Here is a 57,671-nt window from a genome sequence, read left to right on the forward strand (position 1 = left end):
CCACAGGTAGGACTCGAACCTACGACCGATCGGTTAACAGCCGATAGCTCTACCACTGAGCTACTGTGGAACAATATAACATTTACTAGCGACATTAAAAATTTAACATGTTTCTGGCCTAAAGTCAATATATTATTTTAAAACAGCGTATAAAAAATAGGCAATCATCAACAGTTGAATAAATCCTTTCGAGATAGCGCCACTAAAAAAGCCAATAACCGAACCTACTCCAATTTTTACTGCGTTGCTAATTGTGGTCCGATGAACAATCAGTTCTCCTACAATCGCTCCGATAAACGGCCCTAAAATAATTCCAAATCCCGGAATAACAAACGGACCCACAAGCAATCCAACTGTACTTCCCCAAACGCCTGCTTTAGTGCCTCCGAATTTTTTCACACCAATAATATTAGCGATATAGTCTGCTAAAAAAAGTGCGACAACTAACAATCCTTGTATCACCCAAAATAACCAGCTATAGGAGCTAAAATCATAAAATAAACCGTATATGACAAATCCTAGCGCTACAAATAGCACGCTTGGGATGATGGGATAAACCAACCCAACAAACGATACAACAAAGCTAATGATAACTAATGCCCAACATAAAATAGCCATGCCCGCACCTATCCTTTTTATTATTACTATTTATCATACAATAACCACTCTTATAAAGAAAGGCCTTGCATGAGCAAGGCCTTTCTTTATTTTACCTTTGAATATGTCTTTAGATAGCGATCTCCGAGTACCGCTTCCGCAATATTAACAGCATGATCTCCAATTCGTTCTAAATTGCTAATGATATCGACAAAAACAATAGCAGCAGAACCTGTACATACATTTTCATTTAGACGTAAAATGTGCTTCTTACGAAGCAGACGCTCCATTGCATCAATCTGCTCTTCTTTTTGAATGACCTGGACTGCTTTTTCTCTATCTACTTTTTCTAAAGCAAAAACAGCTTCTTTAACTGTTACAATAGTCAATTCGAACATATCAGCTAAGTCGGTATTAGCTTCTTTTGTCATTTTCACCTTATTTGTAATTTGATAATCAACAAGTTCAATGATATTTTCAAAATGATCGCCAATACGCTCAATATCTCGCGCAGTATCTAGAAGCACAGAATGCTCTTCGCTTTCAGCTTCTGACATGGAAGAGCGGGATAACAACACTAAATAATTCGTGATTTTTTTATCTAAATTGTTAATGGCATTTTCAATTTGCATAGTAGCATCAGAATGTTTAGGATGGCGCGTCTTCAAATAACTATTGGCTTCTTCTAACCCAATCGTCGCGAATTCTCCCATACGAATAAGCTCTGCTTTTGCCTGCCCAAGAGCAATTGAAGAAGACTGTTCAATAAAAATAGGATCAAGATGTTTAGGTTTAAAGTCTATAACAGCATCTTCACCAGGAATCAGCTTTGTAACAATTAACGCAAGCAGACCGATAAGAGGGAACTGAATAATTGTATTGGTTGTGTTAAAGAGACCATGAGCAAATGCAATCGTCATTTCTGGGTTTAAGCCCATCGTCTCTCTCAAGTACTCCACAAGACGAGTAAATAACGGCAAGATAATTAAAAAGATAGTTGTACCAATTAAGTTGAACATTACGTGCGTTAAAGCAGCCCTTCTTGCTGCCACACTTGCCCCGATTGAAGCTAAAATAGCGGTAATAGTCGTACCAATGTTGTCTCCAAACAATACAGGCAGCGCGGCATGTATATCAATAGCGCCCTGTCCAAAAAGTTCTTGTAGAATTCCGATAGTAGCGCTAGAGCTTTGCACAATCACCGTAAATAAAGTGCCAATTACAACTCCTAAAATCGGATTATCACTCATGCTTACAGTTAAATCATGAAACTGTTGAAGTGAGCGAAGCGGCTTCATCCCGCTTCCCATAAGCTCTAGACCAAAGAATAACATTCCAAACCCAAAAGCGATTTGACCAAAATTTTGAACAGGTTTACTTTTAAAGAAAAAGAGTAAAATCGCTCCCACTGCGAGAATAGGAAGAGCGTAGCTCGAAATGTCAATTCCGATTATAAAAGCTGTAACTGTCGTACCGATATTTGCGCCCATAATAACCCCTATAGCTTGGCGCAAAGTCATAAAACCGGCACTTACTAAGCCTACCGTAATAACAGTGGTTCCTGAGCTGCTCTGAATAAGAACGGTAACCAGAATACCTGCTAGAACTCCCATAAACGGATTAGTTGTGAATCTGTCTAAAATATCGCGCAATCTATCTCCTGCTGATTTTTGCAACCCATCTCCCATGAACTTAATCCCGAATAAAAAGATTCCGAGTCCACCGATAAATTCAAAAATCATTTTTTGAACATCTAGTTCCAAACACCTCAACTCCTTGATTTTTTTCTAACGACATAGAGAAGTCCTCACTATTATTAACGAATCTTAAAAGCACTGTAAACGTTTTTACGCTAATGTTTACAATAACTTAACAGTATATTTACATTGTAATTGGAAACGATTTCTAGAATCTATTGTAAACCTTGAATTTCCGCTATAGAATAAATTATAGTTAGAATTTTTTAATAAAAGGAGGGTTTACAATAATCATGTTAAAAAAGATGGGATGGAGTCTTACTTCCTTTCAAAAAATGAGGTCTCTTCGCTTTGAGCATACAAACAAAACCATTGGCTTCATATTGTTTTTAACACTTATTTCTTTGCTGCCTACATTTTTCTTTATGACGTTGACAATTGTAAACGGCTATCACATTGCTACAACAGAGCTTCCGAAATCGGTTTCTTCTTTTTCTATTTCAAATTCACAGCTTACGTCAAGCCAACCTTTCACAAAAAAAGTAAACGGTACCGCTTTTATTTTAGACCCCTCACAGTCTATTGAACGGTTTCATTCCCCTGCTCATGCAATTGGTTTTTTAAAGGATGGAATTTACATCACGACTAATTCACAAACACAAACGTATTCATATGAGTTGCTAAACTGGCATCATAAAGATAAAAATGAACTGTTAAACTTGCTGCACGAACAAAAATTTTCTTTATACATACTTGTCCCTATCGCTATGCTTTTACTGTACGTATTAACATCTGGACTAAACTTCCTTTCTATTACCTGCCTTGCTTATCTTGGAAAACTGATTGGACTCATCACTAAGAAGCAGCTTCCTTTCAAACAGCTATGGGCACTGAGCGCTTATAGTACGGTAGCCTTCACGCTGCTTTATACGCTTTTTGAAGCTTTTTCTTTGTCTCTAGCAACACATAGCTCTCTTTACTGGATAGGAACGTTCTTCATTTACTTATTGCTCGTCACAAGGGTTCCTATGAGAAAAAAGGTAAAACCTAATAAAGCGATTGAAACATAACGAAATGAATCCAATCAACGGCTAGAAGCACCTACATACATAAAATCTATGTTTACCCTGCCAATGAAAAGCTCCGAACAAATTTAATTCTTGATCAAGAATCAAATTTGTTCGGAGCTTCTTCAACTAACATACTTTTGTCCCAGCCTCTTTATTTCTGTACAACTTTTCTTCTCCCCATTGCAGAAGAAAAAATTTTCAACTGATACAAAACCCACAAACCTCCTGCTGCGAGCAAACTAAAGCTATAAATAAACATCAGCCTTTCAGTATGCATCCACACTTCAAAAACAACGGGTCCCAACGCTACTCCTAAAAATCTCACCGTTCCATAAATGGATACAATAAATCCTCTTTCTTCGTCTGAAGCCGCTGAAGTAATCATCATATTAATACAAGGAAGAACAAATCCTAAGCCGCCAAAGGCGACTGTCAAACAAAACATCAGCACAGGAAGCGTATAAATCACCGTTAATACTCCAAACATTACGAATAAAAGAATCATTCCTACTATCATCAATTTTTTCATGAGCACTACATCTGTTTTGATTCGCTGACCGGTCCAATAAGAAACGAGCGTCATCGCGCCAAGAGGAAATAAAAAAGCGGTTCCTTTGAAAAAACCGTCTATATGATACGTTTCCTCTATTAAAAAAGATAAGTAATATAAAATGCCAAATAATAAAAACAACCCCAGTCCCCCGACAAAGAATAAAGGAAAAAGCGATTTTCTTTTATCATAGACGATCCCAATGGCTCTCTTTAAATACTCTCCAACAGATACTGAATCTGAACCTGTTTTCGCTTCTCTCACATACATGGCTATACCTACTAAAGCAGCACCTGCAGCTAAAGGATACACAAAAAATGCGGCATACCATACAACGAGTGCCGCCGTTGCTCCAATTATAGGTGCAACCACTTTTCCAGCTCCATTATATACTTCTAAAATCCCAAGGACTTTTGCTCTTTTTTCCCCTGTAAATACATCTCCAGTTAATGCCATTGCCAACGTTGTAGTACCAGCAGCGCCAATCCCTTGAATCACTCTTCCAGCCATCAACACAGCAAAGCTTCCAGAAGAGACCAAAGCGCTACTAGCAGCGACAAGGCTACCGATTATCATCACGATGAGGGAATACATAATTAATTTTTTACGTCCATATCGATCTGATAGAATTCCTACCGCAGGAATACACAATGCAGCCGGAATCGAAAATACACTCAGTATCAAACTGGTTTGGACTCCACTTAAGTGAAGTGACTTTTGAATGCTTGGCAGCAGAGGAATGAGCATGGAATTTCCCAGCACCATGATTAAAGGCAATAAGCCTAATGAAACAATCATTAATTTTTCTTTCAATTTTCGTTCTCCAATCATATTTAAGTAAGACAAGCATAGGCTTTACACATAAGCAAAAGAATGAAGGAGGAGCATAATGAAAAAGCTATGTGCATTAGCCGCTTTCGCTTTTATCGGATATATTTGTCACTACGACATTAAATACGGGACCATTCCTACTGCGACTGAAGCAGTTCAAGTCAGCAAAGCGCAGCCTGCAGAAACAAAAGCCGCCAGCTCTTCTTCCACCTATACAAAAATAAAAATTAAGCCAGGCGATACAGTTTTGTCCGTCATTGAAGAGCTTACAAAAAAATCGATACCGGTTTCTATGAACCAAATGATTAAAGACTTTAAGAAGTTAAATAACGGTACAGCGCCTGAAGATATTCAAATTGGAAAAACGTATAAGTTCCCTATTTACAAGTAATGACAGCATTCTTCTTGTCAAGATGGGATAGTCATTGTTAAAATAGCTAAGGTAGTACTTTCTACTAGTTATTTTGTTCATAAAGAGTTATTCTATTAATGAATTCAAATTCTTGATTTCATTTTGAAGGAGAGATTATCACGTGAGTGAAATTATACATCGTACAAAAACACGCCCCGTTAAAGTTGGAGATTTAACAATTGGGGGCAGTAACGAATTAGTTATTCAAAGTATGACAACCACTAAAACACATGATGTTGAAGCAACGGTTGCAGAAATTAAACGTTTAGAAGAAGCAGGATGCCAAGTTGTTCGTGTTGCTTGTCCAGATGAGCGCGCAGCAGATGCAATCCCTGAAATTAAAAAACGCATTAACATTCCATTAGTTGTAGATATTCATTTTGACTATCGCTTAGCGTTAAAAGCAATTGAAGGCGGAGCGGATAAAATCCGTATCAACCCAGGTAATATTGGACGCCGTGAAAAAGTGGAAGCTGTTGTAAATGCTGCAAAAGCTAAAAATATTCCAATTCGTATTGGAGTTAACGCCGGTTCACTGGAAAAACGTATTTTAGATAAATACGGCTATCCGACAGCAGATGGCATGGTAGAAAGTGCACTTCATCACATTAAAATTTTAGAAGACCTTGATTTCCATGACATCATCGTTTCAATGAAAGCATCCGATGTTAACTTGGCAATTGAAGCATATGAAAAAGCTGCTCAAGCTTTTGACTACCCTCTTCACTTAGGAATTACAGAATCGGGTACATTATTTGCGGGAACTGTAAAAAGTGCAGCAGGTCTTGGCGCTATTTTGTCTAAAGGAATCGGAAATACATTACGTATTTCTTTAAGTGCGGATCCTGTAGAAGAAGTAAAAGTTGCACGCGAGTTGCTAAAATCATTCGGTTTAGCTTCCAATGCTGCAACGCTTATTTCTTGCCCAACTTGCGGACGTATTGAAATTGATTTAATTAGCATTGCTAATGAAGTTGAAGAGTATATTTCAACTGTAAAAGCACCGATTAAAGTAGCGGTACTTGGCTGCGCTGTAAACGGTCCTGGCGAAGCTCGTGAAGCTGATATCGGGATTGCAGGAGCACGCGGTGAAGGTCTTCTATTCCGCAAAGGTGAAATCGTACGCAAAGTTCCGGAAGAAACAATGGTTGAGGAACTAAAAAAAGAAATTGATAAAATTGCTGCTGAATATCACGCAAAGCAAGAAGCTGAAAAAGCTGCAGCTAAATCATAACCAAAAAAAGCGAGGCGCATATGCGCCTCGCTTTTTTTATGAAAAGAACGGTAATATAAACGTACCGACAATAATCGATACAACTCCGATCCCTATTGCCCATGCTCCTAGCGTAAGTGCTCCTTTTCTGCGTGCGATAAACCCTAGAATAATCCCAGCGGCACCAAGAATAATTGGTAAAAAGAATAGTGAAAGAATCGAAAGCACGAGTGCGAAACGACCGTATCCCGTTCCTTCTCCTCGTCCAGCGACTTCATGATTGCGATTGCGGTCAATATCTATAACTTCACGCTCTGCATGTGGCTCTCCTACTCGGTAAGGAACGCCCACTTCAGCTGCAGTTTCTTCCATGAAATCAGCTTCATATACATCTTTTCTACGCCTTTGTTCTTCATTCTCCATGCTTAATCCCTCGCTTTCGTAAATAAGGAGCATTTATAGTATCTGAATGCGAGAAAAAATTATAAGTGTTAATCTTATACAGCTGCTCATTTTCTTGCAAAAATAGATACCTGCACGATTCCCACACCGTATAATCATCCTTATCTTTTTTCTTAAGGAGTATAAAAAGTATTACTGTTTCTCTTTAGGCTTTATGTTACACTAGACAAGAATAATCAAGCACCTAAGTAGAATAAACGTATTAAAGGAGTGCACGTAGTTGACAAAAAAGTTTGGAATTGACATTGATGGAACTGTTACCTCTCCTGAAACTTTTGTTCCTCATTTAAATAAAGCCTTTAACTTAAATTTAACACTTGAAGATATTACAGAATATGATTTCAGCCCTTTTGTAAATGTATCACCTGCAGAACTCGGGAAATGGTTTAAAGCAAATGAACGCTCTATTTACGAAACCTCTCCACTTGCAGACGATGCAAAAGCGGTTTTGCAAAAGTGGCATCAAAAGCACGAATTATTCTTTATTAGTGCAAGGCACGATCAGCTATTGGACGTCACGGAAGAATGGTTTCAAAAAAATGAGCTATCGTTTCATCACATTGAGTTAGTCGGCTCTCATTTTAAAGTTGAGACAGCAAAACGATACGATGTTGATATCTTTTTTGAAGACAAACATGATAATGCTTGTGAAATCAGTGAAGAATGCAATATTCCCGTTATCTTATTTGATACTCCTTATAATCGCTTACCTGTTCCAAAAGGAGTGGTTCGCGTATATAACTGGCTAGAAGCAGATCAGTGGGTAGCCGACTGGTTAAAAGAACAGCAAAAATAAAAAAGAGAGGTGCATAGCACCCTCTCTTTTTTATTGATTACATTCTATACATTGACCGTAAATTTCGAATTTATGGCCTGTAATATTATACCCTCGCAAATCCTCGTCTACATACTCCATCGGACAAGCTTCAATTTCTTTTGTTTTTCCACAATCTAAACAAATGAAGTGGTGATGATGATGAGCAGTTGCACATTTAAATCGAAAGTGCTTTTCGCTCGAAAGCTCCGTCATTTCAAGTACGCCTAACTCTACAAATAATGATAAATTACGGTAGATTGTATCAAAACTTAGACCAGGATAATCAGGCTTCATATATTCTAATACATCTTTTGCCGTTAAGTACTTATTTGATTTTGAAAACAAGGCAAGCATTTCTTCACGTTTTCCTGTATGTTTATATCCTTGATCTTTTAATAAATGAATGGCTTCAGTTAAATTCATTTTTGTTTCCCCTTCCGTCCTTTATTAATCATAATAGATATGATTAAAATAACAACAGCAATGACAACAATTGTACCGCCTGGTGCTAAATCCAAGTAGTACGCTGAAAATAATCCGCCTAAAACAGATATTTCACCAAAAATCACCGAAAGCAGAATCGTTTGTTTAAAGCCTCTAGCTAAGCGAATGCTTGCTGCTACAGGAAGAGTCATAAGCGATGACACCAATAGAATACCGACGATACGCATCGATACAGCAATGACAAGAGCAACCATCACGATAAATAAAAAGTGCATCCACTTCGATTTAATTCCAGAAGCAGAAGCATGCTCCTCGTCAAAAGATAAAATAAATAATTCTTTATATAAGAAAAAGACAATAGCTATTACAAATACGGCTATGACAACAACTGTCCAAAGATCCGAACGACTAACTGCACTCACGCTTCCAAACAAATAATTCATTAAATCATTATTAAAACCGTCTGCCAGCGAGATACAAATTGCACTAATACCAATTCCGCCCGATAAAATAATCGGAATGGCCAGCTCTTGATAGTGCTTGTAGACCCCTCGAAGCTTCTCGATAAAAAGAGCCCCTGTAACGGAAGACACCATTCCTAAATAGACGGGGTTCACTCCTTGCATAAACCCTATTTTCTGACTAAGAAGCAAGCTCGCAGAAATTCCGGCTAGCGTCACGTGACTTAACGCGTCTGCAATTAAAGAAAGACGTCTTACTACGATGAACGTGCCCAATAAAGGAGCTAAGACGCCAATAATCATACCTGTTAAAAATGCATTTCGCAAAAACTCAAATTGAAATAAACTGCTTATCATACGTGCTGCCCTCCATGATGATGATCATGGGTTAACACATGAACATTATGACCATAAAACATAGATACGTCATGTTCACAAAGCTGTTCGAATTCTTTGGCATTCCCATGAAAGTGTAAAAATTTATTTAAACAAGCAACGTGGGTTACTTTTTCCGAGACAGTTCCAATATCGTGAGTAACAAGCACAAGCGTAATTCCTTTTTCTTTATTTAACTTTTCAAGAAGCTCATAAAAAGTGTATACATTTTGTGCATCCACTCCGACCGTAGGCTCATCTAAAATTAACAGCTCGGGCTCACTTACAAGCGCGCGTGCAATAAAAATTCGCTGCTGCTGACCACCGGATAGCTCTCCTATGTTTCGATTTAAAAATTCGCTCATCCCCACTGCTTCTACCGCTTCTTTTACCTTTTGTTTATGAGAAGCATTCATAAAGCGAAACAAACCTAGTTTTGAAGTAAGGCCCGTGGAAACCACTTCAAAAACGGTAGCAGGAAAGCCGCTGTTGAAACTATTCGCTTTTTGCGATACATATCCAATTTTACTTCGTTCTTTAAACCTTCTCTGATCTTTTCCAAATAAACGAATTGAACCTTGAGATGGTTTTTGCAAACCAAGCAAACATTTGATTAGCGTTGATTTCCCAGAACCATTTGGACCAACGAGCCCCAAAAAAGCTCCTTTTGGAATTGAAAAACTTATATCTTCTAATACATTCACTCCATCATATTGAAATGATAAATGATCAATTTCAATGATATCAGGTGTATTCATATGCGCCTCACCATTCTTTTTTTATATTTCTCCATACAAAAGAGGGCACGGTTTCTATCGTATACTCCGTTACCCATTTACTTTCTCAGAATCATTACGATTTAGTCATTAATGTAGTATACAGGATTGTCTTTTATTTGTAAACTAAGCCGTTTCACTCTTTCGCTTTCTTACCCCCGTAGGTTCATCCGACTCAAAATGTTGTTTTATTACACAATATAGTCACATCTTTCTTTTTTATTCATAAACTGTATATGACGAGGAGGTAATCATATGAAAATTGTACAGCAGATTGTCAATAAGAAAGTAAACAATATTACCCCGAAAGAGCTTTTAAAGTATAGCAAACAATACAACATCCCCATTACAGATCAGCAGGCACACACCCTTGTATCTGTCATTAGACAGCAGCCCGTAAATATTTATAACCTTGAAGAGCGCCGAAATTTAATCAAACAAATTGCTCAAGTAACAGATCGTGAAACTGCCAGACGCGTGAACGAATTATTTCAGCAGTTAATGTAAAAGAAGAGGTCATGTCTGTAGACATGACCTCTTTCAATCACATATGAAATTACATAAGCTTTTGTTTTAATTCTGAATCAAAGCTTTGTGCACGAATCATATCAATTTCCAATTGATATGGCGCTTTTTTATTTTTCTTATCTTCTCCTACATAAGGAGTTTCTAGAATTTTAGGAACTTCTTTAAACGCTGGGTGATGAACAATATAATTCAGTGCACCAAATCCGATTTCACCAAACCCAATGTTTTCATGACGGTCTTTTCGAGCACCGCATACATTTTTACTATCATTGATGTGAAGCACTTTAATTCGCTGTATTCCTACGGTTTTGTCAAATTCATTTAATACACCGTCAAAGTCTTGAACGATATCGTAACCAGCATCATGTACGTGACATGTGTCAAAACAAACAGAGAGCTTTTCATTGTGCGTCACACCATCAATAATTTGGGCGATTTCTTCAAAGCTTCTTCCACACTCTGTTCCTTTTCCAGCCATTGTCTCAAGCGCAATTTGAACTTCTTGATCAGCTGTCAACACTTCGTTTAGACCGTTGATAATTTGCTGAATACCAGCATCTGCTCCGGCCCCCACATGAGCCCCTGGATGAAGAACAATTTGCTTTGCGCCAAGAGCATGGGTGCGCTGAATTTCAGACGTTAAGAAATCTACTCCAAGCTCAAATGTTTCGGGCTTTGTTGTATTCCCTAAATTAATGATATAAGGAGCATGTACAACAATATCTTTCATTCCATGCTCTTTCATATGCAAAAGACCAGCTTCAATATTAAGCTCTTCAATCTTTTTGCGACGAGTATTTTGTGGAGCGCCTGTATAGATCATAAACGTATTTGCTCCATAAGAAGCTGCCTCTTCACTTGCTCCTAAAAGCATCTTTTTGCCGCTCATCGATACGTGAGAACCAATTTTCAACATTCTTTTTTACACCTCTAACCTATTGCGATTAACGATTGTTGCGTCTTTCACTACGCTTTTTCTTTTGCACGTACTTTGTAATTTCACGAGCACGTTTTTTCTTATAGCCAGGCTTTACTTTCTTAGGCTTTTGAATAAAGCGATGTGCCTCTTCTCCCACTTCATCCGCTTTCTTCACACGCTTTTTACGGCGGTTACGGTCATCAATAGAAACCCATTCTTGCTTTTGAAGATCTTTGTTTACAAACTCGATTCCCATTTTCTCTAGCTTATTTACTGCATCTTCATCTTCCACATCGAAGATTGTAGCAGCAATTCCAGAATGACCAGCACGAGCTGTACGGCCTACGCGGTGAATGTAGAAATCTAGATCTGAAGGAAGCTCAAAGTTAATAACGTGTGAAATCCCTTCAATATCAATACCGCGAGCTGCTAAATCTGTCGCTACTACGTATTGAAATTCTAAATTATTAATTTGCTTCATCATTTTCTTACGGTCACGAGGAGATAAGTCTCCGTGAATTCTTCCTACTTTTAAGCCTTTAGACAGTAGGTCATCTGCTACTTCGTCCGCCATTTTCTTTGTATTTGTAAAGACGATAGCTAAATAAGGATTATACGAAATAAGCATATCGTGCAGCAGCTTAAACTTGTTACGATGACGTAGTGGAACTAATACATGCTCTAATTTAGCCGCTGCTGCTTGCTTCGGCGAAACATGCGTAAATTTTGGATTTTCCATGTATTTTTTTAAGAATGGCTTTAATTTTTCAGGAATCGTTGCTGAAAAAACAAGCATCTGTAATTTTTCAGGCATGTTGCTTGCCAAACGGTCCACATCTTCTAAAAATCCCATATCAAGCATTAAATCAGCTTCGTCTACTACTAACGCCTTAGTTGTATACACAACTAACGCTTTTTCATTTACTAAATCAAACAAACGAGCCGGTGTTCCTACAACCACTTGAGGCTGTTTCTTTAATTTGTCGATTGTACGCTGCTTATCTGTACCGCCGATAAAACATTTTGCTGAAATTTCTTCTCCTTCAGCACTGTGTTTTGTTAGCTTTAAGACTTCTTGATAAATTTGAGAAGCAAGCTCACGAGTTGGAGCGGTAATTACAACTTGTACTTCTTCTTTTTTAGGATCTACCTTTTCAAGTAAAGGCAACAAATAAGCGTGTGTTTTGCCCGTCCCTGTTTGTGACTGACCAATTACACTTTCCCCTTTTAAAACGGAAGGAATTAAGCGCTCTTGAATCTCTGTAGGCTGATAAAAACCTAATTGTTTAATTGCTTCTATTAAAAATGGTTGAAACTCAAAACGTTCAAAGTTTGTTTTTTCCATAATAGTCTCCTTTTTTACATTCACGTTCATCTTTTAAGGCACAATATATGATTATAATCGATTTTTCCTTCTGTGACTACTTCTCATTCATATTACTAAAACTTATTACCTGTTTCAAAAACATTTTATCGCGAGTTGCATACGATAGTAAAAGAAAATCTACTTTACTAAAGGAGGTGCGTCCTTTGCTACAGCGAAGACCACCATTTCCACCCGGTATGCAAAGAAGAATGATGCCAGGAATGCCACCGCAAAACGGTTTTGGGCAACAACCTGGTAACTTTGGCCAATTTAATCCATTACAGCAGTTTCGTAACTTTGCCCAGCAAACAAATGCTCAACAATCATTTTACCCGAATCAGCAAGGCCTGAACCGTGGAGGAGGTAACTTCTTAACTCGCCTATTCCGAAGAGGCGGGAATAGAAACATCCCCTTTCAACAAGCAGCAGCTGCTGCTCCTCGAGGTTCTTTGTTTTCAGGCCTTTCAGGAGCCCAAGGTGCTGCAGGAGCGACCAACTCTTCTTCCCTGCTTGGAGGTTTGCAAGGTTTAACGAACCCTGCTAACTTAAGCTCCATGATGGGAAATGTTCAGCGAGTATTAAAAGCTGCGGAAACGATGGGACCTATGATTCAACAATACGGACCTCTTGTCAAAAATGCTCCTTCTCTATGGAAAATCTATCAAGCCCTGCGCTCAAGTGACGATACAGATGAAGTACTCGAAGCAGAAGGAACAGAGGTTGCTGAAACTGATGAAAGCAAAGACAGTAAGGTTTTGTCAACAGGCGCAGAAAGCACGGATTCATCTGATGATGAGCTGGATTTCTTCGAAGAAGAAATTGAACTTTCCTCTAGAGATCGAGTGTCTAAACCAAAACTTTATATTTGATAAATCTGCTAGTTCCGTAAGTAAAGACAGTAAGTAAAAAAAGAATATCTTTGTATTCTTCCTTCCTCTTTTATATAATAGAAGCGAGTTGAATTGCTCGTCAGGATTATGATGAGGAGGAAATTGAAATGAAAGTTATTAAAATCGCACCGCGCGGCTATTGTTATGGTGTAGTAGACGCAATGGTCATTGCACGAAACGCCGCTTTAGATAAATCATTGCCTCGACCAATCTATATCTTAGGAATGATTGTTCATAATAAACACGTTACAGATGCGTTTGAAGAGGACGGCATTATCACACTGGACGGTGCTAATCGCCTAGAAATCTTAGACCAAATAAATGAAGGAACCGTTATTTTTACGGCGCACGGAGTATCTCCAGAAGTAAAAGAACGAGCAAAAGAAAAAGGTTTAACAACAATCGATGCTACATGTCCGGATGTTACAAAAACCCACGACCTTATTCGCCAAAAAGAAAAAGAAGGTTATGACGTTATTTATATCGGAAAAAGAAATCATCCTGAGCCAGAAGGTGCACTTGGCATCGCACCAGATATCGTTCATTTAATTGAAAAAGCAGAAGACGTAGCCCATTTAAATATTCAACGTGAAAAAGTCATTGTAACCAATCAGACAACAATGAGTCAGTGGGACGTTGCAGATGTCATGGAAAAAGTAAAAGAAAAATATCCGCACGCTGAAGTTCACAAGGAAATTTGTTTAGCTACACAAGTTCGCCAAGAAGCTGTAGCTGAGCAAGCAGGTGAAGCAGATGTTACAATCGTAGTAGGAGATCCTAAAAGTAACAATTCAAACCGTCTAGCTCAAGTATCAATGGAGATTGCCGGCACTGAGGCATATCGCATCGGTGACATCTCAGAGCTTCAGATCGAATGGTTGATGAACGCGAAAACCGTAGCTGTTACGGCAGGCGCATCTACCCCTACTCCAATCACAAAAGAGGTCATCAATTTTCTAGATCAGTTCGATCCGGAAGATGAAACAACATGGACACGTGAAAAAAGTGTGCCTCTTTCAAAAATTTTACCAAAAGTTCGAACAAAAAAATCGTCTTAATAGACGCAAAAGAAGGTGTTGACATTCGTCAACACCTTCTTTGTTACATAAACGTAAATGGGTTTGTGTCTACTTTTGAATCAAATACTTCACACTCAAAGTTTTTCGCTTCAAAAAGACTGTTTAATACGCGTGTTACACCTTTTCTCATGACTTTTTCAACATGATGACCAGGATCTACAACGTTTAATCCCATTGCCATTGCATCATGCGCAACGTGGAAATACAAATCACCTGTTACATAGGCATCTGCTCCGCTAAATTTTGCGTTTGTAATATATTTGTTTCCGTCTCCGCCAAGAACAGCTACTTTTTTCACAGTAGCATCCATAGACCCTACTACTCTGACACCATCTACATCCAATGCTTGTTTAACGTGATCGGCAAACTGTTTTAACGTCATCTCTTCTTTTAACTTACCAATTCGTCCAAGTCCAAGCGTTTCGCCCGTTTGTTCCACTGGATAAATGTCATAGGCTACTTCTTCGTAAGGATGAGCACTGAGCATGGCACGAATAATTTTATTTTGTTGACCCGCTTCAAAAATAGTTTCAACTTTTGTTTCATTGACACGTTCTAGCTCTCCTTTTGAGCCAATGTATGGATTGGCTTCTGAAGAAGGTTTAAATGTGCCTTCGCCTTCTGTTGAAAACGTACAGTCGCTGTAAAGGCCAACATGTCCAGCTCCCGCATCACAAATAGCTGTGCGCACTGCTTCAGCGTCATTTGAAGGAACAAATACAGCTAGCTTTTTCAATTGAATCGACGTTGTCGGAACCAGCACTTTTGTCTCTTGTAGCCCCAACGCTTCGGCTAACAAGTCATTTACTCCGCCTTTAGCTATATCTAAGTTTGTATGAGCAGCATATACGGCAATATCATGCTTAATGCATTTCTCCAAAATACGTCCTTCAGGACGATCTGTAACCACTTGTTTTAGAGGTCTAAAAATAGGAGGATGATGAGCAATAATTAAATCCACTTGTTTTTCAATTGCTTCGTCTACGACCGTTTCAAGAACATCTAACGTTACCATTACTTTTTTTACAGGCTTGTTTAACGTTCCAATCTGTAAACCAATTTTATCTCCTTCAACCGCTAAATGCTTGGGAGAAAATGATTCAAATGCCTCAATTACTTGAAATCCGTTAGGGATTTTACTCATTTTAACGCCTCCTCAATTAATGAGATGTCTTGGGTAAGTTTTTGAAGTTTTGCTTTGCTTTCCTCTGACTGAGCCTGTTCCATTTGACTGACAATTTGTTTAAGATGATTTAGTTCATGCGTCCACTTTGTCATAAAAGCAGAAGAGCGCTTTTCTTTTAAAATAGGGCCCATTAACACACCGGCTTCCACTTCCCCGTTATACGGAGCTAAAGGGTTTCCAGGTTCAGCGACGATGACTTCATACATACGACCGTCTTCTTCGATGATTTTTTCATCAATGATTTCCCAGTTGTGTTGAATCAGCCAGCTGCGAATATGATGTGAACCAATATTTGGCTGAAGCACAAGTCTTTTTACTCCTTCTAATTTTGCCTTTCCTTCTTCTAAAATCATCGTAATAAGCGTTCCGCCCATTCCGCAGATTGTAATACAGTCTACTTCATTCGGCGATATTACTTCTAGGCCGTTTCCTTTTCGAACATCAATAACATCCGTTAAGCTTGTTTTTTTCACCTGCTGAATAGCCGATTGCAGGGGACCTTCTGTAATTTCACCTGCTACAGCGCCGCTAATATATCCATTTAAATAAGCAAAACATGGCAAATACGCATGATCTGAGCCAATGTCTGCTATCTTTGCTCCCAAAGGAATCGACTTTACTACTTCTTCAAGTCTTGCTGATAAGTTTAATTCATTCATTTTGTCACCTATTCTCTATGTGATTACTGTTCATTATTTTAACATAGATAGCTGCATGATTCCTATTTCTCTTCATGTTTTCCTTCTAGCTGAATGCGTATAAAAACATCATAAAAAAAAAGCCTGCTTTATAAATGAGCGGCTTTCCAGAAAATCATGTTTCTGAACTCTATTTAATTTCGGATACCCATTTAGCCATTTCCTTCGCTTTTTCCGGAGGAACCAGCCCCGGCGGCATGTTTCCTTTACCGTTTACAACAATATCTGCAATTTCGTCTTGAGAAACTTTTTTCCCAATTCCTTTTAACGAAGGACCTACTCCACCTTGATACTGATCGCCGTGACAACCAATACAAGTTTTTTGATAAATTTCTTCTGGTTTAGCTGAAGCCTGCTGTTCCGCGCCACCGCCTTCTTTTTCAGCCGCGATTTCTTTTGCATTGTTCAATCCGTTGAACGAAAGCGTTAACATTAAAGCAATCCCGATTACCGCAATTAATAAAAATGGTATTAGCGGATTTCGCTTCACTCACTATACCCCCTTTATGTATTCCCATCCCTAGAAATAACAAAATAGTATAAGCACTTTTATTTTACTTGAAAATGCTCATAAGTGAAAGGGTTTTATTTACATAATTAACTAATTTCTTATTGCTTATCTTAACAGCCAATTTGCCTTGCAATAACAGAGCGCTGAATTTCCGAAGTTCCTTCTCCAATTTCTAAAAGCTTGGCATCCCGTAAATACCGCTCCACGTGATACTCTTTCATGTAGCCGTATCCTCCATGAATCTGCACAGCTTGACTGGCTACTTCCATACAAATTTCAGAAGCATACAGTTTACACATAGCTGCTTCTTTCGTAAATGGCTTTCCTTGGTCTTTTAACCACGCTGCTTTATACACCATATTTCTTGCTAACTCAATTTTCATGGCCATATCAGCTAATTTAAACTGAATCGCTTGAAACGATGAAATAGCTTTCCCAAACTGCTTTCTTTCCTGCGCATATGACAGTGCTTTTTCATAAGCCGCTTGAGCGATTCCAACGGCCATTGCCCCAATTCCAATTCTTCCCCCGTCAAGCGTCATTAGAAATTGTTTGAATCCTTCTCCTCTTACACCGAGTAAATTCTCTTCAGGCACTTCAACATCCTCTAAAACGAGTTCAGTTGTATTTGAAGCATGTAGACCCATTTTCTCGTAATTGTCTATTACAGTAAAACCTCGAGCTTCTGTAGGCACGATAATAGCTGAAATTTCTTTTTTACCTTCTGTACGGTTTGTAACAGCTGTTAAAGCTAAAAACTTTGCATAGCTGGCATTCGTAATATAGCATTTACTTCCATTAATCCTAAATGTTCCATCCTTCAACACTGCTTCGGTCTCCGTTCCCCCCGCGTCACTTCCTGCGTTCGGTTCGGTTAAACCAAACGCTCCAAAAGATTCCCCGGAGCATAAAGCAGGTAGGTACTGTTCTTTTTGCTCCTTTGTTCCGAATAAATAAATAGGTGCCCCCCCGAGCGAAACATGAGCTGAGTATGTAATTCCTGTAGAGCCACAAGCTTTACTTAACTCCTCTACGACAATAGCAAAACTAACCGTATCTGCGCCTCCGCCACCATACTCTTCAGGAAAAGGAAGGCCCATTACACCAAGCTCACTTAACTTTTTAAAAACATCAAGCGGAAATTGCTTACTTCGATCGCGCTCTAGTGCATTTGGTGCTACTTCAGCTTCTGAAAATTCTCTCAGCGTCCGTTGAATCATCTTTTGTTCATTGGTTAATTCATAATTCATTTTTATTCCCCCTAAAAATGTATACGCTTACATTATCTAATTATAATTCATTTTTGTAAATTTTCTCAACTTTTAAAACGTTTTAATTTTTTCATGTTATAATAGAGGAGTATTCATCAAGGCAAGAATAAAATGAGAGCGATTCCATTTTTTTCGGATGTTTAAATGAAATTTGAACATCTTACGCTTCTATAACAAAAGAATATAAAGGAGCATTTGCAAAACGAAGGACAATTCAGTAAAATATATGAAAGAAGAAAAGTTGGTAAAAAAATCAATATACTTCTTTAAAATGCGTTTTCATGAAATTTATTCCATAAAAAAACAGACAGCCTCTTTCCGCAGGGAAAGAAGCTATCTCATAAGCACTATTTACGCTTTTATCTATTCTAAGAAATCTTTTAAACGTTTGCTTCGACTAGGGTGACGAAGCTTGCGAAGCGCTTTAGCTTCAATTTGACGAATACGCTCACGCGTTACGCCAAATACTTTTCCTACTTCTTCAAGCGTACGCGTACGCCCATCGTCCAGACCAAAGCGGAGTCTAAGAACATTTTCTTCGCGATCTGTTAACGTATCAAGGACGTCTTCTAACTGCTCTTTTAATAATTCATATGCAGCATGTTCAGAAGGTGATGTTGCATCCTGGTCTTCAATGAAGTCACCTAAATGAGAATCATCTTCCTCACCAATTGGCGTTTCAAGAGAAACCGGCTCTTGGGCAATTTTTAAGATTTCACGAACTTTTTCTGGTGTTAAGTCCATATCTTCTGCAATTTCTTCAGGAGATGGTTCGCGACCTAAATCTTGTAGAAGCTGACGTTGAACACGAATTAGTTTGTTAATCGTTTCAACCATATGAACAGGGATACGAATCGTTCTTGCTTGGTCAGCAATCGCACGAGTAATAGCTTGACGAATCCACCATGTCGCATACGTACTGAATTTATAACCTTTGCGATAATCAAATTTTTCTACCGCTTTAATAAGACCCATGTTTCCTTCTTGAATTAAATCAAGAAACAGCATACCGCGTCCAACATAGCGTTTAGCGATACTTACCACAAGACGTAAGTTTGCTTCAGCAAGACGACGTTTCGCTTCTTCATCGCCTTCTTCAATACGTTTTGCTAAATTGATTTCTTCCTCTGCCGACAATAAGTCAACGCGTCCGATTTCTTTTAAGTACATACGAACTGGATCATTAATTTTCACACCAGGAGGTACACTTAAATCATTTAAATCAAACTCTTCTTCTTTTGACAGTTCTTGAATATCGGGATCGGCATCGTCATCATTTGCTTCAGATTCACTCATTACTTCAACACCTTGTTCTCCAAGGTATTCATAATATTCATCCATTTGATCGGATTCAATTTCGAAGTTCGCCATACGCTCTGCAATTTCTTCGTATGTTAGCACACCACGTTTTTTTCCGATTTCGGTCAATTGATCTTTTACTTGTTCAATTGTTAAATCTGAATCAAGTTGTTTTGATTGAGCTGATTTTTCAGCCATCAGATCCCCTCCTTCCAAAATTTTAAGGAAAACCTTCTAAAAGTGGGACTAATACGCAACATCGTTTATTTTAACGTTTTTTTCAACTGTAAAATTTCCATTGCTATTGTCGCAGCTTTTAAATAATCTTTTTGACGCTCTGCTTCTTGCTTTTCTGCTTCTTTTTTTTCTATCGCTACCCTTTGTGGATAAATCAATATCGTTTGGATATAATCATTCAAAGCTTGCTCCGACAATTCATCATTGATTGACATCATCGCCAATTCTGAAGCTAGACTAGACAACGAAGATTCGGGCAACCGCTCAATAAATCCGCTCGGATTAGGCTCGTGTCCTTCCTCGTAATAGGCATACAAATATAGAACAAGCGCACGATGTTCTTCGACATTGAACTGACCTTGAAGTCGGTCTTGAATTCTAAATGCTACATCCTTATCTTTCAACATATGAGCGATCAAAAAACGTTCTGCATTTTGATAAGCCGGTAATAAGCTTCTCTTTACGACTGGTTGTCTATTTATATTATTTCGATTTGGAGAATCATTATCCTTTTTCTTTTTTTCCGTTCGATACACTTGATACTGCTGTTCTTTAAGCGCATCTAATGAAATGGAAAACTCTTGTGCCAATTGGCGTAAATAATGATCTCGCTCTACAGCTTTTGTAAGGAGGCTTATTTCTTTCAAAACGTCTTCAATGTATTGCATACGTTCAGATTCATTTTGTAGATTTCGCTTTCGGCGGAGATACCTCATTTGAAATGCCATAAAGGTCAAGCTGCTATTAATAACATCATTTTGAAACTTCTCTGCCCCGTATTCTTTAATATAATCATCCGGGTCATAACCATCCGGCATCACAGCAATCTTAACGGTACAACCCACATTTGTTAAGATAGCAGTTGCTTTGTGCGCTGCTTCAATTCCAGCAGAATCTGCATCATAGCAAATGATAACGGACTCTACATTTCGGCGAATAATTTTGGCTTGTTCTTCTGTTAAGGCAGTTCCCATTGTTGCAATTGCGTTTGGGCACCCCGCTTTAACAGCTGAAATAACATCTGCAAATCCTTCAAATAAAATAACCTGCTGATTTTTGCGTATATGTTTTTTAGCGCGGTGAAAGTTGTAGAGTGTGCGACTTTTGTTAAAAATAGAAGTTTCGGGACTGTTTAAATATTTAGGCTGCCCTTTTATCTCTTTTAGCAGGCGCCCTGAAAATGCAATTGTTTTGCCTTGCAAGTCAGCAATAGGAAACATAATTCGATCGCGAAAACGATCAAAGTACGTTTCATCTTGGTTGCGTTTAATGATTAAACCTGCATGTTCCATCTCTTGCGGATTAAACCCACGTTTTGTTAAGAACTTACTTACAAATTCCCACGAATCTAAAGCAAAACCTATCTCAAATTCATCGATAATTTCTCGTGAAAACCCTCGATTTATTAAATAATCATAAGCATCTTGGCCTTCTTTTGTATTTACCAATAAATGATGGTAAAATTTCTTTAAAAGCTCGTGTGCTTCAATCATTTTATTGCTAGGCTTTTGATTATCTTCTTCATGAGGATGTATCTCATGTTCAAAAGGAATGTCTCCTTTTTCAGCAAGCTGCTGAGCTGCTTCCGTGAAGGACAGTCCTTCTAATTCCATTATGAATGAAAATGAATTCCCTCCTGCACCGCATCCAAAGCAATGATAAATTTGTTTATCAGGCGATACTGAAAAAGATGGTGTGCTTTCCCCATGAAACGGACAGAGTCCAAAATAATTGCGCCCTTGTTTTTTTAGTTGTACATAATCGCTTATGACGTCGACAATATCTACTGAATGCCGAATACGGTCGATTACTTCATCAGGAATTCGATTTGCCATAGTAACAGCTCCGTATTTCATATAATATTCTTCACTAAGTGCTAAATTCCTGCAAGTTTCGACAACATTTTTTCAAAAGCTTGAATGAAATGCTGGCGATCTTCTTCACTAAATGCCTTTGGGCCTTTAGTATGACGCCCTGACCGTCGCTCTTTTGCAGAAACATAGCGAAAGAAAAGCACCGTATTCATTTCGTCGTCATTATAGTACTTTCCACGAGGAGACAGTGCGTAAACCCCTCGACTTACTAACATGCTTGCTAAGCCAGTATCTTGAGTTACGACAATATCCTGCTTGGCTGCGTGATTTAAAATATATAAATCTGCGGCTTCCTTTTCTGCATCTACATAGACCCATTTTCCTGGTGTAGGATTTGTTTGCATGTGAGCATAGGAAGCAACAAACACAAGCTCGATGTCATATGTATGTGTAAGTTCAACGATTTCTGCTTTAACAGGGCATGCATCAGCATCGACAAAAACTTTACTTTTTCTTTTGCTATAACTCTGTATTCTACATCCCTCCAGAGATTCCTTCTAACAATTTGTTATTTCCTGTAGATGGCATTTGTCGAATACTTTTTTGGATTTTGACTTGACTTTTATATAAATAGTTTATTCGTTCTTAACAAAGTCTAAACCTAAAACTATTCTTTTTTATCACAATTTTTTATTATAATATAAACAACCTATATTTTCTATACCAAAGTCACTTGTTTTTAAAAGTTCTGTCATATTCATCTTTGGTATATTTTCTTAGGCTTACAGCATACAAACATAAGAAAGCAATCTCCTTTCTGTCACGCACAGAGGAGATTCATCGTTTATTTCTTTTTGATGGTATTGAGAATGATACCAGCTGTTTCTTCTACGGCTCTGTTGGATACATCAACCACTTCACAGCCAATCTTATCTACAATTCCTTGGAAGAATTCAAGTTCTTCTTTAATACGGCCAATATTAGCATAAATTGCTTTATCGTTTAGCCCAAGAGACTTTAAACGCTCTTTACGAATATCGTTTAATTTTTCAGGACTGATAGTAAGCCCTATACACTTCTCAGGTGATACGTGAAACAGCTCTTCTGGTGGATCTACCTCAGGTACAATCGGAACGTTGGCTACTTTCAAACGCTTGTGTGCTAAAAACTGAGAAAGAGGTGTTTTAGATGTTCTTGATACACCGATTAATACGATATCCGCTCTAAGAATGCCTCTTGGATCACGCCCATCATCATATTTCACTGCAAATTCAATCGCTTCTACTTTCTTAAAATAATCTTCGTCTAACTTTCTAGCCATTCCAGGCTCATAGCGAGGAGAAAGTTGATAAGAAGATTGAATTTTATCAATTAAAGGTCCAATAATATCAAATACCTCTACCCCGTTTTTGGACGCTTCTTGAATTAAAAATTCTCTCATTTCGGGCTTTACTAGCGTAAAGCCAATAATAGCGTTGTTCAACTTCGCTACTGAAACCACTTCTGAAAGTGTTGCAATGTCCTCTACGTAAGGTACTCTTTTAATTACAAAGTCCGTCATATTGAACTGACTTGATGCAGCCTTTACAACTAGTTCAGCTGTCTCACCTACAGAATCCGAAATGACATAAAGACATGGGTTGTTCATATTTTGTGCATCCCCTTTTTAATCCTTTTTCACTTATAATACTTCATCATTTGCTAGTGCTACTAGTAATTTTGTAATATTTGTTTTGGTAATGCGTCCCACCACTTCAAAATTGCCGTCTCCCTCTTTAATAACGGGCATAGCATCAATCTGTTTTTCAATTAAGATCTTAGCAATATCAATTAACAAATCTTCGCGATAACAATATGTAATGTTGGGCATTCTTGTCATGATAATATGAACAGGAATAGATGTGAGCTCTTGCTTTCCGATACTCGCGCGCAATAAATCTTTACGCGACAGTACTCCCACTAGCTGTGATTTCTCATCCACTACAAAAAGGGTCCCCACGTCTTCTAGAAACATTGTACAAATAGCATCATATACCGACACATTTTCGTTCACGACTACAGGGATAGACTGATATTCTTGCACCTGTATTTTTTTTATTTTATCTGTAAGAAGCTGTGCTCCTGTTTTACCTGTGTAAAAGTAACCTACGCGCGGTCGCGCTTCTAGATAACCAGCCATTGTTAAAATAGCCAAGTCCGGTCTTAGCGTGGCCCGCGTAAGGCTAAGCTGATCTGCAATATGCTCGCCTGTAATAGGGCCTTCGTCTTTGACAATTTGTAAAATTTGTTCTTGTCGTTTGTTCAGTTCGATTGTACTCACCACCTAATCATTAAATGTGACATACTATTTATAAAACATTATATACTTTTTAAGCAAAAGTAAAAGCTATAACTTATTAATTTTAGCATTTTATCTTTTTAGAATGCCGTTTATTTTACCATGGCTTCTCAAAAAAAGCAGACATTACGCTTACAATAAGCGAAACTATCCCTTCGCTCCACAGTAAAAAGGGTGTCCTCTACACACTACGAGGCACCCTAGCGACAGCAATTCCTTGCATATCACTGATTATCTTTTCTATTTCTTATCAGAGAGCGATTGTTTTAAAGACTCCATCTGATTCAAAAACCGCTTTGTTTTTAAAAACAATCCTGAATATTCTTCATAATATTGATCAATTACAAACTTTAATTGTTTTTTTGTTTCGGGTTTAACAGAAATAGAACCTAACCGCTTTAAATCAATGTAATAAAATAGCCTTAATAGTTTAACCGTCATCGGACTAATTTTCAAATGATAAGGATCTTTTTCTAAGCATCGATGACAAATAAACCCGCCTTCTCGAATGGAAAAATGAAATGTTCCTTCACCTTGATGGCAGACTGCACATTCATTTAATGTAGGATGAAGACCTAGAACGTTTAACATTTTCATTTCATAAATAAATGTTAAGATCTCTGCATCATACTCTTCGTTCATATAATGAATGGTTTGGTGCAGCAGTTCAAATAGAAATGGATTTGGTTTATTGTTCTCAGTAGCTTTATCTGTTAATTCAAGAATATAAGAAGCATACGCTGTTGTGAAGATATCTTCGCGTATGCTTCTCATAGATGAGATAACTTCTCCTTGATGGAGAGTACCCATTCCTGAACCTGCTTGTATAAAAAAGTATCCATACGTAAATAATTGTGTGACGGAAGCTAAGCGACTACTGGGCTTTTTTGCCCCTCTTGCCATAAGACCCACTTTTCCGAGTTCACGTGAATAAATGGTGACAATTTTATTTGATTCACCGTAATCATTCGTTCGAATGACAATTCCTTCGCACTTTTTAAACAATCATCATCACCGCCATCTTACAGAAGGCTAAGACAAGGGAGAATTGAGACTTTCGCTGTTGTCCTCATATGTTTCGGGTCTTTCTTTCACTTCATTTTCAAGTTCCTTAAAAATGAGATAAGTATCAATGCTACCTGTTTGTGAAAAAATGTTCCAAGTAAAATTCAACATAGAACTCCCACCTTTCTAACCATAAAGATCAGATACATATTTCAATTCCTTATGTTTAGAATAGCCTTCCGACGTAAAATCATGTAACACAATTTTTTACAAATTACCTTCTTTTATGAAGGGGTATAAATCGACGCCAACAAGAACTCAAATGATTAATATTCGTCTTCTCTAAATCCAAAGTCACGGAGATGCGATGCTCGGTTTCGCCAATCTTTTTGCACTTTTACCCATAGTTCTAAAAATACTTTTGAACCTAAAAGAGCTTCAATGTCTGCTCTTGCTTTTCTTCCTACCTCTTTTAACATCTTTCCTTGCTTTCCAATTACGATGCCTTTTTGTGAATCTCTTTCGACGATAATTGTAGCGCCGACGTAAACAGCGCCATTATCTCGTCTTTGCATAGAATCCATCACAACGGCAATAGAATGAGGTATTTCTTCCCTCGTTGCATGCAGTACTTTTTCACGAATTAATTCCGTAATAATAAAGCGCTCTGGGTGATCTGTTACCTGATCTGCCGGGTAATACTGCGGACCTTCCGGCAATCGCTGCTTGATTTGATCAAGCAAGCGCTCCACGTTATTTCCTTGTAAAGCTGAAATTGGCACAATTTCAGCGAAAGGATATAAGTCTTTATAATTCGTGATAATTGAAAACAATTCGTCTGGATGAATTTCATCAATTTTATTAATCACAAGGAAAACAGGCGTTTTTGTATCTTTTAAACGCTCGATAATAAATTCATCGCCTCGACCTAAACCCTCTGTTGCGTTAATCATAAATAAAATTAAATCTACTTCTTTAAGCGTATTTTGCGCTACCTTCATCATAAAGTCGCCTAATTTATGCTTTGGTTTGTGAATTCCTGGTGTATCAATAAACACAATTTGCGCCTGATCTTCCGTGTACACACCCTGAATTTTATTTCTAGTTGTTTGCGGTTTGTCACTCATAATCGCAATCTTTTGACCGATTACTCGGTTCAAAAAAGTTGATTTCCCTACGTTTGGTCTTCCAATAATTGAAACAAAACCTGACTTAAATTCATTATTACTCATGTAAATCCTCCGATGAAAATGCTCCTGGAAGTAATTCTTCCACAGTTAGTTCTTGTATGTTATTTTTTAAATTGGTTAATATAACTTTCATTTCTTTTGGACAAAGCTCAGAGATTACTTGTCTGCATGCTCCACACGGAGAAACAGGACGATCAGTATCAGCTACTACAGCAAGTGCTGCATACTCTTTATCTCCTTCTGAATAGGCTTTAAATAAAGCCGTACGCTCAGCACAATTGCACATGCTATAAGCCGCATTTTCAATATTGCAGCCGCGATAAACCTTTCCATCTTTCGTCAATAAAGCTGCACCAACTTTAAATTTTGAATACGGTACATAAGCCATTTCACGAGCTTTTTTCGCCTCATCAATCAGTCCGGTCTTATCCATTTATCCGCTCTCCTTTTGCGCTTCTACATGTCTTTTAACTTGTCCTTTTTTATTATACCACGGGGGTGTAAAGAACCAAAAAGAATCCTTTTTAAAACAAATACTTTAAGAAAATAATTCCTCCTATAAGGACAGCAAAACACGCATAGACCAACACCGCTGCTGCGGCTGCATCTTTTGCGTGTTTTGCTAGTATGTGATATTCAGGAGAAACTAAATCGACAACTTTTTCCACCGCTGTATTCATTAACTCTAAGCTGAACATGCCTGCAATGAGAAGCAGCACAACCGTCCATTCACCAGCTGTAATTGACAGCACGGCTCCTAAGAGAAGGACGATGAAAGAAGCTGCTACGTGAATTTGCATATTTCTCTGTGTTTTACAAACATAGAGAAACCCCTCTATTGCATAACCAAAGCTACTGACAACTTTAGCTATCCCTTTTTTATCGCGAGAGTCCATATTGTTCTAAAATATCTTTTTGACGTGTAAACATCTCTTTTTCATCTTCTGATGTTTCATGGTCATACCCAAGCAAGTGCAAGAAACCGTGAACCGTCAAGAATCCTAGCTCCCTCATAAACGAGTGATTGTATTCTTCTGCTTGCTCATGAGCTTTTGGAATCGAAATGACAATGTCCCCTAGGACCCTTGGCATCTCATCTCCGATAATTTGCATTTCATCTTCGCCCATTTCTTCTAGCGCAAACGATATTACATCCGTTGGCTGATTTTTATGGCGGTATTGATGATTGATTTCTTGAATTCGGTCATTATCCACAAATGTAACGGATACTTCTGCATCCTCTTGCAGATTTTCATATATAGCAGCAGCTTCAAGCAGCTGCTCAAGCTCTTTTTGCTGTTCTTCACTCACTTCGTTTGTTTCATCAATAAAATCAATAACTAAACTCATACCTTCACCTTCTCTTTTTTTATCTCTGGATATTCGATTCGGGAATGAAAAATCCCATTTAAAGTTTCACATAGTGCTTGGCGAATTAACTCTAGCTCTTTGAGCGTTACGTTACACTCGCTAAGCTGCTCATCCTGCAAGCGGTCTTTAATAATATTTCGCACCAAGTTCTCAATTTTTTCCGGAGTCGGATTGGACATTGACCTTACGGCTGCTTCTACACTATCAGCTATGCAAATAACCGCTGCTTCTTTCGACTGAGGCTTTGGTCCAGGATAGCGATATTCTTTTTCATCAATTTTTTCTTCTGTTTGTTCAAGTGCCTTATGATAGAAAAACTTAAGCAGGGTCGTTCCGTGATGCTGCTCTGCAATATCTACAATCTCTTTTGGAAACTTGTGATTTCGCAAAATGGTCGCTCCATCTGTAGCATGTGCGATTATAATATTTTTACTAGTCTTCGGACTTAGTTTATCATGCGGATTGGTAATATTCATTTGATTTTCAATAAAATACTGCGGTCGCTTCGTTTTACCAATATCGTGGTAATAAGCCCCCACTCTCGCTAATAAACCGTTAGCTCCTATCGTTTCGCACGCCGCTTCAGATAAGTTTGCCACCATTACACTGTGATGATACGTTCCCGGTGTTTCGGTTAAGATTTTACGTAATAGCGGATGATTAGGACTCGATAATTCAATCAGCTTCATCGTAGATAAAATGCCAAATCCACTTTCAAAAAACGGAAGCAAACCTATAGTTAAAACGGAAGCAATAACACCAGATGCAATTGACATCATACTGTAATAGCCAAGCTCTACAGTGCCAATTTGGCCATTTTTAATAAAAATAATAGCAAAGCTGATAATTACGTTTACCATAGCCACAAATAGACCTGCCTGCAAAATCCGTGAACGCCTGTGCTGCCTGCTTAAAAATAAAATAGCAGCAATATTGCTAATTAAAAAGTAGATCCCGATGTTCATATTAAACGAGGTTGTCAATTCACCATTAAAAATAATGCTTCCACAAATAGCAAATACAATGCTTGATAAAATAGCAATGCGTTCATCCATTAAAATTCGAATCAGCAAACCTCCCACTGCAACAGGAGCTAAGAAACCTATTTCCGATAAATCAATTTGCTGAAACACGCTTAAGATTTTCATGAGGCCAATCGTAATGGTTGCTACCAATACATACAACAACAAGGGCTGATATGTCTTGGTGTGAAATTCACGCAAATAGTAAATGAGGCCCGCTATCATCATCACAATCAGCAAAGCTAATCCCGCAAAAGGCTGAATAGATCCTTTATTATTCAACAATCCCGCGAGCTGGAGCTGACGATATATATCAGGATTAATAAGCTGATTTTCTTCTACAATAATCTGACCTTGTTTAATTCGAACAGGCTCCACTTTTTCCACAGCTGCTTGACGGTTTTCAGCTGTTTTTTGGGGATCATAAATCACATTTGGAATGATAGCGAATTTAGCAATTGCATTCATTGAATCCTTTAGGGAGTTGCTGACATTGGTGTAAACAAGCTGACCTTCTACCTGGTCTTTTTTCTCTTCTACATCGCTAATCTTCACTTGATCTTTCATCACATGATGAACGGCTGTAACTACAGCGTCTTTCGCAATCGATAAATCACTGTTAGAAGACTGAAGCAGCTGCTTGATGGTATCCTTTGGCAAGTTTTTTTGAATGTCTTCAGGAAGCTTGTCCTCTAACATTTTTTGTTTGGTTTTTAATACGGCATCGATACTGTCATCTTCATGATCTTCTTTTTCATATTCTGTATTAACTTCCATCATCGCATCAAAAATAGATGCAACAAGATCGACTTGGTTCTGTGCGTATTCTGTTTTTTGTGTATACACATCTTCAACGGCTTGTTCTGCCTCTGCCCGTTTTTTCTCTGTGCTCTCTTTATCTTCAATGGTAACGGGTGAGTAAATGGTTTGCGGGGAAATAGACAATAGTCTGAGATCTAATTCCTGCGGCTTTACATTGCTATACATAGACGCAAACATCATTATACCTAACAAGGCATATAACCCAATTTGAATTAACCGTAATCGCTCGATCTGTGCCATTGTTTGCTTGATTATCCGAAACGTTGACACAAACGTACCCCCTTTACAAAAAATAGACCCTATTAAGAAAGGGTCTTTTGGTCAGCTTGTTCGTACGCTTGAATGATGCGTCCCACAAGTGGATGGCGCACAACATCTGACTGTTCTAGATGAACAAACGAAATACCTTTAACATTGGTCAGGATTTTCGAGACAGCCGCTAGACCAGACTGAGCTCCTTTTGGTAAATCAATTTGTGAAATATCTCCTGTAATCACCATTTTAGACCCAAATCCTAGTCGTGTTAAAAACATCTTCATTTGCGCCATCGTGGTGTTTTGTGCTTCGTCTAAGATAACAAACGCATCATCTAGTGTACGACCTCGCATGTAAGCAAGGGGTGCTATTTCAATAACTCCGCGTTCGATTAGGCGTTGCGTATGTTCTGTTCCTAATACATCATGTAATGCATCGTACAGAGGCCGCAAGTACGGATCCACTTTTTCTTTCAAATCTCCTGGCAAGAAGCCAAGACTTTCACCTGCTTCAACAGCAGGACGTGTTAAAATAATACGCTGTACGTGACCATTTTTAAGAGCATTAACGGCCATGACAACGGCTAAATACGTTTTACCGGTACCAGCAGGCCCAATTCCAAATACCAAATCATTTTTCTTAATAGCAGAAATGTAGTGACTTTGTCCTAATGTCTTAACACGAATAGTCTTACCTTTTACGTTTTTACCAATCTCTTCTTCATATACATCTTCAAAAAACTCGAGAGAATTTTTCTTAGCTAATTGAATCGCATACACAACATCTCGTTCAGATATGGAAATATTTTTGCGGATAATGTTCAGTAACTTTTTAAGCATTTCTTCCACTAGCTGAACATTTTCTGTACTTCCGGAGACTACAACAGTCTCACCTCTTGAAATGATCGAGACCTGCATTTCTTCTTCAATTCGCTTTAAATTCGCATCTTGTACGCCAAATAATGAAATGGCTTCGTTTGAATCATCAAGTTGTACGTTAATTGTTACTAGCTGTTCTGACATTCATCAATCTCCTTGAATAATTGGTTGAGTGTTCGCAATATTTTCTATAACTTGGTAATGTATTGATAATCTAACTTTACCATTGTCCTGTTCTTGGTGCAAAACTTTTTCACCTTTTATTTTAGCATCCTCACCTAAAGTTGATAGTAATTTTTTTCGACCGATTTCCAAAGCTTTTTCCACCGCCTCTTGTTTAGAATAGACGCGCTGCGAATTCTGTTCTTCTCGTACAGCAACTTTCTCATACGACAGAGGTAATTTCCATTTAAAAAAATAGAGTGGATGCTCCACTTTTTCTGTCACCTTTGAGCCGTATTTCTCTTTGTTAAAAGCCCAAAGAGGCATTTTAAAAGCTTGAAAATCTAAATAGTGCTTCGTATATCCATTACCCGTTAATACTTGAAAATCAGTTTTTAGAGGCACTTCCACCTCAGACTTATACCATGTTTCACCGTAGACTTTTCCTTTAGCAGCTACTACTTTTTTATTTTTTTCGTTTCCAATAATACCGGAAACTAAGACCTCGCCTTCGTTGACAAAATCATTAACCTTGACTAAAGGTTGTCCTTTTTCGACAAACAAATTCGTAATAATAGCTTTCTTTTTAGCAATTAAATGTTGGTAAGGTGTTTTTTGCTGAGGCTTGGGCTCATTTTTTTCAACCACTTGGAAGTGATAAGAAGTGCCGCGCACTTCTACTCCCACCCAGGTAATATTGTTCATATTATCCGTTAAATAGCGCTGAATTTTTTCAGGACTCTCTAACAGAAATTGAAACTCTCCTCTTTTTACACCTATTTTGGCCAGCTGCTTCGTCATTTGATGTTCTGTTTGTGGTTCTGCACCGCTAATTTCCACTTTCCACACCATGTTGGAAAGCAAACCAAGAATAATAAAAAAAGAAAGAAAACCTAAAGCAAATCCACTATTTTTAATCACTCGTTTTGTTAAAAAAGGAAAACCTCGGCCTCTTATAAAATAAATTTTACAGTCTGCGTTGCGAATTAGTATACGAATTTTCTTTACATCTTTCAATAATATCGTTGCTGTCGCTAGCTGACCGTCAACTTTATGGACATTCGAAATCATAATCTGTTGTCTCACACAATTATTTAAAAAACGTTCAATTCCTTTTCCAACAATTCGAATACGTACGGTACCAATAACAAAGTTTGTCCATCCATTCTTCATTTTTTTCCTCCTTGTGTTATTGTTCTAAATAAAGAACTTGATTGATTTTACCTTCTAAAACCAGTTCTTCTGGCAGTATTACTTTAATGACCAGTCCTTCACCTCGAATTAACATTTGTCCCTGTTTTAGTAACACGCGTATTTCAGTATCAGAAAAGGCTAATAAACCTTTATGATTTTCAATATAAATGTGTATTTGTCCAACTAACGTAATACGGGGAAGATCCATTAATACATCAGCGGGTAGTTCCATTGTTTTTGTCATCCATCTTTTCATTTGGTGTCTCCACTTTTTGCTCATAAAAAGAACCCCCTTTCATCTCATGTTTATGAGAAAGGGGGTTAATGTATCACATCTATTTATCGTTTATATTTACGTTGTTTCGATTTTGGCGGCCCTAGAATTTCGGACCATATCACTCCTTGAACAGCTTCTTTACGAGAAATGGGCTTAAAAACGTTTTTCTCATCAGTTATTTTTGGTTTTTCAACTGCGATTTTCTTTTGAATAGAAGGTTCATGATACGAACGGTTTTTTAGCTCTTCCAGTTTTTCTTGCAAAGGATTTGTTTCCGCTGAAGGAACAGTTTCTGGCTCCATACGAGCTGTTTTTGGCTCTTCTTTGACAGGGCGATATCTAGGTCTTTCCCGCCTTGAAGGATTGTTTACAGGAGGCATAGGAGCTCTTTTAGAACGCTGCTGTTCTTCCTCTTTTGACTGAGCCATAAAACGCTGCACAACGTTAAAAATAATCCCTCCAATGATGACAAAAATGAAAGCATTATTAATAATTAGTTTAATAAGCGTTTCAACGATATTCATTAGGAGAAAACCTCCTTGTTAAACTGATTCATTATTTCTCATCGTCTTCTTTAGACATTTTTCCAATTGAATCACGCATATCCGTATCAGCAGTCAAGTTTTGAATATTCATATAATCCATGACGCCAATATTGCCAGAGCGCAGTGCTTCTGCCATCGCTAATGGTACTTCTGCTTCTGCTTCTACTACTTTTGCACGCATTTCTTCTACTTTTGCACGCATTTCTTGTTCTTGAGCAACGGCCATAGCACGACGTTCTTCGGCTTTTGCTTGGGCAATATTTTTATCTGCTTCTGCTTGGTCTGTTTGAAGAACTGCCCCAATATTTTTACCAATGTCGATATCAGCAATATCAATGGATAAGATTTCAAACGCTGTTCCGGAATCCAACCCTTTTCCTAAAACCGTTTGAGAGATCATATCAGGGTTTTCCAATACTTTTTTGTGATCTTTTTGTGAACCGATTGTAGAAACAATCCCCTCGCCAACACGGGCAATAATCGTTTCTTCTCCAGCTCCCCCTACTAGTCGATCAATGTTTGCACGAACGGTAATTCGGGCTTTTGCTTTGACTTCGATTCCATCCATAGCCACCCCTGCAATAAAAGGTGTTTCAATAACTTTTGGATTAACGCTCATTTGTACAGCTTCTAGCACATCACGGCCCGCTAAGTCGATAGCTGCTCCGCGCTCAAATGTTAACTCAATATTTGCTCGGTGCGCTGCAATCAACGCATTTACCACGCGGTCCACGTTACCGCCTGCTAAATAGTGGCTTTCTAATTGATTAATGGTAATACCTAAACCGGCTTTACTTGCTTTAATTAACGGGTTTACAACGCGAGATGGTATCACTCGACGAAGTCTCATTCCGACCAGTGTGAAAATACTAATACGAACGCCTGCTGCTAATGCTGAGATCCATAACATAATCGGTACAAAAGTGAAAAAAACAGCTAAAGCAATAATTGCTAGGCCAATAACTACAAAAAACAATACGCTACCTGCTTCCATTAATTAAGGTCCTCCTTTTTCAAAGGCTCTGTGAGCTTCCGCACCACAACCCTTGATCCCTCTACTTTTATAATATTTACTAACACATCTTTGTCTAAATATCCGCCTTCAGTGACTACATCCACATACTCTTCATCGATGAGCACGGTGCCTGAAGGACGCAGCGGTGTTGTTGTTTTACCTTGTTTTCCTATTAATTCATACCGATTTTGATTCGATACATAACCAGATTCGGTATTAAGTGAATCATTAAGCACCATTTTTTTGAAAGGTGTAAGCTTTCTTTTAAAAAATTTCATCATCACAAACGCACCTCCCAGTGCCACCACTATTGCAATTACAAGAGAAATTCCCATTTCGACATTATTATCTGTTGACATAAAAAAACTTAAAATGATAGCTCCAAGCCCTAGCAGCCCTAAAACGCCGCCTGGCACTACAATCTCTAATAGAAGCAGTATAATTCCTGCTATAAATAAAACGAGGGCTTCCATTCCTGCTAATCCTGCTACCATATGACCATAGAAAAATAAAAGAAGTGAAGCTACTCCAATCGAGCCCGCAATACCAAATGAAGGCGTAAACAATTCAATTACAATTCCTAAAGCACCAATAGATAATAAAATGGGAACAACAAGCGGATGGGTAAGAAAACGAGCAATTTGTTCACTTACACTCATTTTTGCATACGTCAGTTTAGCATCTTCATAGCCAAGCACGCTCAGGAGATTATCTAAATTTTTTACAGTTCCTTCTGAATAACCAACTTGCTCGGCTTGCTTCGGAGTTAGCGTCAACAATTCGTTTCCTTTTAAGTTGAGCTCAGGTATGACCATCTTTGTGTTTGCCATCGCTTCTGCATATTTAGGGTTTCGGTTATTTTGTTCTGCTGCGCTCTTCATAGCCGATAACCAGTAGGACTGAGCTTTTTTTCCTGCTGCATTTCCCTGTTGGTCAATCACAGCTGCCGATCCCATTGTAGAACCGGGTGTCATATAAATTTGATCGGCGTTAAGTGCAATATACGCTCCGGCCGATAATGCTTTTTTGTCGACAAAAGCAGCGGTAGGAATAGGTGTTGAGGTTAAGCTTTTAGCTATTTCAGAAGCTGCATCTACAGCTCCTCCAGGAGTATCTATGTCCAATATAATCAAATCTGCACCGTCATTTTCCGCATCTTCAATGGATCTGTTTAAAAAAGAAAGCAGTCCATTTTCTACCGTTTTATTGACAGGAATAACGTGTACATGCTTCACGTCAGCGGTGCTAATAGTGGGGAATAACCCAGTGGCTAAAATAAGAAAGCACACGAAAGAAAATAAGGTTTTCACCGAATACACTTCCCTCCTTCCATAGATAGTATGAGTATGTATCTGTATATACGAATAACTTTAACAATAGTTTCAAATTTTTTAAAATTTATCTATTTTATTCTTTGCACTAGAGAAACAAAACATGCGTTCGTATATTATCTATATAAAAAACACCTTACACAAGGTAAGGTGTTTTTTATGATAAGTGTTGAAGGACAAGCTTATTAACAAGAGAGCCATCCGCTTTGCCTTTTACTTTCGGCATAAGCGCTCCCATAACTTTCCCCATATCAGCTTTAGAGGAAGACTGCGTTTCTTCAATCGTCGTTTTAATAATTTCAGATAACTCTTCTTCAGTTAGCTGTTTAGGAGCGTAAACTTCTAAAACCGCTAATTCAGAATGAATTTTATCAACAAGATCTTGACGACCTGCTTTCTCAAATTCATGGAGGGAGTCTTTACGTTGTTTGAATTCGCGAGAAATAACCGTCAACTCGTCTGCTTCAGTTAGGTCAGTGCCTAACTTAATGGCTTCGTTTTGAAGAGATGCTTTGACCATACGAATGACCCCAAGCTTCTCTTTCTCTTTGTTTTTCATCGCTTGTTTCATATCACTATTTAAACGCTCGAGAAGACTCATAAATCCACCCTCTTATTAGAACTTGCGTTTTCTAGCAGCTTCAGATTTCTTCTTACGCTTTACGCTAGGCTTTTCATAGAATTCGCGCTTTCTTGCTTCTTGTAACGTACCAGTTTTTGAAACTGAACGTTTGAAGCGACGAAGAGCATCTTCAAGCGATTCGTTTTTACGAACAACTGTTCTTGACATTCTAATTCCCTCCCTCCGAACAAAACCACTAACATCATAATGAAATGACATGTTAGACATGTCTTTTGCAATTATAATATAATGATTCCTTAAGGTCAACCGCTTTACATAAAGTAATGCAGTTATTCCCCCTTTATTTTATGAACTTTCTTGATAAAACATTACTCGCTCAGCTGTTTTATACGTATGAAAAAAGCTGCGCAAACACGCAGCTTTCCAATAAGTGTTATGAGCTCATTTTCACCTGATCTTGAAGATGAACCTCATCTAGCACGCGAACAAACTCACCTTCATTATAAGGATATCCAGCTTTTGAAATTTTCACTTTTACAAGCTTTCCAACCATTTCTTCTGAAGCTTTAAACACTACCTTTAAGTAGTTATCAGTATATCCTACATATAAACCACTTTCAGGATCTTCTTTATATTTTTCTTCCGGAATTACTTCCAGTACTTCTCCTTCAAACGTTGAAGCATATTTTTTTGCCAATTGGTTTGAAAGTTCGATTAAACGGTGCACACGTTGATTTTTTACTTCTTCATCAATCTGGTCGGTCATACGAGCTGCTGGCGTACCTGTACGTTTAGAATACGGGAATACGTGAAGCTCTGAAAAACCGTGCTCTTTAATAAAGTTATACGTCTCCATAAACTCTTCTTCTGTCTCACCTGGGAACCCGACAATCACATCTGATGTAATCGCTAATCCAGGAAGAGCTTCTTTCAGACGGTTTAAGCGCTCGCCAAAGAACTCCATTGTATACTTACGACGCATGCGCTTCAATACCGTATTTGAACCTGATTGAAGAGGGATATGCAAATGACGTACAACCATTTCTGACTGATCTAGTACCTCTATCACTTCGTCCGTAATTTGACTAGCTTCAATTGACGAAATACGAATGCGTTTTAATCCTTTTACTTGAGACTCTAAATCACGAAGAAGCTGGGCAAGATTGTAATCTTTCATGTCTTCTCCGTATCCGCCAGTGTGAATACCTGTTAACACGATTTCTTTATAGCCTGCATCCACTAGCTGCTGTGCTTGTGCTACTACTTCTTTAGGATCACGAGATCGCATTAAACCGCGTGCCCATGGAATAATACAGAATGTACAGAAGTTGTTACAGCCTTCTTGAATTTTTAACGAAGCACGCGTACGGTCTGTAAATGCCGGTACATCTAGCTCTTCATATACGCGTGTTTTCATAATGTTTCCTACACCGTTAATCGGCTGACGCTCTTTTTTAAATTGTTCAATATAATCAAGCATCTTAACACGATCTTGTGTACCTACTACGATATCAACACCAGGAATGGCCATAATTTCAGCTGGCGAAGTTTGAGCATAACATCCAGTTACACAAATAACCGCATCTGGATTTTTTCGCACAGCTCTGCGAATAACTTGACGGCTCTTTTTATCTCCTGTATTTGTTACCGTACATGTATTAATTACATATACATCGGCAGTTTGTTCATATTCAACACGCTCATAGCCTTGGCCTTTGAACAATTGCCAAATTGCTTCTGTTTCATAGTGATTTACTTTACACCCTAGCGTGTGAAAAGCAACTGTTGACATAATCGTCACCTCATTAACTCAGTTTGATAAGATATAGCAGACAGCGCATATAAAGGAGCTGTTTCTGCTCGTAAAATCCGCGGACCAAATCCGCTTATTGTAAATTCATTTTCTTCTAATACTTCTACTTCCTGCTCGGTCAAACCACCCTCGGGGCCTACAACCACAAGCACGGAATTTCCGGGTTTTAAGGCTGAAAGAACAGCATGCAGATGAGATGTTTCTCCTTGCTTTGCTCTTTCTTCATAGGCTACAACTTTATGAGTATAGTCACCGCTAATTTCTACTAGTTTCTTAAAAGAAATTGGGGCTTCTACTGCTGGTACAATCGTACGATGAGATTGTTCTGCAGCCTCTTTAGCAATCTTATTCCAGCGATCTACTTTTTTTTGGCTCTTTTTATCATCCCATTTAACAACTGAACGAGCCGCAATAAAAGGGATAAACCTATACGCCCCAAGTTCTGTCCCTTTTTGGATAATAAGCTCGAGCTTATCCCCTTTAGGCAGACCGTTCACAATTGTAACATGGACTGGAAGCTCTTTTTCTTCGCTTATCCATTCTATAATAGATGCTTTCACTTCGTTAGCGGAAATATTTTCAATTTCACACAAAGCAGCTTGCCCCTGTTCATTACAGGCAATAAACTGTGATCCTTCATTCATTCTCATGACGCGTGAGATATGATGGGCATCATCTTGTGTCACTGTGACATTTTGCTCTTGAAATTGATCATTTGACAGAAAATAACGTTGCATCTTGACACCTTCTCACTTGTTAAGCTTGTTTTTGCGCAATAATTGCTACCCAGTCTTCCATAAGCGTTACTTCTTGAATAACAAAGCCCGCTTCCGTTAACGCTTTTTTGACATCTTCTTTTTTCGCACTAATAATACCTGATGTAATGAACATGCCTCCTGGCTTTAATACCTTTGCAGCATCGTCTACAAAACGAACGATTACCTCAGCTAGAATATTCGCCACAACAATGTCAACCGGCCCTTCTATGCCTTGCAATAAGTTGTTTTGACCTACTGTTACGATATTTCCAACTTGATTCAGTTCAATATTTTCGCGGGCAGAACGTACGGCTACTTCATCAAGATCTAGAGCTTGTACATTACTTGCTCCTAACAGGGCTGCGCCAATACTTAGCACTCCTGAGCCTGTACCCACGTCAATAACGGTATCTCCTGCTTTCACTGTTCTTTCCAATGCTTGAAGAGACATAACCGTCGTTGGATGCGTACCTGTACCAAAAGCCATTCCGGGATCAAGCTCGATAATCAATTCATCTGTGCTTACTTTTTCATAGTTTTCCCAAGTTGGTACAATCGTAAAACGCTCTGAAATTTTCACAGGGTGGTAATATTTTTTCCAAGCAGTGGCCCACTCTTCCTCGTTCACTTCACTGATCGTAACTTTGTTAGCTCCTAAATCAAAGTCGTAAACAAGCAGTCCATTAATTTCTTTTTTGATACCATCCACAGTTTCTGCTAAAAAGCTGTTAACTGGAAGGTATGCTTTAATCACTACACCTTCCTCTGGGTAGTCTTCTACGTTTAAATCATAGATTTCACCAAAAGTTGTATCTCTGTCCTTCACTAAATCAGCAGGATCTTCAATGACTACCCCGCTAGCTCCTGATTCATGTAAAATATGAGAGATGGGTTCAATTGCTTCTTGCGCTGTATGAATACAAATTTCAGACCATTTCATTGCTACCAACTTCATCCTTTCTGCCTTCAGTAATATAGGATTTTAAATATGAACATGACAGATGACAGGTTGGCAAAGTACCTTTACCAACCTGTCTCTGTTTATTATGAAAGACAATTATTCCCCTTTAATTGCTCGTTTTACTTTTGCAAAAAAGGAATCATGCTGCTCATCAACGGCTTCTTGACCGCTCAGTTCAGCGAACTCACGCAATAATTGTTTTTGTTTTTCTGATATTTTTGTTGGCGTTACAACGCGAACGTGAATATGCTGATCTCCTTGACCATACCCTCGTACGTTTGCCACACCTTTTCCTTTTAAACGGAATTTCGTCCCCGTTTGTGTACCAGCAGGAATCTTCAGCTTCACCTTGCCGTGTAGAGTTGGTACTTCTACTTCATCACCTAGTGCTGCCTGAGCAAACGTTAAAGGCATTTCGCAGTAGATATCGTCTCCATCACGTTCAAAGAATTCATGAGTGCGCACGTGGAACACTACATATAAATCTCCCGGAGGACCACCATTTACCCCTGGTTCTCCTTGAGCACTAACGCGCAGCTGTTGACCATCATCTACACCAGCTGGAATTTTAACATTAATTTTACGTCGTTTTGTTACTTTACCGTCACCGTGGCACGTTGCACATTTGTCTTTAATGATTTTTCCCGTACCATTACAATGATGACACGCACGTCGATTTACCACGCGGCCAAACGGCGTGTTTTGTTCAACGTTTAACTGGCCTGAACCATTACAGTGCGAACATGTATCGACTTTTGTTCCAGGTTTTGCACCTGAACCGTGACATGTTTCACACGTTTCTTCACGTGGAATTTCAATTGTTGTTTCTTTTCCGAAAACAGCTTCTTCAAAAGAAAGTGTCATCGTGTATTGTAAATCGGCACCTTGTCTCGGAGCATTAGGGTCACGTCTGCGACCACCACCACCAAAGATCGAGCTGAAAATATCTTCAAAGCCGAAGCCGCCAAAGTCTGAGCCGCCTCCACCAAAGCCGCCAAAGCCTTGATTTGGATCAGTATGACCAAATTGATCGTATTGTGCTTTTTTTTGGTCATCACTCAATACTTCATATGCTTCTTTTACTTCTTTAAATTTGTCAGCAGCATCTTCCGCTTTATTAATATCTGGATGATATTGTTTAGAAAGCTTGCGGTATGCTTTTTTTATTTCATCTTTTGTAGCGCTCTTACTGATACCGAGTACTTCATAGTAATCTCGCTTACTCATCAATACTCACTCCCGAATCGTTTCACATAAACGTAATTGTATCATTATTAATAATTCCATAGCAACATAAAAGTTACTTTCTATTGCTCCCGTGCACGCAGAGAGCCAAGAGAAAAACTTTCCCTTTCGCTTTTCCACGTTAAAAAAGTCAAAGCCAAGAAATAAGCTTGACTTTGACTTTTTAAAAAGATGTGAATCGCACCATGGCGTCATTCACGTTAGTCGTCAAGATGCATTATTTTTTGTCGTCGTTTACTTCTTCAAACTCTGCATCTACAACATCATCATTTTGAGCGCCTTGTTCACCGGCTTGCTGAGCTTGTTGAGCTTGCTCATACAATTTTACAGTTAACGCTTGAACGATTTCTTGAAGTTCATCTTTTTTCGCTTTGATTTCTTCAAGGTCATTCTTTTCAATCGCAGCTTTTAAAGCATCTTTTGCTTCGTTAGCTTTTGTTACTTCAGCTTCTTCTACTTTTCCTTCAAGATCTTTTAATGTTTTTTCAGTTGTAAACACTAGTTGATCTGCTTCGTTGCGTAGTTCCACTTCTTCTTTACGTTGCTTATCAGCATCTGCGTTTTCTTCCGCCTCTTTTACCATACGTTCGATTTCGTCATCTGATAAACCAGTTGAAGATTTAATTGTAATCGCCTGCTCTTTGTTTGTACCTAAATCTTTTGCACGAACGTTTACGATACCGTTCTTATCAATATCGAATGATACTTCGATTTGAGGTACTCCGCGTGGTGCAGGAGGAATGTCTGTTAATTGGAAACGTCCTAGCGTTTTATTGTCTGCAGACATTGGACGCTCACCTTGAAGAACGTGAATATCTACAGCCGTTTGGCTATCTGCAGCCGTTGAGAATACTTGTGATTTGCTTGTTGGAATTGTCGTATTACGCTCAATTAGCTTTGTAAATACGCCACCCATTGTTTCGATACCTAGTGATAAAGGCGTTACGTCTAGTAATACAACGTCTTTTACATCACCAGTTAATACGCCACCTTGAATTGCTGCACCAAGTGCAACTACTTCATCAGGGTTTACACCTTTATGAGGATCTTGACCAGTTTCTTTTTTGATTGCATCTTGTACCGCTGGGATACGAGTTGAACCACCAACTAAGATTACTTTATCAAGTTCGCTTGCAGAAAGACCTGCATCTTTTAAAGCTTGACGCACAGGGGCCATTGTACGTTCAACAAGACCTGCTGATAACTCGTCAAATTTAGCACGTGATAAAGATACTTCTAAGTGAAGAGGACCAGCTTCTCCAGCAGTGATAAATGGTAAAGAAATTTGTGTAGATGTTACGCCTGATAAATCTTTTTTCGCTTTTTCAGCCGCATCTTTTAAACGTTGAAGCGCCATTTTATCTTTGCTTAAATCAACGCCGTTTTCTTTTTTGAATTCAGCTACTAAATAGTCGATGATTACTTGGTCAAAGTCGTCACCACCAAGGCGATTGTCACCTGCAGTTGCGCGAACTTCAAACACGCCGTCGCCAAGTTCTAGAATAGATACGTCAAACGTACCGCCACCAAGGTCATAAACTAAAACTGTTTGATCTTCATCTGTTTTTTCTAATCCGTATGCAAGCGCTGCTGCAGTAGGCTCGTTAATAATACGCTCTACTTCTAAACCAGCAATTTTACCAGCATCTTTTGTTGCTTGACGCTCAGCATCATTAAAGTAAGCAGGAACTGTGATAACAGCTTTTGTTACAGGCTCACCTAAATACTCTTCAGCATAACCTTTTAAATGTTGAAGAATGATAGCTGACATTTCTTGAGGCGTGTATTGCTTGCCTTCAGCTTCCACCTTATGGTCTGTACCCATATGACGTTTAACTGAAATAATTGTGTTAGGGTTTGTAATAGCTTGACGTTTCGCTACTTCCCCAACTTGACGCTCACCGTTTTTGAATGCCACAACTGATGGCGTTGTACGGTTTCCTTCTGGATTTGGAATTACTTTTGGTTCGCCGCCTTCTAATACAGCGACACAAGAGTTAGTTGTACCTAAATCGATACCAATGATCTTACTCATTGACAATGACCTCCTTCATAATATGTAGTGTTATTGATTCACTTTAACCATCGCAGGGCGGATGATTTTATCTTTTAATTTGTAACCTTTTTGAAGCTCTTCTACTACCGTGTTCGGTTCGTATTCATCGTCTTCTACTTGCATCACTGCTTGGTGCTCGTATGGATCAAATGTTTTCCCAACTGACTCAATTGCTTCAACACCTTCTTTTTGAAGTGCCTCTACCAATTGACGGTATACCATTTCTACACCTTGTAGCACAGATTTGGTTTGTTCGTCCGCTGTGTTAACTTGTAATGCACGTTCAAAGTTATCAAGTGCTGGTAAAATATCCGCAACCAATGATTGAGCACGGTATTTTTGAGCAGCTTCTGCATCGAGACGTGAACGACGACGGAAATTATCGAAATCAGCTTGTAGACGTAAGTAGCGATTCTCTTCTTCTTCAAGCTGTTGCTTTAATTGATCATTTTCTTGTTGAAGAGGGTTTACTTCCTCAGACGCTTCAGCTTCAGTTGCTTCAGCAGCTTCTGTTTGAACTTCTTCAACCACTTCTTCGTTTTGTTCTTCTACTTGCTTTTCGTTTGACAATTCATTCACCTCCCTTAAATGTTTACACACATTTTCACATTTTAAACAACGATTTTTATTTTATCACAGGGAAAGGATGGAAGTAATATATTCCACCCGATTCCTTTATTCTTTATACAAGTTTGTTAACACTTGAGACATATCTGATGATAGCAGTGTAAGCAAACTAATCACACGCGCATATTCCATGCGGGTCGGTCCCAGTATAGCAATTGTGCCGAGCTGTTCGTGACCAAAAGAATAACTAGCTGTAATTAAGCTGCAGCCTACCATTTCATTCAACTTATTTTCATGACCAATTTTCACGTGTATGCCAGCCTCATTTGGGCTTAGCAGCTTATAAAACTGCTGTTCATGTTCAATAATGTTGAACAGCCCGCGAATTTTATTAAGATCATGAAATTCCGGCTGAGCAAACATATTCGTTTTGCCGCCAACTACTAATTTGCCATTCATGTTGAGCTTTAATGCATCATTGAGTATGTCCATCGTCTGCTCATACCCTTGAATGTGGCTTTTTAAGAGCGTCGCTACTTCTTTGTACATTTTATCATGTAAATCAGTAATGCGAACGCCAATGAGCTTTTCGTTCAAAATGTTAACCATCTTTTCAATATCGGAAGGTTGAATACTGCTCGGTAACGTAATCGTCCGACTTTCAACGTGTCCTGTATCAGTCACAATAATGGCAACAGCTGACTGAGCCGTTAAAGGTAAAATCTGCAGCTGTTTTAACTTATGGCTGACCGCTTTTGGCCCTAGCACAATGGACGTTAAACTCGTTAAATCGGATAAAATTTGCGCTGATTTTTGAACGAGCTGCTCCAGTTCTACAATGCGCTCAGCAAATACCGAACGTACTGTAGAAACATCGCTTGCTTTCAAGTGCTGCGGGGACACTAGGTGATCAACATAATAACGATAGCCTTTCTCAGACGGAACGCGCCCTGAAGAAGTATGAGTTTTTTCAATAAATCCAAGTTCTTCTAGGTCTGACATCTCATTACGAATCGTAGCCGAACTAAAATTAAACTCTTCTTTCTTAGATAATGTTCGAGAGCCTACCGGCTGCGCAGATCGAATGAAATCATCAATAATGACTTGTAAAATTAATAACTGTCGATCAGTAAGCACGCTTCATCACCTCTGTTAGCACTCTAAAACTCTGAGTGCTAAATCTAATAATAAATTACCAAATCACTATAGCGATGTCAACGATTTGGTATTAGATTATCCCAATAAAGGCTTGAAAAACTTCATTCCCCAAAAATCGACCATTGTGTGTTAAAAAGACGGAGCTATTGTCTTCACCCAAAAGTCCTTTCTCTTTGTATTCTTGAATAGGTTCTCCAAATACATCTTTTAATTCTCGATTGAATTTTTGCTTAAACTCCTCTTTTGAGACTCCTTTCGTTTTACGAAGGCCCAAAAACATTTCTTCTTCCATTTTTTCAGCCTCGGTCACGCTCACTTCATTAAGATATGCATTTCCTTTTTGCTCGACTGAATCAATGTACTTTTTTAATGGTCCAATATTTGCTCGTCTTATTCCGTCAATATAGCTATGTGCGCCTGCACCAATTCCGTAATAATCGTCGTTGTTCCAATATGTTAGATTATGAATACTCTCGTAGCCTGACTTTGCGAAATTACTGATTTCATATTGATGAAAACCTTGTTTGTCCATTTCTTTCATAAGCAGCTCATACATAGCTGCTTCTTCTTCTTGAGCAGGCAGCGGCAGCTTCCCTTTATTCATTAAATTATAAAATACCGTTTTAGGTTCAATAATTAACGAATAGGCAGACATATGCTCTACCTCTAATGAAAAAGCGGTTTGAAGCGTAGAAGAAAAATCAGCTACCGTTTGTTCCGGCAAGCTATAAATTAAGTCTAAGCTTATATTCGACATTCCAATCTTTCTCGCTTGCTCAATACAATCAAATACCTGCCTATTTGAATGTACACGTCCAATTTTCTCCAATAACCTTTCATTAAACGTTTGTACACCAATACTTAAACGATTCACGCCATAGTCATGGAGAAGCTGAAGCTTTTCTTTTGTCAATTCATTCGGATTCGCTTCAAATGTAAACTCACCTTTCTCATCATAAGGAAGATACATACGAATGGATTCTAAAAAATACTCCAGCTGCTGTTCATCTAAGGCTGTGGGCGTTCCACCCCCAACGAATATCGTGTTCAAATTGGTCGTTGGATAACGTTCGACTGTTTGTTTCATTTCTTCTCGCATGCTTTCCAAATACGGCATAACGGGCTGATTTTTGAAAAACACTTTATTAAAGTCACAATAGTGACAAATATGATGACAAAACGGGATATGCAGATATGCTGCCTTCACCATGGACTTTCACCTCAATCACATTTATAAATGATAAAAATACCGCAGAGTCTCTCTGCGGTATTTTTATCTATGTTCGTTCACACTTATTTACAGCGCTCAAAACTCTTTACTATCGTATCAGATTCGCTTCATTTTCAAAACTAATTTGACATGTTAAATAATAGAATTTCAGCTATTAATCTTCGTCCATGCGAAGCACAGCCATGAATGCTTCCTGCGGTACTTCAACAGAACCGACCTGCTTCATACGTTTTTTACCTTCTTTTTGTTTTTCAAGAAGTTTACGTTTACGAGAGATATCTCCTCCGTAACATTTTGCTAAAACGTTTTTGCGAATGGCTTTAATTGTTGAACGCGCCACAATTTTTTGACCGATTGCCGCTTGAATCGGCACTTCGAACTGTTGACGTGGAATAAGCTCTTTAAGCTTTTCTACAATGACTTTACCACGATCATAAGCTGAATCTCTGTGAACGATAAAGGACAGCGCATCGACCGTTTCACCGTTTAAGAGAATATCCATCTTCACAAGCTTCGAAGGCTGATATCCGATAAGCTCGTAGTCAAACGACGCGTAGCCTTTTGTATTTGATTTTAGTTGATCAAAGAAATCATATACAATTTCAGCCAGCGGAATTTCGTATACAATACTCACGCGATTAGCATCCAAGTACTGCATATCAATAAAGTTGCCTCGCTTCTTCTGACAAAGCTCCATCACAGCACCAACATAATCGTTTGGTACCATCATTGTGGCCTTCACATACGGTTCTTCCACGCGTTCAATCTTTTGTGGGTCCGGCATATTAGAAGGGTTATCTACAGACAGATGAGTCTCGTCTGTTAAATATACGTCATAAATAACGCTTGGAGCTGTTGTAATTAAATCAATTTTAAATTCACGCTCAATACGCTCTTGGATAATCTCCATGTGAAGCAGTCCTAAGAATCCACATCGGAAACCAAACCCTAAGGCCTGAGACGTCTCTGGCTCAAACTGAAGTGCAGAGTCATTTAGCTCTAACTTTTCTAGTGCTTCACGAAGATCATTATACTTCGCTGTATCAATCGGATACAGTCCGCAGTATACCATTGGATTCAGACGACGATAGCCAGGAAGAGGTTCACTTGCTCCGTTTTTGGCAAGAGTAATCGTGTCCCCTACTCGCGTATCTCCAACATTTTTAATAGCTGCTGTTAAAAACCCTACGTCGCCAACAGAAAGTTCATCTTTAGCAACGGCTTTTGGCGTTAACACACCTAGCTCCGTTACCTCAAACTCTTTTCCTGTTGCCATCATTTTAATTTTGTCGCCTACTTTTACTCGTCCCTGTACGATACGAATAGATGCAACTACACCTCGGTATGCATCATAAAATGAATCAAAGATTAGCGCTTGAAGCGGTGCATCTGGATCCCCTTCAGGAGCAGGAACTTTTTCAACAATTTGTTCTAAAATTTCTTCGATTCCAATTCCTGCTTTAGCTGAAGCTAATACAGCTTCCGACGCATCTAATCCAATTACGTCTTCAACCTCTTGGCGCACTCGCTCTGGCTCTGCGCTCGGCAGGTCAATCTTATTGATGACAGGTAAAATTTCAAGGTTGTTATCAAGCGCTAAATATACGTTTGCTAGTGTTTGAGCTTCAATACCTTGAGCTGCATCTACTACTAGAATAGCACCTTCACACGCGGCTAAACTTCGCGACACTTCATATGTAAAATCGACGTGTCCCGGTGTGTCAATTAGATGAAAAGTATACTCTTCTCCATCTTTTGCTTTGTATTGAAGCTGCACAGCATTTAATTTAATGGTAATTCCACGTTCACGTTCTAAATCCATCGAATCTAAAAGCTGAGCTTTCATTTCTCGCTGTGTTAACGCATTTGTTTTTTCTAAAATACGGTCTGCTAATGTTGACTTACCGTGGTCTATATGAGCAATAATCGAAAAGTTTCTGATTTTCGATTGTCGTTTCAATCTTGCTTCTCTATCCATATTTTTTTCACTCCTACTGAAAATCGGCAAAATACACTAAACTAAATTATAACAACACATTCGTCAACATTCAATAAGCATTCCATTGGGGATTTTCCCATACAAAAAAGCAGAAAGAGATTCTGCTTTTAATTAAGAAGATGATGGATAGCCTTAAAAGCTTTTCCTATTGTACTTTTCACGCCTTCCGCTAGACTTTGACCTAGCGAGGAGAAAAAGTTAAAAGCCTTTCGTTTTTCTAAAAGCTGCTGTTTTTCATCAATGTTCACAACTTTTTTTGAACCTAAAACAGCAGCTTCCACCTGACCATCTGACGTTTTAGACACATTAATAACATGTTCAATCGAAGGATCATTATATCCCTTCATTTTAATCAGCCCTTGCTGAGCCGTCTGCATTCCTAAAAATACGACGAACAGTAAAAAAATAGTTAGCACTACTGATTTTAAAGTAAATTTAATCACATTATTAGGCCCCTTACTTCTTTATCTTCTGTAGTACTAACCATTATGACTATATTCTGAAGAACTCATTCATCTAAAAGCGTATTAATGAGTATATGCCCCAAAGTTCTCTTGGTCCACTTCATGATGCAAAGCAGCGTTAAGTCCTCCTGCAACTACATTAGCCATATCTTCAATAAACATATCCACTTCTTTTGGCGTAACCATCAAATTATGACCTAAAGGTGCAAGCACTTCATGAATAAGACGTCTTTTTTCTTCATCGGGAAGAGTGCCAATCATACCGAGGTACGTTTGACGCTGCTCTTCATTGGGTAAATCATCCTCCGTGAGCTTCTTTTTTTCTCCAAACGTCATACCAGACGGAAGCAGCGACTTAGACGGCTTTCCCTGCTCTTTCATTTCTCGGCCGAAATGTTTTAAGATAAAGTCAATTGTATCGCTTGTAATGGACACAGCATCCACCACCGTTGGAATACCTATTGCAATAACTGGAATGCCAAGTGTTTCATAACTGATTTCTTTGCGCTTGTTTCCAACCCCAGACCCAGGATGAATACCTGAATCTGAAATTTGAATGGTAGCATTTACCCGTTCAATCGAACGAGCGGCCAGCGCATCGATTGCAATAATAAAATCCGGATTCACTTTCTTTACAACGCCAAAGATAATATCACTTGTCTCAATACCCGTCATTCCCATTACTCCCGGAACAATGGCGCTAACGGGTCTAAAGCCATCTTGCACGCTTTCAGGCTGTAACTCAAACAAATGTCTTGTAATCAACAAATTATCTACTGCCTTTGGTCCAAGCGCATCTGGTGTCACACTTAAGTTTCCAAGACCCACTACAAGACAGCTAGCATCATCTGGAATGTTGAGGCTTTTAATAAAAAAATTCAGCTCTTTAGCAAATACTTCTTCCATAGCCTCTTGCTTTTCAGTATCCTGCTCGCGAATGCCTACCGATTCAAGGGTTACATATCGGCCTTTTTTCTTACCGATTGCTTCTGCGCCCTCTTCCGTAATTTCTACCATTGAAATTTTGACACCTTGTTCTTCTTTTTCTTTTACAATTACGCCGTTGATTTCTGACTGGTTATTCGATTTAGGCTGATTTTCTAACGCTATGTCTTTTGCTTCGACAGCTAGATCCGTGCGCACGCTATATTGACTTAAATCAAGTTCTTTTTCCATTTCTTAACCTCCTAGACAATCTTTGTTGAAATTATTGTCACCGAGGACTGGCAGATTCATGCATTTAAGAAACGAAAAGTAGAAGGAAGGGCGCAATATCAGCTACAAGCTTTTAAAGAGAGGTCTGTCATATAAAATTCCTTGTCAAGGCTATTGCATTCTGTCCTTGTGTTTGATAAAATATCTTTTGTTCTTATTGTGAAGAATGTCGAGTTCTATATAATCTCGATTGTTATCATTTCGGGAGGTGAAACGGATGCCAAACATTAAATCAGCTATCAAACGTGTAAAAACTACTGAAGCTCGCCGTGCTCATAACATTCAAGCTAAATCAGCTATGCGTACTGCAATCAAAAACTTTGAAGCTTTAGTTGAAAACAACGATGTAGATAACGCAAAAGCAGCATTTGCTGTTGCTTCTAAAAAATTAGACAAAGCCGCACAATCTGGTCTTATCCACAAAAATGCTGCAGCTCGTCAAAAATCTCGCTTAGCAGTAAAACTTAACGGTTTATCTGCATAATTGAGACAAAAACGATCCCATTAGGATCGTTTTTTTATTGCGCTCTTTTTAATAAAAACAGCTGTAAAATAAGCGCTTTATCCATTTTTCCCGTCTTCATTTCATAATCTGCCTCTGCTAAATCCTTTAAAATTCCTTTAAGCTGCTGTTCCTCAAAACTTCTGCTCTGCTGCAAAGCGATTTTCACACGAAACGGATGAACCTTAATCGTTTGAGCAATTTGCTGCTGACCGTACCCTTGACTAGACAGCTGCTTCGTATGATAAATTAAACGAAACTGCGTCGCTAACAAAGATAAAATTTTAATAGGCTCTTCGTTGTTACGCAGCAAATCCTGATACATATTTAAAGCGATAGAAACCTTTCGCTGAATAACAGCATCAATAAGCGTAAATACGTTTTGTTCAAGCGTTTTTGCCACAAGCTTAAGCACCACTTCTTTTGTAATGACTCCTCCTTGTCCAACGTATAACACCATTTTTTCAATTTCATTTGTCACGAGCGTTACATTAAGCCCCACAAGCTGAATAAGCAGCGTTTCAGCATCTTCATCCATATTCACTCCATCTTTTGAAAGCAAATTATGAATCCACTGCTTCATTTCTTTTTCACCAAATTCGTTCGCTTCGATGTAAGCTGCTTGTTTTTTTAATAATTTTGTTATTTTTTTTCTTTCATCCAGCTTTTCATAAGGGGCTAGAAGAATTAACGTTGAAAAAGACGGGGGCTGTTCGACATATTGCTGAAGTTTTGCCAGATCATGCTCAACTTTATCTTTTGATTTTTCAGCCGTTAAAAATGCTGCATTTTTCGCAACCACTACACGCTTGTCTCCTAAAAAAGGAAGCGTTTCAGCATCTTCTAGAACTTGATCAATCGATGTCTCTTCTAAATCGTATAGGGACAAGTTAAATTCTTTATCTTCTTCATTCAACGTATAGTCGACGATTTTATCTCTAATCTTTTTACTCATAAATGCATTAACCCCGTGTATTAAATAAACGGGGGCGATATTATTTTTGGTAATACTTTTTAAGCTATCAACTGCCAACGTATATACGCTCCTCTTTTTTTATTCATCTATATTGATTATGTATAGTTACTGATAAACAAAATACAATTTCTATCGTAAAGGTGTTATGAGTTTTTGGCAACAATACAAAAGGAATTGTCTTAAAACGACAATTCCTCAGTTTATGATAAACATCAACAATATAAGCCCTAGGTTACTTATTTGTTAATGATTAAACCCTTATCTCTATTTTCTCCTCATGCTCATAAAGTATAGTTGTTAACTGTTGTCAGTTTGTGAAAACGCTCTTAAATTGTCTAGATTTTTAAAAAAAGTTAGATTATACTGTAAACAGGAGGGGTGTTAATGAACCAATTTGAAGAAAGTGTCCAAAGTAAACGCAACGACGCTGTCGATTCTGCCGTAGGATTTGGTGTTTCATTTGGCTTTTTCACTGCCTTATTTGTTATTGCAACTGTGATTCACTACTTGGGTTCGTAAAATTGCTTCAAGGCTGCTTCTTAGCAGTCTTTTTCAGTTCGTTTTTCTTACTATAGACTATGGAAGTTGCTGCGAAAACGTTCCTGACTTTTTTGTAAATTCATACATTACCCCACCATCTTCATCCGTTCGGTAAATATACACCCCGTAGCTTTTCAGAAGCTCTAATATTTCTTGATGAGGATGACCATAACGATTTTTTTGCCCCGCTGAAACAAGCGCTACTTTAGGGTTTAAATGTTGAACAAACTCTTCTGAAGTTGAGGTTTTACTGCCATGATGACCCACTTTTAATACATCTGCTTTAAGGTTGGGAAAGTCTTTCAATATTCTTTGTTCTCCTTCCTTTTCTAAATCTCCGGTGAATAGCCATCTTAAATTTCCTAACTTAGCGTCTATTACAATTGAGCCGTTGTTGCTCGTTTCTTCGAAACCTATGGGAGAAATAACCTGAAATAAGACACCTCCTTCTTGCCAGCTATCTCCTTGTTGAACAATTTGAACAGGCACGCTTTGTTTTTGAGCAGCGATCACCAAGCCAGTCTCTACGTCATTTAATTCGGCTTTTTTCCCAAGCACCAGCTCTCCGACAGCCACTTGTGAAAATAAATGCTGTGCCGCCCCTGCGTGATCATAATCGCCGTGTGTAATAATCATTTTATCTACCTTTGTCATTCCTTTTGAATGCAAAAAGGGAACAAGTACGTCTTCTCCCACGTCAAAAGAAGAACGGCGTTTTTGCCATGGTTCTTTTGGAAATGAAACGGTTCCTCCGGTATCGATCATATACACGCCTTTTCGATAAGGAAGCTCAATGATAAAGCAGTCTCCTTGTCCTACATCGACCATTGTGACCGTTCCTTTTGGATTCAAATAAGGATACATACATTGTGCGGCTAACAATGCCGCGAGAAGAAACATATAGCGAACGAAAAATTTCCCTTCTTCGACCGCCACAAATAAAGCATAAATGCATAGGTACATGCCCAAAAACAGCAAAATATGGGGTTTTCCCGTTACGAAATCAGCGGGAATCCATTCAAAAAAATCAAGCAATTTTTCACAAGCAAGTAAAAGAACATGAAGAATTTGCTCCAGCAATTCACTCACTCCCGGCAAGATGATACGAACAAAAAGAATGAGCAAACAAAGAGGTAATACAACAAGAGAAAACAACGGTACAAAAACCATATTTAATGGCAAACTGAGGAGAGATACTTCATAAAAATAGTACAACAATAAAGGAAGTGAACTGACTTGTGCAATCGCTGAAACAGCCATGAGCTGGCTGAAAGAAGAATGAAAACGAGGTAAAATTGTCTGACTCGATAAAATCAAGGCAAAACTAACGGCAAAAGAAAGCTGAAATCCTACATCAAATAAATAGTACGGTTTGAAAAGCAGCATGCTCATAAAAGCAAGGCTCATGCTATCAACCAAAAGAATTTTTCTTTGTATTTTTATCGATATAAGCATCACCATACTCATAAAAACAGCTCGGACAACTGAAGCGCTGCCACCGGCCAAAACCATGTATACAGGAAGAAGCAAAAGTAAAAGCGTAATGGCTCGCTCGCGCGTTATTCCAATCCGAATGAGCAAATAAAAACACATCGCTGTCAGCAGGCCAACATGAAGACCTGATATGGCAAGCAAGTGTATTAAACCAAATTGCTGATAGCGCTTGATACTCTCTTCTTCGATCCCAGTACGCTCGCCGTAAATTAGTGCCTGCATAAATCCAGCGCCTGGATCCGACATGTTTTGTTGAATATAATTAATTCCTTTTTGACGAATAAAGGTAAGGTACGTAAGTGGAGTTAAGGTGGGGAGCTGGCATTTTGCCAAATCAAGTCTCTTGACGTTAAGCTGCCAATGAATAGACTGATGGTATAAATATTGCTGATAATCAAATGCATGAAGGTTGCGAGCAGATGAAGGAGAAGTTAATTGCCCTGCTAGTTGACAAACTTGATGAATCGTTAGCTTTTCGAGCTGCTGTTTCTCTTCCAGCGTTTTTAGTTTATAAAAAGCCATGACTTCTTCATTTTGAACCGTAAACTTAAAAGTAAGCTTGTCGCCGTCACTATGCGGAACAGATGAAATTTCGCCTGTAAAAGTAGAAGATTCAGCTAAAAGAACCGTTTTGTTATGGTTATTTGCCTCAGCTAATAGGTAGACGCACAAAACGCTCAACAGTGCAGAAGCAATAACCACTTTCCTGGGACATTGTAGCCATTGAAAAATGAAAAGCACGATTAGCAAAAACAGGCTTACAGCGGAATGATTATCATATACATATAAGGCTAGCATCATGCTAAAAGCACAGTAAATATAATATCCTTTCACTTTTAGCTCCTTTCTTCCTTAAAAGAAAGAGGCTTCTTACTGTTACCAAGTAAAAAACCTCTTTTACCTTTAATTTGCCGTAAACAAAGCGAGAGCTTCACGCTGTAAATTCATCACTTCTGCTTCGTCAGCTCCGCTTTTTTCTAAACGAGCGAGAACATCCGTTACAAATTGAAGCTTCTCTTTACTTTTTAAGTCAATGATTGCTTCATCAAGTTCAACTTTTACTGTTTTCACTCCCGCCTGTTCAAATAACTCAACAGCATACGGATGATTTTTGTAATCATTAGCATAATATACTGTTTTAATTCCCGCTTGAATAAGAGCTTTACAGCAGTTTAAACAAGGAAAATGCGTGACGTATACTTCCGCATCTTCTGTCTTTACACCAAACTTAGCACACTGCAAGAGTGCATTCACTTCTGCATGGACAGTTCTTACGCAGTGGCCATCAATTACATAGCAGCCTTCGTCAGCACAATGCACGCCTCCGCTGATCGAACCGTTGTATCCTCCAGCTATAATACGTTTATCACGCACCACTGTAGCTCCAACAGCCAGACGTTCACAAGTGCTTCTTAAAGCTAGCAAATGGCTTTGTGCCATAAAATATTGATCCCATGAAATCCGGTTCATCTCATTCCCTGCCTTTTTATTTAAAACTGAATAATGATACTTTTCCCTTTCATAGTGTAGCGTTTTTTTTCCTTTTTCGTCAATAAGTCTCTACTGTACTGTAATTTGAGCTTTGATTTTTTCTAGCGACTTCTCGCCAATACCTGATACTTTTCCCAAATCCTCTACTGTTTGAAACAAGCCATTTTCCTCTCGATATGAAACGATGGCACTGGCTTTTGAAGGTCCAATGCCATTTAACGTTTGCAGTTCATCAGTGTTCGCTGTATTGATATTAACAAGGGGCTGATCATTTGAAGTTCCTGAGGAAGAAATTGAAGAAACTGGAGATGAAGGGGGGATTTCTTCTCCAGCAGCTGGAATATACACAGCCATTTCATCTTGTAGCTTGCTAGCTAAATTGAGCTGTCTTAAGTCCGCTTCTTTCGTAGCGCCTCCGGCTTGTGCTAGAGCATCTTTTACCCTTGCATCTTTCGGAAGCTGGTATACACCAGGCTTCTGAACAGCTCCTTTAATATCCACCATCACAAACGGGGAATCTTGGCTTGAAATTACTTGATTAGACGACTCTCCTTCTTTTTTTGTACCAGAAGATTCTGCCTTGATTATATCTGAGGTTTGAAGAGAACTTTCCGGTTTCTCTCCGCCTGTGCGATAGATATAAAAAGCCAACCCAACTGCTAAGCAAATACACCCAATTAGCCATTGTTTTTTTGAAAAAGTCAACTTGTACACTCCTTTGAATTTTGAAGTAACGTCATAAATTCCATTACGTCTTCATAGTGTTTAGAAGAAAAGGCTTTTGAAGGAGGGAATGAATCAGTGAACATAGGGTTTATCGGAACAGGAAACATGGGGAAAATATTAATTGATGCGTTTATTGAATCAAAAGCCGTACGTCCTTCTAAAATTACTATTATGAATCGTACAAAAAAAAGGGCCAAAGAGATTCAACAGCAGCATAAAAAAATTCATGTTGCTGATACAGCTGAAGAAGTTGTTCACGCATCCAAAGTCATTTTTATTTGTGTTAAGCCATTGGATATTCACCCCCTTTTAATAAAATTAGAACCACTGCTGACGAAAGATCACTGCATTGTATCCATTACCAGTCCAATTAGCGTAGAACAAATCGAACGCCTCATTCCGAGTCAAGCAGCTAGAATTATCCCTAGCATTACGAATCGGGCATTAGCAGGTGTTTCTCTTTTCACGTTTGGAGAAAGATGTACGCCTTTTTACCAAAATTATTTACATGAATTATTTTCATCTATGTCAAAGCCTGTGGCTATTGATCAAACGATTACCCGCGTATCATCCGATATCGTAAGCTGCGGTCCTGCATTCTTCAGCTTTTTGCTTCAACGCTTTATTGATGCAGCAGTTCAAGAAACAAATATTTCTGAAGAAGAAGCTACCGTCATGGCCAGCGATATGATTATTGGAATGGGAAAACTGTTGGAAAAAGAAATATTTACGCTTCCTACCTTGCAGGATAAAGTATGCGTAAAAGGCGGTGTAACCGGAGAAGGTATTAAAGTTTTAGAAGCTGAACTCGGAGAGATGTTTGTGCACGTATTTCAAAAAACACACGAAAAATTTGACGAAGACATTGAGCTTGTTCACAATCAGTTTGATAGTCTTATTCCATAATTTCTGTAGAAATCCTGCTTTGAAACAAAAAAAGAAGCCTCTACTCGGCTTCTTTTTTTTGCGCAGAGAAAAAGATGCGCTCACTGTTTGAAGTAGGCTTACTCATTTTGAAATCTGCACTTACTTCTATATTTATAAAACCAGCTTGGCTCAACCATGATTGATAATGGTCAATCGACCAAGTGCGCTGAGCATGCACCTCATCAAAGCGATGATATGCATCGATTTCTTCATCATAAGCAAAAAACGTAATATCATGCTCTACACGCATGTCTGTATCGTCATAGGTGCAGTTCCAAATATATGACACGTCTTCATCTACATAAGAAAAAGATTGATTTCCAAATACGTCCTTCATCTTGTGCACTGAATGAACATCAAATATAAAGAGCCCACCTGGTTTTAAGTGTTTATATACACGTTGAATGGTTTCTTGAACTTCTTTATCACCTTGCAAATAGTTCAAAGAATCACAAAAGATTACTACACAATCAAACTCTTTCAATAACTCAAGTTCCGCCATGTTTTGCTGAAAAAGAGATAGCGTTACCCCTGCTTCTGCTGCCTTCTCTTGAGCTACCATAAGCATATCATCAGACAAATCAACGCCGACTACGGAGAAACCTTCTTTTGCAAATCGAACGGAGAGTTCTCCCGTGCCGCAGGCAAGGTCTAATATACTGTTAGGCTTTGTTTTTGCTTTTGCCACCTGCTGATTAAAAAATTCAGCCCAATCGTCATACGGAACGTCTGCCATTAGCTGATCATATACGTAGGCAAATTCTCCGTACCTGCTCATAGCTGTAGCTCTTCTGAACTTACAAATGGTGCATCTCCCCATAAGCGTTCTAAGTTATAATATCCGCGCTCATCTTTATGGAAAATGTGAACCACAACATCTCCAAGATCAACAAGCACCCACTTAGCCTGCTCAAACCCTTCTAAACGCTTCACAGAAATGCCTTGTTCGTGTGCTTTTTCTTTAATTTCACGAGCAATTGCCTGCACTTGTTTATCTGAGTTACCGTGACAAATAACAAAATAATCTGCCACAAGTGAGATTCCTTCCATATTTAACGCTACGATATCGATTGCTTTTTTATCATCGGCTGCTTCTACAACAAGAGATAGCAATTCACGTTCAGTCATGTGTTTGACCTCCTAAGATTAAATCATTATATGTCATCATCGTATCGGGATAAACGGCCTGATGTTTGGTCATTAAAAAAGAAATAGTATTCTTTAATGATTGAATAAGTGCTGCATTTAAGTCGGTTTTAGCTAACTCCCGCACTTCATCAACACCTGGAAATCTCCTTCCAGGTTCAATATAATCAGCAACGTACACAATTTTTTCAAGTAACGTCATGCCAGGTCTTCCGGATGTATGGTAAGCAATTGCATCCAATACTTCCTTATCCGTAATCCCTACTTCATTTCTCACTAAAAACGCGCCTACTGGAGCATGCCATAATTCGGTATTGTATTCCAATAAAGAAGAGTTCATGTTTTGATCAATAATAATTTGCTTCATCTCTTCCTTTGGACGAAACTTGGCATAGTCATGAAAAATAGCAGCCAGTTCTGCTTTTTTTTCGTCTGCTTCAAAACGTTTAGCTAATTCAATTGCTGTTTCCATTACCCCGACAGTATGAATATAACGACGTTCTGTTAACTGTTTCTTTACGATTTCTAATGCCTCAGTTCGATTCATATAATTGATTCTCCTCGATATATTGTTTAACACCAGCAGGTATAAAATAACGAATGGTTTCTTTCTTTACTACTCGTTCGCGAATAAAGGAAGAGGAGACATCAAACTGCGGAACTTCTACTTCTTTTATCGGGTAAGGGGACGTAATGGTATACCCCGGGCGCTTTACACCTACAAATGTAACCAAATTGACTAATTCATCAATTTCATACCACTTCGGCAAATATTCTACCATATCAGCACCAATGATGAAATGAAACTGATACGTTGGATATTTCTCTGTTAGTATTCTCATCGTATCATATGTATATGAAGGCTCTTTGCGCTCAAATTCAATCGGCTGCAGGGTGAATTGATCATGTTC

The 57,671-nt window shown here is 38.5% G+C and carries 62 protein-coding genes (1 of these 62 running past the window's edge); 10 read left to right on the forward strand and 52 right to left on the reverse strand.

The window, feature by feature from the left end; translation table 11 throughout:
- Positions 1–132: 132 nt before the first annotated feature.
- Both ACRPLQ_RS21470 and ACRPLQ_RS21475 read right to left on the reverse strand, forming a co-directional pair.
- Positions 133–618 carry a DUF456 domain-containing protein gene (locus tag ACRPLQ_RS21470; RefSeq protein ID WP_028411626.1) on the reverse strand — a complete coding sequence of 162 codons (486 nt, stop codon included), beginning with the start codon at positions 616–618 and terminating at the stop codon, positions 133–135.
- Positions 619–704: 86 nt separating this feature from the next.
- Positions 705–2,360 carry a Na/Pi cotransporter family protein gene (locus tag ACRPLQ_RS21475; RefSeq protein ID WP_176343412.1) on the reverse strand — a complete coding sequence of 552 codons (1,656 nt, stop codon included), beginning with the start codon at positions 2,358–2,360 and terminating at the stop codon, positions 705–707.
- Between the two features lie 227 nt (positions 2,361–2,587).
- Between ACRPLQ_RS21475 and ACRPLQ_RS21480 the strand changes: the two genes are divergently transcribed.
- The gene (locus tag ACRPLQ_RS21480) at positions 2,588–3,364 is read left to right on the forward strand and encodes a DUF1189 domain-containing protein (protein ID WP_205689537.1); all 777 of its coding nucleotides are present in this window, start codon (positions 2,588–2,590) and stop codon (positions 3,362–3,364) included.
- A gap of 151 nt (positions 3,365–3,515) precedes the next feature.
- Here the strand turns inward: ACRPLQ_RS21480 and ACRPLQ_RS21485 are convergent, their stop codons facing one another.
- Complete coding sequence (locus tag ACRPLQ_RS21485) at positions 3,516–4,727, reverse strand: MFS transporter (RefSeq protein ID WP_028411629.1); 1,212 nt, start codon at positions 4,725–4,727, stop codon at positions 3,516–3,518.
- Between the two features lie 76 nt (positions 4,728–4,803).
- On the opposite strand from ACRPLQ_RS21485, the gene ACRPLQ_RS21490 reads away from it, so the two are divergent.
- Both ACRPLQ_RS21490 and ispG read left to right on the forward strand, forming a co-directional pair.
- Positions 4,804–5,136 (forward strand): hypothetical protein, encoded by a 333-nt coding sequence (locus ACRPLQ_RS21490; protein WP_028411630.1) that lies wholly within the window; start codon positions 4,804–4,806, stop codon positions 5,134–5,136.
- Positions 5,137–5,287: 151 nt separating this feature from the next.
- Positions 5,288–6,391, forward strand: a complete 1,104-nt coding sequence (gene ispG / locus ACRPLQ_RS21495; protein ID WP_201763664.1) for a flavodoxin-dependent (E)-4-hydroxy-3-methylbut-2-enyl-diphosphate synthase — start codon at positions 5,288–5,290, stop codon at positions 6,389–6,391.
- 36 nt (positions 6,392–6,427) lie between these two features.
- Here the strand turns inward: ispG and ACRPLQ_RS21500 are convergent, their stop codons facing one another.
- Positions 6,428–6,793, reverse strand: coding sequence for a hypothetical protein (locus tag ACRPLQ_RS21500; protein ID WP_013059205.1), 366 nt, complete (start codon positions 6,791–6,793; stop codon positions 6,428–6,430).
- 259 nt (positions 6,794–7,052) lie between these two features.
- On the opposite strand from ACRPLQ_RS21500, the gene ACRPLQ_RS21505 reads away from it, so the two are divergent.
- Entirely contained in the window at positions 7,053–7,628 is a 576-nt protein-coding gene (locus tag ACRPLQ_RS21505) for a 5' nucleotidase, NT5C type (protein WP_034271152.1), read from the forward strand.
- Positions 7,629–7,658: 30 nt separating this feature from the next.
- Here the strand turns inward: ACRPLQ_RS21505 and ACRPLQ_RS21510 are convergent, their stop codons facing one another.
- The 3 genes from ACRPLQ_RS21510 to ACRPLQ_RS21520 are packed head-to-tail and all read right to left on the reverse strand — an operon-like array spanning position 7,659 to position 9,687.
- Positions 7,659–8,072, reverse strand: coding sequence for a Fur family transcriptional regulator (locus ACRPLQ_RS21510; RefSeq protein ID WP_013059207.1), 414 nt, complete (start codon positions 8,070–8,072; stop codon positions 7,659–7,661).
- A complete protein-coding gene (locus tag ACRPLQ_RS21515; protein WP_028411633.1) occupies positions 8,069–8,911 on the reverse strand; it encodes a metal ABC transporter permease in 843 nt (280 codons plus the stop codon). The genes ACRPLQ_RS21510 and ACRPLQ_RS21515 overlap by 4 nt, the downstream gene beginning before the upstream one ends.
- On the reverse strand, positions 8,908–9,687 hold the full coding sequence (locus ACRPLQ_RS21520) for a metal ABC transporter ATP-binding protein (RefSeq protein ID WP_028411634.1): 780 nt from the start codon (positions 9,685–9,687) through the stop codon (positions 8,908–8,910). The genes ACRPLQ_RS21515 and ACRPLQ_RS21520 overlap by 4 nt, the downstream gene beginning before the upstream one ends.
- A 273-nt stretch (positions 9,688–9,960) precedes the next feature.
- Between ACRPLQ_RS21520 and ACRPLQ_RS21525 the strand changes: the two genes are divergently transcribed.
- Positions 9,961–10,212 (forward strand): DUF2624 domain-containing protein, encoded by a 252-nt coding sequence (locus ACRPLQ_RS21525; protein WP_013059210.1) that lies wholly within the window; start codon positions 9,961–9,963, stop codon positions 10,210–10,212.
- Positions 10,213–10,261: 49 nt separating this feature from the next.
- Here the strand turns inward: ACRPLQ_RS21525 and ACRPLQ_RS21530 are convergent, their stop codons facing one another.
- Both ACRPLQ_RS21530 and ACRPLQ_RS21535 read right to left on the reverse strand, forming a co-directional pair.
- Positions 10,262–11,149, reverse strand: a complete 888-nt coding sequence (locus ACRPLQ_RS21530; RefSeq protein ID WP_028411635.1) for a deoxyribonuclease IV — start codon at positions 11,147–11,149, stop codon at positions 10,262–10,264.
- Positions 11,150–11,177: 28 nt separating this feature from the next.
- Entirely contained in the window at positions 11,178–12,497 is a 1,320-nt protein-coding gene (locus tag ACRPLQ_RS21535) for a DEAD/DEAH box helicase (protein WP_013059212.1), read from the reverse strand.
- Positions 12,498–12,673: 176 nt separating this feature from the next.
- Between ACRPLQ_RS21535 and ACRPLQ_RS21540 the strand changes: the two genes are divergently transcribed.
- Both ACRPLQ_RS21540 and ACRPLQ_RS21545 read left to right on the forward strand, forming a co-directional pair.
- The gene (locus ACRPLQ_RS21540) at positions 12,674–13,387 is read left to right on the forward strand and encodes a YqfQ family protein (RefSeq protein WP_223546251.1); all 714 of its coding nucleotides are present in this window, start codon (positions 12,674–12,676) and stop codon (positions 13,385–13,387) included.
- A gap of 128 nt (positions 13,388–13,515) precedes the next feature.
- The gene (locus tag ACRPLQ_RS21545; RefSeq protein WP_028411638.1) at positions 13,516–14,466 is read left to right on the forward strand and encodes a 4-hydroxy-3-methylbut-2-enyl diphosphate reductase; all 951 of its coding nucleotides are present in this window, start codon (positions 13,516–13,518) and stop codon (positions 14,464–14,466) included.
- Between the two features lie 43 nt (positions 14,467–14,509).
- Here ACRPLQ_RS21545 and ACRPLQ_RS21550 read toward each other — a convergent pair whose 3' ends face one another.
- From ACRPLQ_RS21550 to gpr, 35 genes are all read right to left on the reverse strand, one after another.
- The gene (locus ACRPLQ_RS21550) at positions 14,510–15,631 is read right to left on the reverse strand and encodes a Nif3-like dinuclear metal center hexameric protein (RefSeq protein ID WP_155007639.1); all 1,122 of its coding nucleotides are present in this window, start codon (positions 15,629–15,631) and stop codon (positions 14,510–14,512) included.
- Positions 15,628–16,332 (reverse strand): tRNA (adenine(22)-N(1))-methyltransferase, encoded by a 705-nt coding sequence (locus tag ACRPLQ_RS21555; protein WP_154991833.1) that lies wholly within the window; start codon positions 16,330–16,332, stop codon positions 15,628–15,630. Before ACRPLQ_RS21555 ends, ACRPLQ_RS21550 begins: the two co-directional genes overlap by 4 nt.
- A gap of 169 nt (positions 16,333–16,501) precedes the next feature.
- Positions 16,502–16,861, reverse strand: coding sequence for a cytochrome c550 (gene cccA / locus ACRPLQ_RS21560; RefSeq protein ID WP_013059217.1), 360 nt, complete (start codon positions 16,859–16,861; stop codon positions 16,502–16,504).
- Positions 16,862–16,992: 131 nt separating this feature from the next.
- Positions 16,993–18,132 (reverse strand): acyl-CoA dehydrogenase family protein, encoded by a 1,140-nt coding sequence (locus tag ACRPLQ_RS21565; RefSeq protein WP_028411642.1) that lies wholly within the window; start codon positions 18,130–18,132, stop codon positions 16,993–16,995.
- Between the two features lie 384 nt (positions 18,133–18,516).
- Positions 18,517–19,650, reverse strand: a complete 1,134-nt coding sequence (gene rpoD, locus ACRPLQ_RS21570; RefSeq protein ID WP_013059219.1) for an RNA polymerase sigma factor RpoD — start codon at positions 19,648–19,650, stop codon at positions 18,517–18,519.
- Between the two features lie 65 nt (positions 19,651–19,715).
- Positions 19,716–21,524, reverse strand: coding sequence for a DNA primase (gene dnaG, locus ACRPLQ_RS21575; protein ID WP_016765586.1), 1,809 nt, complete (start codon positions 21,522–21,524; stop codon positions 19,716–19,718).
- 41 nt (positions 21,525–21,565) lie between these two features.
- Entirely contained in the window at positions 21,566–22,036 is a 471-nt protein-coding gene (locus ACRPLQ_RS21580) for a YaiI/YqxD family protein (RefSeq protein WP_028411643.1), read from the reverse strand.
- Positions 22,037–22,347: 311 nt separating this feature from the next.
- Positions 22,348–23,151, reverse strand: coding sequence for a pyruvate, water dikinase regulatory protein (locus tag ACRPLQ_RS21585; RefSeq protein ID WP_014458195.1), 804 nt, complete (start codon positions 23,149–23,151; stop codon positions 22,348–22,350).
- 33 nt (positions 23,152–23,184) lie between these two features.
- Positions 23,185–23,823, reverse strand: a complete 639-nt coding sequence (locus ACRPLQ_RS21590; protein ID WP_025750542.1) for a helix-turn-helix transcriptional regulator — start codon at positions 23,821–23,823, stop codon at positions 23,185–23,187.
- 258 nt (positions 23,824–24,081) lie between these two features.
- Positions 24,082–24,846, reverse strand: a complete 765-nt coding sequence (gene recO / locus ACRPLQ_RS21595) for a DNA repair protein RecO (protein WP_033579683.1) — start codon at positions 24,844–24,846, stop codon at positions 24,082–24,084.
- A gap of 27 nt (positions 24,847–24,873) precedes the next feature.
- On the reverse strand, positions 24,874–25,017 hold the full coding sequence (locus ACRPLQ_RS21600) for a YqzL family protein (protein ID WP_014458193.1): 144 nt from the start codon (positions 25,015–25,017) through the stop codon (positions 24,874–24,876).
- 155 nt (positions 25,018–25,172) lie between these two features.
- The gene (gene era / locus ACRPLQ_RS21605; RefSeq protein WP_013059225.1) at positions 25,173–26,078 is read right to left on the reverse strand and encodes a GTPase Era; all 906 of its coding nucleotides are present in this window, start codon (positions 26,076–26,078) and stop codon (positions 25,173–25,175) included.
- Positions 26,071–26,469, reverse strand: a complete 399-nt coding sequence (locus ACRPLQ_RS21610; protein ID WP_033579682.1) for a cytidine deaminase — start codon at positions 26,467–26,469, stop codon at positions 26,071–26,073. Before ACRPLQ_RS21610 ends, era begins: the two co-directional genes overlap by 8 nt.
- 91 nt (positions 26,470–26,560) lie before the next feature.
- On the reverse strand, positions 26,561–26,932 hold the full coding sequence (locus tag ACRPLQ_RS21615; protein ID WP_016765589.1) for a diacylglycerol kinase family protein: 372 nt from the start codon (positions 26,930–26,932) through the stop codon (positions 26,561–26,563).
- Positions 26,916–27,386 (reverse strand): rRNA maturation RNase YbeY, encoded by a 471-nt coding sequence (gene ybeY, locus ACRPLQ_RS21620; RefSeq protein ID WP_014458190.1) that lies wholly within the window; start codon positions 27,384–27,386, stop codon positions 26,916–26,918. The genes ACRPLQ_RS21615 and ybeY overlap by 17 nt, the downstream gene beginning before the upstream one ends.
- Positions 27,383–29,491, reverse strand: a complete 2,109-nt coding sequence (locus ACRPLQ_RS21625; protein ID WP_033579829.1) for an HD family phosphohydrolase — start codon at positions 29,489–29,491, stop codon at positions 27,383–27,385. Before ACRPLQ_RS21625 ends, ybeY begins: the two co-directional genes overlap by 4 nt.
- 62 nt (positions 29,492–29,553) lie before the next feature.
- Positions 29,554–30,528, reverse strand: coding sequence for a PhoH family protein (locus ACRPLQ_RS21630; RefSeq protein WP_033579680.1), 975 nt, complete (start codon positions 30,526–30,528; stop codon positions 29,554–29,556).
- A gap of 3 nt (positions 30,529–30,531) precedes the next feature.
- A complete protein-coding gene (gene yqfD / locus ACRPLQ_RS21635; RefSeq protein WP_028411649.1) occupies positions 30,532–31,719 on the reverse strand; it encodes a sporulation protein YqfD in 1,188 nt (395 codons plus the stop codon).
- Positions 31,720–31,735: 16 nt separating this feature from the next.
- Positions 31,736–32,020, reverse strand: a complete 285-nt coding sequence (gene yqfC, locus ACRPLQ_RS21640; RefSeq protein ID WP_013059232.1) for a sporulation protein YqfC — start codon at positions 32,018–32,020, stop codon at positions 31,736–31,738.
- A 59-nt stretch (positions 32,021–32,079) separates the two neighbouring features.
- Positions 32,080–32,541 carry a hypothetical protein gene (locus ACRPLQ_RS21645; protein WP_033579678.1) on the reverse strand — a complete coding sequence of 154 codons (462 nt, stop codon included), beginning with the start codon at positions 32,539–32,541 and terminating at the stop codon, positions 32,080–32,082.
- Between the two features lie 31 nt (positions 32,542–32,572).
- Complete coding sequence (gene floA, locus ACRPLQ_RS21650) at positions 32,573–33,556, reverse strand: flotillin-like protein FloA (protein ID WP_028411651.1); 984 nt, start codon at positions 33,554–33,556, stop codon at positions 32,573–32,575.
- Positions 33,556–34,887 carry an NfeD family protein gene (locus ACRPLQ_RS21655; protein ID WP_367077785.1) on the reverse strand — a complete coding sequence of 444 codons (1,332 nt, stop codon included), beginning with the start codon at positions 34,885–34,887 and terminating at the stop codon, positions 33,556–33,558. The genes floA and ACRPLQ_RS21655 overlap by 1 nt, the downstream gene beginning before the upstream one ends.
- A 178-nt stretch (positions 34,888–35,065) precedes the next feature.
- Positions 35,066–35,509 carry a GatB/YqeY domain-containing protein gene (locus tag ACRPLQ_RS21660; RefSeq protein ID WP_013059236.1) on the reverse strand — a complete coding sequence of 148 codons (444 nt, stop codon included), beginning with the start codon at positions 35,507–35,509 and terminating at the stop codon, positions 35,066–35,068.
- A gap of 15 nt (positions 35,510–35,524) precedes the next feature.
- Positions 35,525–35,698 (reverse strand): 30S ribosomal protein S21, encoded by a 174-nt coding sequence (gene rpsU, locus ACRPLQ_RS21665; protein ID WP_013059237.1) that lies wholly within the window; start codon positions 35,696–35,698, stop codon positions 35,525–35,527.
- A gap of 226 nt (positions 35,699–35,924) precedes the next feature.
- Positions 35,925–37,283, reverse strand: coding sequence for a tRNA (N(6)-L-threonylcarbamoyladenosine(37)-C(2))-methylthiotransferase MtaB (mtaB, locus tag ACRPLQ_RS21670; protein WP_367077784.1), 1,359 nt, complete (start codon positions 37,281–37,283; stop codon positions 35,925–35,927).
- A 5-nt stretch (positions 37,284–37,288) separates the two neighbouring features.
- Complete coding sequence (locus ACRPLQ_RS21675; protein ID WP_257041516.1) at positions 37,289–38,041, reverse strand: 16S rRNA (uracil(1498)-N(3))-methyltransferase; 753 nt, start codon at positions 38,039–38,041, stop codon at positions 37,289–37,291.
- A 19-nt stretch (positions 38,042–38,060) separates the two neighbouring features.
- Positions 38,061–39,002 carry a 50S ribosomal protein L11 methyltransferase gene (prmA, locus tag ACRPLQ_RS21680; RefSeq protein WP_257041515.1) on the reverse strand — a complete coding sequence of 314 codons (942 nt, stop codon included), beginning with the start codon at positions 39,000–39,002 and terminating at the stop codon, positions 38,061–38,063.
- 117 nt (positions 39,003–39,119) lie between these two features.
- A complete protein-coding gene (dnaJ, locus tag ACRPLQ_RS21685; RefSeq protein ID WP_013059241.1) occupies positions 39,120–40,250 on the reverse strand; it encodes a molecular chaperone DnaJ in 1,131 nt (376 codons plus the stop codon).
- A gap of 235 nt (positions 40,251–40,485) precedes the next feature.
- Positions 40,486–42,303, reverse strand: a complete 1,818-nt coding sequence (dnaK, locus tag ACRPLQ_RS21690; RefSeq protein ID WP_014458181.1) for a molecular chaperone DnaK — start codon at positions 42,301–42,303, stop codon at positions 40,486–40,488.
- 30 nt (positions 42,304–42,333) lie between these two features.
- Positions 42,334–42,894, reverse strand: coding sequence for a nucleotide exchange factor GrpE (gene grpE / locus ACRPLQ_RS21695; RefSeq protein ID WP_028411655.1), 561 nt, complete (start codon positions 42,892–42,894; stop codon positions 42,334–42,336).
- A 105-nt stretch (positions 42,895–42,999) separates the two neighbouring features.
- Positions 43,000–44,028 (reverse strand): heat-inducible transcriptional repressor HrcA, encoded by a 1,029-nt coding sequence (gene hrcA / locus ACRPLQ_RS21700; protein ID WP_013059244.1) that lies wholly within the window; start codon positions 44,026–44,028, stop codon positions 43,000–43,002.
- 91 nt (positions 44,029–44,119) lie between these two features.
- On the reverse strand, positions 44,120–45,259 hold the full coding sequence (hemW, locus tag ACRPLQ_RS21705; protein ID WP_047749825.1) for a radical SAM family heme chaperone HemW: 1,140 nt from the start codon (positions 45,257–45,259) through the stop codon (positions 44,120–44,122).
- A 175-nt stretch (positions 45,260–45,434) separates the two neighbouring features.
- Entirely contained in the window at positions 45,435–47,258 is a 1,824-nt protein-coding gene (gene lepA / locus ACRPLQ_RS21710; RefSeq protein WP_013059246.1) for a translation elongation factor 4, read from the reverse strand.
- A gap of 128 nt (positions 47,259–47,386) precedes the next feature.
- Positions 47,387–47,722 carry a YqxA family protein gene (locus ACRPLQ_RS21715; RefSeq protein ID WP_028411657.1) on the reverse strand — a complete coding sequence of 112 codons (336 nt, stop codon included), beginning with the start codon at positions 47,720–47,722 and terminating at the stop codon, positions 47,387–47,389.
- Positions 47,723–47,806: 84 nt separating this feature from the next.
- Positions 47,807–48,919 (reverse strand): GPR endopeptidase, encoded by a 1,113-nt coding sequence (gene gpr / locus ACRPLQ_RS21720; RefSeq protein WP_367077782.1) that lies wholly within the window; start codon positions 48,917–48,919, stop codon positions 47,807–47,809.
- A 256-nt stretch (positions 48,920–49,175) separates the two neighbouring features.
- Between gpr and rpsT the strand changes: the two genes are divergently transcribed.
- Entirely contained in the window at positions 49,176–49,442 is a 267-nt protein-coding gene (gene rpsT, locus ACRPLQ_RS21725; RefSeq protein ID WP_013085065.1) for a 30S ribosomal protein S20, read from the forward strand.
- A 34-nt stretch (positions 49,443–49,476) separates the two neighbouring features.
- Here rpsT and holA read toward each other — a convergent pair whose 3' ends face one another.
- Complete coding sequence (gene holA, locus ACRPLQ_RS21730) at positions 49,477–50,493, reverse strand: DNA polymerase III subunit delta (protein ID WP_099331296.1); 1,017 nt, start codon at positions 50,491–50,493, stop codon at positions 49,477–49,479.
- A gap of 327 nt (positions 50,494–50,820) precedes the next feature.
- Here holA and ACRPLQ_RS21735 point away from each other — a divergent pair, with 327 nt between their 5' ends.
- Positions 50,821–50,955: a YqzM family protein gene (locus ACRPLQ_RS21735; RefSeq protein ID WP_013059251.1), complete on the forward strand. Its 135-nt coding sequence runs from the start codon at positions 50,821–50,823 to the stop codon at positions 50,953–50,955.
- 57 nt (positions 50,956–51,012) lie between these two features.
- Here ACRPLQ_RS21735 and ACRPLQ_RS21740 read toward each other — a convergent pair whose 3' ends face one another.
- The 3 genes from ACRPLQ_RS21740 to ACRPLQ_RS21750 form a co-directional block, all read right to left on the reverse strand.
- Positions 51,013–53,304 carry a DNA internalization-related competence protein ComEC/Rec2 gene (locus tag ACRPLQ_RS21740; protein ID WP_367077781.1) on the reverse strand — a complete coding sequence of 764 codons (2,292 nt, stop codon included), beginning with the start codon at positions 53,302–53,304 and terminating at the stop codon, positions 51,013–51,015.
- A gap of 69 nt (positions 53,305–53,373) precedes the next feature.
- Entirely contained in the window at positions 53,374–53,940 is a 567-nt protein-coding gene (locus ACRPLQ_RS21745; protein ID WP_367077780.1) for a ComE operon protein 2, read from the reverse strand.
- A 90-nt stretch (positions 53,941–54,030) separates the two neighbouring features.
- Positions 54,031–54,666 carry a helix-hairpin-helix domain-containing protein gene (locus ACRPLQ_RS21750; protein ID WP_028411662.1) on the reverse strand — a complete coding sequence of 212 codons (636 nt, stop codon included), beginning with the start codon at positions 54,664–54,666 and terminating at the stop codon, positions 54,031–54,033.
- Between the two features lie 96 nt (positions 54,667–54,762).
- On the opposite strand from ACRPLQ_RS21750, the gene comER reads away from it, so the two are divergent.
- Positions 54,763–55,593, forward strand: a complete 831-nt coding sequence (gene comER / locus ACRPLQ_RS21755; RefSeq protein ID WP_025750559.1) for a late competence protein ComER — start codon at positions 54,763–54,765, stop codon at positions 55,591–55,593.
- A 40-nt stretch (positions 55,594–55,633) separates the two neighbouring features.
- Here comER and ACRPLQ_RS21760 read toward each other — a convergent pair whose 3' ends face one another.
- The 4 genes in view from ACRPLQ_RS21760 to ACRPLQ_RS21775 are tightly spaced (each overlapping or abutting the next) and all read right to left on the reverse strand, a layout consistent with a single transcriptional unit that may run on beyond the window.
- On the reverse strand, positions 55,634–56,392 hold the full coding sequence (locus tag ACRPLQ_RS21760) for a class I SAM-dependent DNA methyltransferase (protein ID WP_165635135.1): 759 nt from the start codon (positions 56,390–56,392) through the stop codon (positions 55,634–55,636).
- Positions 56,389–56,742, reverse strand: a complete 354-nt coding sequence (gene rsfS, locus ACRPLQ_RS21765) for a ribosome silencing factor (protein ID WP_013085071.1) — start codon at positions 56,740–56,742, stop codon at positions 56,389–56,391. The genes ACRPLQ_RS21760 and rsfS overlap by 4 nt, the downstream gene beginning before the upstream one ends.
- A complete protein-coding gene (gene yqeK, locus ACRPLQ_RS21770; RefSeq protein ID WP_328107086.1) occupies positions 56,735–57,307 on the reverse strand; it encodes a bis(5'-nucleosyl)-tetraphosphatase (symmetrical) YqeK in 573 nt (190 codons plus the stop codon). The genes rsfS and yqeK overlap by 8 nt, the downstream gene beginning before the upstream one ends.
- On the reverse strand, positions 57,294–57,671 hold the 3' portion of the coding sequence (locus ACRPLQ_RS21775) for a nicotinate-nucleotide adenylyltransferase (RefSeq protein WP_025750563.1). 195 nt of this gene lie beyond the right edge of the window; only the last 378 of its 573 coding nucleotides appear in the window; its start codon lies beyond the right edge, outside the window; the stop codon is at positions 57,294–57,296. Before ACRPLQ_RS21775 ends, yqeK begins: the two co-directional genes overlap by 14 nt.

This window comes from Priestia sp. TRN 1309, from assembly GCF_050846875.1.
GTDB classification, from domain to species: Bacteria; Bacillota; Bacilli; order Bacillales; family Bacillaceae_H; genus Priestia; species Priestia zanthoxyli.

Coding starts and splice junctions, on each gene's coding strand:
- ACRPLQ_RS21470 (WP_028411626.1), bottom strand. CDS start 618: ATGGCTATTTTATGTTGGGCATTAGTTATCATTAGCTTTGTTGTATCG.
- ACRPLQ_RS21480 (WP_205689537.1), top strand. CDS start 2,588: ATGTTAAAAAAGATGGGATGGAGTCTTACTTCCTTTCAAAAAATGAGG.
- ACRPLQ_RS21490 (WP_028411630.1), top strand. CDS start 4,804: ATGAAAAAGCTATGTGCATTAGCCGCTTTCGCTTTTATCGGATATATT.
- ACRPLQ_RS21500 (WP_013059205.1), bottom strand. CDS start 6,793: ATGGAGAATGAAGAACAAAGGCGTAGAAAAGATGTATATGAAGCTGAT.
- ACRPLQ_RS21510 (WP_013059207.1), bottom strand. CDS start 8,072: ATGAATTTAACTGAAGCCATTCATTTATTAAAAGATCAAGGATATAAA.
- ACRPLQ_RS21515 (WP_028411633.1), bottom strand. CDS start 8,911: ATGATAAGCAGTTTATTTCAATTTGAGTTTTTGCGAAATGCATTTTTA.
- ACRPLQ_RS21520 (WP_028411634.1), bottom strand. CDS start 9,687: ATGAATACACCTGATATCATTGAAATTGATCATTTATCATTTCAATAT.
- ACRPLQ_RS21525 (WP_013059210.1), top strand. CDS start 9,961: ATGAAAATTGTACAGCAGATTGTCAATAAGAAAGTAAACAATATTACC.
- ACRPLQ_RS21530 (WP_028411635.1), bottom strand. CDS start 11,149: ATGTTGAAAATTGGTTCTCACGTATCGATGAGCGGCAAAAAGATGCTT.
- ACRPLQ_RS21535 (WP_013059212.1), bottom strand. CDS start 12,497: ATGGAAAAAACAAACTTTGAACGTTTTGAGTTTCAACCATTTTTAATA.
- ACRPLQ_RS21545 (WP_028411638.1), top strand. CDS start 13,516: ATGAAAGTTATTAAAATCGCACCGCGCGGCTATTGTTATGGTGTAGTA.
- ACRPLQ_RS21550 (WP_155007639.1), bottom strand. CDS start 15,631: ATGAGTAAAATCCCTAACGGATTTCAAGTAATTGAGGCATTTGAATCA.
- ACRPLQ_RS21555 (WP_154991833.1), bottom strand. CDS start 16,332: ATGAATGAATTAAACTTATCAGCAAGACTTGAAGAAGTAGTAAAGTCG.
- ACRPLQ_RS21565 (WP_028411642.1), bottom strand. CDS start 18,132: ATGAATTATGAATTAACCAATGAACAAAAGATGATTCAACGGACGCTG.
- rpoD (WP_013059219.1), bottom strand. CDS start 19,650: ATGGCTGAAAAATCAGCTCAATCAAAACAACTTGATTCAGATTTAACA.
- dnaG (WP_016765586.1), bottom strand. CDS start 21,524: ATGGCAAATCGAATTCCTGATGAAGTAATCGACCGTATTCGGCATTCA.
- ACRPLQ_RS21585 (WP_014458195.1), bottom strand. CDS start 23,151: ATGAACAACCCATGTCTTTATGTCATTTCGGATTCTGTAGGTGAGACA.
- ACRPLQ_RS21600 (WP_014458193.1), bottom strand. CDS start 25,017: ATGTTGAATTTTACTTGGAACATTTTTTCACAAACAGGTAGCATTGAT.
- era (WP_013059225.1), bottom strand. CDS start 26,078: ATGAGTAATAATGAATTTAAGTCAGGTTTTGTTTCAATTATTGGAAGA.
- ACRPLQ_RS21610 (WP_033579682.1), bottom strand. CDS start 26,469: ATGGATAAGACCGGACTGATTGATGAGGCGAAAAAAGCTCGTGAAATG.
- ACRPLQ_RS21615 (WP_016765589.1), bottom strand. CDS start 26,932: ATGGACTCTCGCGATAAAAAAGGGATAGCTAAAGTTGTCAGTAGCTTT.
- ybeY (WP_014458190.1), bottom strand. CDS start 27,386: ATGAGTTTAGTTATTGATTTTATTGATGAAACAAACGAAGTGAGTGAA.
- ACRPLQ_RS21625 (WP_033579829.1), bottom strand. CDS start 29,491: ATGGCACAGATCGAGCGATTACGGTTAATTCAAATTGGGTTATATGCC.
- ACRPLQ_RS21630 (WP_033579680.1), bottom strand. CDS start 30,528: ATGTCAGAACAGCTAGTAACAATTAACGTACAACTTGATGATTCAAAC.
- yqfD (WP_028411649.1), bottom strand. CDS start 31,719: ATGAAGAATGGATGGACAAACTTTGTTATTGGTACCGTACGTATTCGA.
- yqfC (WP_013059232.1), bottom strand. CDS start 32,020: ATGAGCAAAAAGTGGAGACACCAAATGAAAAGATGGATGACAAAAACA.
- ACRPLQ_RS21645 (WP_033579678.1), bottom strand. CDS start 32,541: ATGAATATCGTTGAAACGCTTATTAAACTAATTATTAATAATGCTTTC.
- floA (WP_028411651.1), bottom strand. CDS start 33,556: ATGGAAGCAGGTAGCGTATTGTTTTTTGTAGTTATTGGCCTAGCAATT.
- ACRPLQ_RS21660 (WP_013059236.1), bottom strand. CDS start 35,509: ATGAGTCTTCTCGAGCGTTTAAATAGTGATATGAAACAAGCGATGAAA.
- rpsU (WP_013059237.1), bottom strand. CDS start 35,698: ATGTCAAGAACAGTTGTTCGTAAAAACGAATCGCTTGAAGATGCTCTT.
- mtaB (WP_367077784.1), bottom strand. CDS start 37,283: ATGTCAACAGTTGCTTTTCACACGCTAGGGTGTAAAGTAAATCACTAT.
- ACRPLQ_RS21675 (WP_257041516.1), bottom strand. CDS start 38,041: ATGCAACGTTATTTTCTGTCAAATGATCAATTTCAAGAGCAAAATGTC.
- prmA (WP_257041515.1), bottom strand. CDS start 39,002: ATGAAATGGTCTGAAATTTGTATTCATACAGCGCAAGAAGCAATTGAA.
- dnaJ (WP_013059241.1), bottom strand. CDS start 40,250: ATGAGTAAGCGAGATTACTATGAAGTACTCGGTATCAGTAAGAGCGCT.
- dnaK (WP_014458181.1), bottom strand. CDS start 42,303: ATGAGTAAGATCATTGGTATCGATTTAGGTACAACTAACTCTTGTGTC.
- hemW (WP_047749825.1), bottom strand. CDS start 45,259: ATGGTGAAGGCAGCATATCTGCATATCCCGTTTTGTCATCATATTTGT.
- lepA (WP_013059246.1), bottom strand. CDS start 47,258: ATGGATAGAGAAGCAAGATTGAAACGACAATCGAAAATCAGAAACTTT.
- gpr (WP_367077782.1), bottom strand. CDS start 48,919: ATGGAAAAAGAACTTGATTTAAGTCAATATAGCGTGCGCACGGATCTA.
- rpsT (WP_013085065.1), top strand. CDS start 49,176: ATGCCAAACATTAAATCAGCTATCAAACGTGTAAAAACTACTGAAGCT.
- ACRPLQ_RS21735 (WP_013059251.1), top strand. CDS start 50,821: ATGAACCAATTTGAAGAAAGTGTCCAAAGTAAACGCAACGACGCTGTC.
- ACRPLQ_RS21745 (WP_367077780.1), bottom strand. CDS start 53,940: ATGAACCGGATTTCATGGGATCAATATTTTATGGCACAAAGCCATTTG.
- ACRPLQ_RS21760 (WP_165635135.1), bottom strand. CDS start 56,392: ATGAGCAGGTACGGAGAATTTGCCTACGTATATGATCAGCTAATGGCA.
- rsfS (WP_013085071.1), bottom strand. CDS start 56,742: ATGACTGAACGTGAATTGCTATCTCTTGTTGTAGAAGCAGCCGATGAT.
- yqeK (WP_328107086.1), bottom strand. CDS start 57,307: ATGAATCGAACTGAGGCATTAGAAATCGTAAAGAAACAGTTAACAGAA.